We start from the raw sequence: 56,713 nt of genomic DNA on the forward strand, positions 1-56,713 counted from the left end.
ACAATCTGGCGATTATTGTTAAAAGTCTGGGGCGAGCCGTCTACTTTGAAATAGCGAATATTTGAACCGGGGTCGGGACTGGTAACCAGTTCGTCATAGTCCAGCCCGGTCAGATCCTGCTCGGGCCAGGTCGATAGGATTATGTGTGCTCCGGGAAGGTGCCGGCGCACTGACTGCAAACACTTTTTTGTGATGCCCTCTTCCTGTTCTCGATCCCGAAAAGTCTGTACAGGCCCCTGAACAACGACCGTTATGTCCGTGTTACTGACCACTAGAATACTCCGTTCTGTTGTGCGCACAGTCGGCATATTTGCCAGCTATAGTTCGATAATCAAGGAAGGCTACATCTTTTTCGCTGACTTCAGGCGGGTCTGAAAGTATATCGTCCATGGCCTTTGCCAGAGCTGCAACATCGCCGCGAGGAACAATCCACTTTGCCAGCCGGCCTGCAAGAAGCTCGTTGCTTCCTCCTGCGTCTGTAGCAACAACAGGTGTTCCGGATACCAGGCTCTCGATAATCACGGTGGGTAGGCCTTCGACATCGGAGCTGGAAACATAAAGTGCAGCGTTTCGATATGCTCCAAGCAAATCACTGCAGAATCCCGGGAAGATCACCTTGTCCGAAATCCCCAGGTTGACAGCTTGTTCTTTAAGAGCGCCGAGTCGTTTGCCATCTCCAAAAATCACCAATGGATAGGTTTTGCGGGTTTTTGCGTAGGCCTCAAGCAGGAGGTCAAAGCGTTTTGTTCGATCTGGTCTGCCCGCAGACATGATGTAGGCATCTGGAAGTTTCAGGGAGCAGGGGCGTTGCATTGCTTCTTTGAGACGATCAAAGTTGAAGCCGTTGTATATCTCTCCAATGGTCTGCGGTGATGCTCCAATCCCGTTTAACATATCTGATGTTACGTCTTTCGACACTGAAAGCAGGTTTTTTTTGCTGTATATACGTTGATACATTCTGCGGTAAATCTTTCGTTGGAGGCCGGACAACCTGCCGAGAAAGTTTTCGGACTTGCAGCTATGCACAATGATGAAATTATTGCCTATTCCCGAGTGCATTGGGATACAGGCCTGGCCGTGAAAAAAAAAGGCATCGTAACGACTGGCAGACATACCGTTGTATAGCTGTGCCACGAACAAACGACTGAACAAAAAGTAGTAAAAATGTTTGCCAAGGAATGAAGAAAAAAACTTTGCGAACCATTTACTGGCTGGTGTTTCCTTGGACAAACCGAAGATTGGGACATACTGGTCATTTCCAGATAGAGTGCCGGGATCTTCCCAGAAAATGAAATCGACTTCTATACCCCGATCGCGTAACGCCGTAGCAGCATCGATCGTCACCCGGTAGAGCGATTGGCTGTAGTTTGAGCCACCCAGAATAAAGGCAAGTTTCATCTGTTAATCTCTTTGATCCTGTTCAAGAAACTCGGTGTATTCTTCTGGTGTCCCGCAGAAGATCACGTCACCTCGTTCTATCAGGTGGTAGTGTATGGCGTGCCCATGTTCTATAAGCTGGTTATAGAGTGGTGCTATGTAAAGCTCTCCCTTTGGCCATTCAGACTTGGGTATTCGGCAATAAGCTTCAAACGATTCTATGAAATGACTTGTTTTACTAAAATAATACAGGCCGGTGCTGCACAGGTCGGAAATACGGATTTTCTCAGTTGTTCTTTTCACCAGTGATGAATCTGGGTAAGCGGGTTCTGCGAACGACCAGTGCTCGCCTGGCCCCTGGAAAACCTCCAGGTAGCCTGCGCCTTTTCGGCTTTCGTCGGGGAAAGTGAAACCCGGTCGGAAAGTATCAATGTTGAAAATTGTCAGCGGCTCTTCATCTACCTTGACCTGTTTCAGTGCCAAATAAACAGTTTCCGCCTGTCCCTGTGTTTCCTGATCGAGAACAATAACTTCATAGCTCTTGATGCCGAGTGCTTCTGCCCCTTTGGCTACAAAACGAGGGGTGTCGAATACGTTTCGCACAACAAAGACGAAATGCTCGTTGCTGAAGTATTTTGCGAAACTCAAAACTGAGTGCGCAAAAAGCGTTTTGCCATGGGCCTCTAGCATATACTTCGGTTTGTCGTACCCGGCTTTGAAAAAGCGTGAGCTCAGGCCGGCCATGGGGATAACAATCATTGCTGATGTCGCTCCATTATGTCATACAGGCGAAATGCATTTGCCAAGAGGGCTTCTTGCCGATATTGATCATCGCTGTGTAGTGGCAGCATGGATAAGAATAACTGAACTTGCATTGCATATAGCTCGGTAGGGGTGACCGAGAATTGTGACTCCACCATCTCCATGAATAACTGCTGAATATCGTGGTGTTTCGGTGTTTCCGGCAATGTTATAGATATTTCCTGATCATTGAGGTGAGCTTTGTGGTAGCCAGCAATGATCCAATCGTACATTCCCAGCACTGAATGACTGAGTTTGGCGAGGTCGTATCGAATATCTCCGTAGATGCTCTGTTCTCCGTTGGGGGTCAGGCCTCGCGGATCGATCACCTTGATTCTATTGGTCCGGAACTCGTAGAGCACGTTGCTGAAACAGAAATCTCCGTGGATCAGTGAGTTTGTCGCTTTGCGGCGCGGAAGCCGGGCATGGCTTCCATGGACCAGATCCTCAATGGAGAGTTCGAGAACCCTCTTGTCCCGCCCTTTTGACTGATATCTATACACAGTCTTGAGGTCTATACCGCGTTGTATAGTGAAGTCCTGGAGTCGGGCAGTTGTTTTTCCAGTAAACAGCGCGGTCAGGTCAGCGGTGGATTGTTTGCTGTCTACCGGTGTGTGTGTTGTACATGCGTTCAGGAAGGATAGGCACTCCTTCAGGATTTTCTTCCACAGTAAGGGGGGAATATCTGCAAATACATACAACTCATTTAATGGAGTGTGGTGTAAGTATTCCAGCCTGTAGGCGCTGTCAGATAGCCCCTCGGGGCGACCCAGGTACTGCGGAGTGAAGCGCCGTAGCATGGGAGGTAAATTTTCGAACCAGTTTGCCTCGGCTGCGATTTTGGCGTTATGTGTGCCGGACTTTTCGATCCAATCTGGTGTTATCTTCAGTTCATTGAATACACGCTGGGTTGTGTACGCAGACTTGGATCTGAAATAGGTATTGGCGTGGCCAAAGTCCATCCAGTTGGAAACCTTGACCGTACTGAGACCCACACTTTTTCGGTACTGCCCAAGACCTTCAAGAAATTGCCAGCTGGATTTGGTAATGCAGCGTATCAGTTGTCTTGGGTTACTGAATTTGAAATAGCCGGTTACTACTGAGTGTTCGCTTCCAGAGAGGGTGTCCTGGCTGCTTACCAGCCACTGCTCATCATTCCCAGTGACGATTGCCCAGTCGTAGTTGTCCTCTACATGCGCAACGGCAATCAGATCGTCGCCGTGAGGCAGCGGATCAATCAACGTATCTCCGAAGAGAACATGCAGCGGTGTCTCGAGACCTTGCTCGACTAGATTTAGGGCCGTAACTAATGAGGCTCCCAGGCTGAGGCCATCGGGTAGCTTGATGATGTTAACGTTGTTCTCTGCAAGCCATTCCTGATCAAAATCCGAGAGTTCAAAGGATTCAGGTAACGTCAGAAAAATTTCGGAATTTTCCGGTGCGAGGCGCGCCTGGTATTGAAAAAGCCGGCGATTACCCAGTGGCAGAAAGCTGGGGGGGAGTGCGCCAAACTCGGAGCGTAATTCCTGAGTGATGTAGGCTGCAGACATAATCAGGAACATGATCAATGCTCTCCAGCTATCAGCTCTTCAATTTCTTCTGGGCTCATTCGGGTGAACTCGGAAGGGCGAATAGCTCGGTCGTCGATATAGAACCCCTCGAAACCGCACCACGGTTTGCCCACATGTATCTCATCGTAGGGTACCCTGTGCCTATCTAGCCACTCGGTGATAATTGGCAGGGTATGTATATTGATCTTTCCGACGTTTCCCTCATATGTCCGCATATTACGGGCAGTCTGGATAATAATCTCGTAACCCAGCTCTTTATAAAAACGTAATCTGTCGATGACCTCCTGGTTAGGAGAGACGTTTCGATAATCCGAGGTGTCGCCTTTTGTAATGGTTCCATCCAGATCAACAATCAGCTTCTTCATAATTACAGCTCTGTCAGAGATTTGATGTATGAAAGATCCATACCTCTCACTGAATGCCCGGGCTCTCCTCCGAACAGGATTCCATTTGAAAGGTTAGCTGAGGCTGCAGCCTCTATATCACTCCACTTATCCCCAATCATAATGCACTCCGCCGGGGCCAGCTTAAACTCCTCTATCCCCCTCAAAATCATCCCCGGCTTCGGCTTCCTGCAATTACAATCCCGCTCATTTTCCGGCCCAAAGTCTGGATGGTGCGGACAATGATAAACCTTGGAGATAGTCACGCCCTGTTCCTTGAAGCGTTCAACCATCCAGTCTGTCAGCTCCTGAAACTGTGCTTCGGTGTACATGCCCCGGGCGATGCCGGACTGGTTGGTGACCACAATCAACAGGTAGCCTTGCTCCTGAAAATGCCGACAGGCCTCGAAGATACCGCCGACAAACTCGAAATCTTCTTTGCGATAAACATAGCCGTGATCCACGTTGATTACGCCATCCCGGTCCAGAAATACGGCTTTGTTGGTCATAGGTTCTGTTCCTGAATACAGCGGTCCAACATGTCGATAACCTGTTCTGTCGTGATGTTTTCCATCAACTCTGCGCCCTTGAGTCTCTGGCCCCAGCGGCTCTGCTCTGGGGTCTCGCCTCGCGTCTGCTTCAGTGCGGGGGTATAGGCGTCTACCACGTAGTTTTGCCAAAGGTAGGGGCCGGTACGTTTCGGGTTGCTGTGAGCGTAGAGGCCAATAACGGGTGTGCCGGCAGCAACGGCCATGTGGGCCGGGCCGGTGTCTGGTGCGAGCACGAGGCTGGCCTCACCAATCAGGGCGAACAATTGCTTCAGGCTCGACTGGCCAACCAGATTGTGCAGGGAATGTTTGGCATGGGCCTGAATGTTGGCAGCCAATTGCTTTTCATAATCGGCCGGCCCGCCACACAGATACACGGAAAAACCCTGACTGGCGGCGTAGTCGGCTACCGCGGCGTATCGGTCTGGCAGCCAGTTCCGCTCGGTGTTGGAGGCGGCGGCGGTGATGATCAGGTGTTTGCTGGTGTTCGGGTCGAGCTGGGCTTTGGCCCAGCCCCTGTCTTCCGCATTAACCGGAATGTTCCAGTCGGGCTCTTCGAGTGGGATGCCCAGCGATTTCTGGAACTGTCGGAAATTGTCCAGCACATGGACCTTGTCCGTTGGCTCGATCCGCTCGTTGATAAACAGGCTGTGCAGCTCTTTGCTTTTGGCTTTGTCGTAGCCAATTCGCCGCTTGGCGGAAATACACAAGCTGGCGAGATTCGCTCTCAGGGCGACTTGCATCAGTAGCAGGGCGTCAAATCGTTTGCCCTGGAGTTGGCGCCGAAGGTTGCGGTACGCGGCCATGCCCCGCTTCTTGTCAAACACGACAAAGTTGACGCCGTCCATGCCTGCCATCAGCGCGGCTTCGGCCTTGCCTATCACCCAAGTGATCTCAGCTTCCGGGTAATGTTGCCGGATGGCATTCACTACGGCAGCGGCGTTGCAGGTGTCGCCGATGGCCGACAGGCGCAGCAGGCAGATGGAGCGTGGCGCAGACAAGTCAGCCTCGAACTTTCTTGATCAGCCCGGTGGTGGAACGGCCTTCAACCGTGGGCAGGATGGCAACCTCACCGCCGTTTTCCTGAACAAAGTCCGCGCCGACGATGGTGTCGATGGAGTAGTCGCCGCCTTTGGCGAGCACCTGCGGATTCACCCGTTTGATGAGTTGCTCGGGGGTGTCGTTCTCCACAGTGTTGTCACCGAAGGGGATGACCCAGTCCACGCAAGCCAGGGCGGATAGCACTTCCATCCGGTCTTCCAGCGAGTTTACCGGGCGTTCTTCGCCTTTAAGGCGACGCACGGAAGCATCGGAGTTTAACCCCACGACCAGCCGGTCACCGAGAGCCCTAGCCTGCGCCAGGTAACGCACATGGCCGGCGTGCAGGATATCGAAGCAGCCGTTGGTAAAGACAATCCGCTCGCCCTGTTGGCGGGCGTAGTCAATGTGCAGCAGGCTCTGCTCGACGCTGGGGTGGTAGCCGCTGGTCTTGGCCGACCACTGATGGCTGGCGCGGGCCGCCAGTTCCTCCGGGGAAACGGTTGCGGCGCCTAGTTTGGCCACCACGATGCCGGCCGCAAGGTTGGACAGCCAGGCCGCGTCTTTCAGATCAAACCCGGCACTCAGCAGGGTGCCCAGGGTGGCGATCACGGTGTCACCGGCACCGGTGACGTCACTCACTTCCAGGACTTCCGCCGGGAAATGGTGGTGCTCCGTCGGGGTGATCAGGCTCATGCCTTGCTCGCTGCGGGTCAGCAGCATGGTATCGATGCCCGCGTCGGTCAGCATGGCGCGGGCCGAGCTCAGCATGGCGTCATCTGAGGAGGCATCTCCGCCGGCGGCCTTGAACTCACTCAGATTCGGGGTAATGACAGTTGCGCCACGATACAGGGAGAAGTCTTTGCTTTTCGGGTCCACCAGCACTTGCTTGCCGGCCTTTCGCGCAGCCTGGATCAAGTCGCCAACACAGGCGAGGGTGCCTTTGGCGTAGTCGCTGATGATGACCGTGTTGTATTGCTCGATCAGTTCGGCATAGCGTTGCTTGACACTCTCGGCCTGTGCGACGGGGAAGGTGTCTTCCATGTCCAGCCGAACCATCTGTTGATGGCGGGAAATGATTCGCGTCTTGGAGATGGTGCGGGCGTCGTCCAGCTCCAGCAGTTCGGAGTGGACTTTCTCCTTGATAAGGAGGTCTTTCAGCAAACGACCGTCTGTGTCGTTGCCGATGATGCCAAGAATGGCAGCTTGGCCGTCGAGGTGGGCAATGTTCCTGGCAACGTTGGCGGCACCACCGGCACGGTCTTCGGTGTGGGCAACGCGCACCACCGGCACCGGCGCCTCTGGTGATATGCGGTTGGTGTCGCCAATGAAGTAGCGGTCAAGCATCACATCGCCGATCACCAGAACAGAAGCATTCTGAAGCTGGTCCAGCCGGGCCAGGTCAAGCATCAGTCAAGGCCTCCGGACAGCACCACCTCATCCATCGCTTCACACAGCCAGTGGCCGATGAACATATGGGCCTCTTGGATACGGGCGGTTTCGTCGCTACGAATAATAATAGATAGCTTCGCGATGTCTCTGACTTTGCCTCCGTCCCGGCCGGTAAGGGCAACGGTTGCTGCGCCCAGGTCGTTTGCGGCTTTCAGGGCACGGTTGATGTTCTCGCTCTGGCCGGAGGTGGTCAGGCCGATCACCAGGTCTTCCGGCTTGCCCAGCCCCAGAACTTGCCGCTCGAATACGGTCTCGAATTCGTAGTCGTTCGGGTGTGCCGTCAGAATGGAGGTGTCTGTGGTCAGGGCGATGGATGCCAGGGGGCCGCGCTCTTTTTTATAGCGGACCATAAACTCGGCTGCCAAATGCTGCGAATCTGCGGCACTGCCACCGTTGCCCAGAAAGATGATCTTGCCGCCCCGTTTCAGGCTTTGGCGCGTCAGCTCCAACAGTTGCTCGACGGCTTCCTGGTGTTCTTCCATCACGGCAAAAGTTTTGCGGTGCCGTTCCAGGGTGGCGAGGTAACTGCTTTGCTGGGACATGTGAGCCTCCGGTATGATCAATCCCAAAGTCGACCCGGTGCGGCAGCACCAGTTCCAAACGCGAAGTGTACCATGGCCGCAACAGGCGTCCCATATGCTTTTTCACAGACTAACCGCCCGTTAATCCAGTGTTCATCATGGTTCTGGCCGATGGAGACTCGGGCTCTGGTTGTTTTAGGCGTCTACAAAAGAGGTTAGTATTACGGCTGAACACAGTGGCCATCTTCTGGCCTGTCCGCACAGAAATTTCAGGAGCCTTACCATGATTGTCGTCACTGGCGGTGCCGGTTTCATTGGAGCCAACATTATTCACGCCCTTAACCTGCGTGGCGAAACCGATATTCTGGTGGTGGACGATCTGACCGACGGTACCCGTTTCCGGAATCTGGCGGAGCTAGATGTCACGGACTACATGGACAAAGGTGAGTTTCTGGAACGGGTGAAAGCCAACGATTTGCCCATGGGTATCCGTGCCGTGTTCCATGAAGGTGCCTGCTCAGACACCACCGAGTGGGACGGCAAGTTCATGATGGAGAACAACTACACCTACTCCAAGGTGTTGTTGCACTGGTGCCTTGATCGCAAGGTGCCGTTCCTCTACGCGTCCAGCGCGGCGGTCTACGGTGCCAGTGACGAATTCCGTGAAGAGCGGGAGTGCGAGCGGCCGCTGAACGTTTACGGTTATTCCAAGTGGCAGTTTGACCAGTATGTGCGCAAGATTCTGCCCTCCGCCCGCAGCCAGATTGTTGGTTTCCGCTACTTCAACGTGTACGGCCCCAGGGAGCAGCACAAGGGCAAGATGGCTTCGGTTGCCTATCACCTGCACGAGCAGATCAAGGCCGGCCAGAACCCCAAGCTGTTCGAGGGGTGGGATGGTTACTCTGATGGTGGTCAGCAGCGGGATTTCGTTTACGTGGATGATGTCTGCAAGGTTAACCTCTGGTTCTACGACAACCCCGAACAGTCCGGCATTTTCAACCTGGGTACAGGGCGCGCCCAGTCGTTTCTGGATGTGGCTCAGGCTGTTATCCGCTACCACGGCAAGGGCAGTGTTGAGTTCATTCCCTTCCCGGATGAGCTGAAAGGGCGCTATCAGAGCTTTACCCAGGCCGATATTACCGCTTTGCGTGATGTTGGCTACACCGCTGAGTTTGCTGATGTGGCCAGTGGTGTTGAGAGCTATCTGGCCTGGCTGGACCGATGAAATACCTGGTGGTAGGGCCGTCCTGGGTGGGTGACATGGTCATGGCCCAGGCGCTGTTCATGTCCCTCAAACAACAGGACCCGCAAGCAGAAATCGACGTGCTGGCTCCCGGGTGGTCGCTCCCGATCATCGCGCGTATGCCTGAGGTCAACACAGGCATCGCGGCACCCTGGAAAAGTGGTCAGCTGGCCCTGAAGGCTCAGTGGCGACTGGCCAGAATGCTAAAAGGGTATGATAAAGCCATTGTCCTGCCGCGTTCGTTCAAGTCCTCTTTGATCCCTTTCTTTGCAGGCATTCCCGAGAGGGTTGGTTTCAGTGGGGAAGGACGCTCGATTCTGCTGACCGATGCCCGGCGCAGACACCCGACTCGAGACGGCTCTACCATCACTGACAAAACCGTGTGGCGTTACATGGGGCTTGGGGCCAGCAAGGCGGATTACGAAACCTATCAGTTTGATGTGCCACAACCGTCACTGACGATTAACAAGACAAACCTGAACGACGTGATGGGCAAGCTGGGCCTGGACCCGGAACGCCCCGCCATTGCCATCTGCCCTGGTGCGGAGTTCGGCCCAGCAAAGCAGTGGCCTCTTGAAAGCCACCGGGCGCTCGCCGAAAAACTGGTACAGCAGGGTTTTCAAGTATGGGTTATGGGCGGTCCGAAAGATGTGGAGCCGGGTGACCAGATTGCCAATGGTCAGGAAGGCGTGTTCAATCTTTGTGGCAAAACCCGCCTGGAAGATACCGTGGACCTGTTCAGTCATTGCCGCAAAGTGGTCAGTCACGATTCCGGCTTGATGCACGTGGCCGCCGCTTCTGGTGCTGATGTGGTTGCCATCTACGGTTCCACCAGCCCGGATTTCACGCCTCCGCTGACGGATAAGGCGACGATTGTCCGGCATCCGGTGGAGTGTAGTCCCTGCTTTGAGCGGACCTGCCGTTTTGGTCATTACAATTGCTTGACCGGTATTTCCGTGCAGCGGGTTCTGGAGGCTTGCCAGTGAAACTCAGCGCGGTACTGATCACTAAGAACGCAGGGCCTGAGTTTGCCAAATGCCTGGAGAGTCTGGCTTTTGCCGATGAGATTGTAGTGCTGGACTCTGGTTCGACGGACGATACGCTGGCCGTCGCCGAGCGATTCAGGGCGCGCATTTTCAAATCGGACGACTGGCCAGGCTTTGGTCCGCAGCGTCAGAGGGCCCAAAGCCACGCACAGGGCGAGTGGTTGTTCTGGATCGATACCGACGAAGTGGTCACCCCTGAGCTGGCCTCCTCCATTCAGCACGCCATCGAGCAGGCAAGGGCGAAGCAGGTGTTTCAGGTAAAGCGGTTGTCGTGGTTTTTTGGCCGCTTTATCCGGCACTCCGGCTGGTATCCCGATAAAGTGGTTCGGTTATACCGCCGCGAAGAATACCGGTATGACGATGCGTTGGTGCACGAAAAGGTGCACTGTCCGGATGCCAGCGTGGAAACGCTTGAAGGGGATCTTCTGCACTATACTGCCACTAATTTCCCGGAGTATATGGCGAAATCTGTTCGCTATGCTGAGGATTGGGCCGAAGGGCGGGCCCGCCGCGGCAAGACAGCATCCCTGCTCTCTGCATGCATCCACGGCGTTGGCGCCTTTGTCCGAAAGTATCTGCTTCAAAGAGGGTTTCTGGACGGCCGGCATGGGTTTTTGTTGGCCGTCACCACCGCCATTTATGCCTTTAACAAATACGCAGCGCTCTGGATTAAAACTCGCCGTTGACGGTTTCGTTCAGCACCTTCAAAAGGGCTTCAGACGACTGCTGTACATGAAAGTGCGAGGCGATTCTTTTTTGGGCGCTTTGACCCATATTGGTGCATAGCTCTGGGGATTCATGCAGCCGCTGAATGCCTGCAGCAATTTCTTCAGCGCTACCGGGCGTTACGCGTATGCCGGATACACCATCTTCAATGAGCTCTGCACTCCCTCCGGTATCGCTGACGATCGGTGCAACGCCATAGGCCATAGCTTCAATCACCGTTTTTGGAAGCCCCTCCCGTTTGGTTGAAGCCAGCACGGATACCTGGCAGGACGCAATGATGGCCGGCGCGTCTTTTCTAAATCCAGTCAGGTGAATTCTGTCGGCCATCGGGCTGGCCTGGATTAGAGTCTGAACCTCTGGATTGTCCATTCCTCGGCCCACGAGCAATAGGTGGATGTTGCTGTCCACGGGTAAAAGGTTTGTGGCTTTCAGCAGAATTGGCAGTCCTTTTCTGGGGCGGATATTTGCCACCGACCCAACCACAAAGGCGCCATCCGGTACGCCGAATTGTTTGAGGTCTACCGGAGTATCCTGGTACCAGTCGAGATCGTGGCCTTTATAGACCGTACAAACTTTGTTTTTGTTGCCCCAGACGTGCTTTTTTAGATCATCGCGGGTTGCTTTGGAAACACAGATAATTCGATCCACCCGTGGGCTTAGGTGGGTCAGGTAGCCACTTGGGTCCCAGCGGCTGATATTGCCGGTTTGGCCTCGATAGGTCATAACTTTGACTGGCAGGCCGATTGCCGCAAGGTTGGTGTTAGCGATGGCCTTGTTGTTAAAGCAGTACACTGCGTCAAACTTGCCCTCGATCAGCAGGTGACGAATGCGACGAATGGCGTCTGGCTCTATTTTCTTGCGGGGATGGAAGCCGTGCACCTTGATGCCGTTTTCTTCAAAACGAGAGCGGTACTCCGCATCCGTTTGTGTCATCAGCTCAACTTCGACACCCAACTTTGCCAGTCCGATCAGCATTTCGGCTTCAGGCCGAACAGAATTCCAAGTATCTACATAGGAGCTGATTACAAGTAGCTTCACAGTGTTATGTCCTTTTCATGGTCGATCTCTTACACTGCCGCCATTAAAACATCGACGGGGCCGAGTTGGTATGCACATTTGCCACGTAAATCTGGCCGGAGGTTTTTCCGGTGGTGAGCGCCAGACCGTAAACCTGATTCGGGAGCTGGCGAAGCGCGGTATTCAGCAAACGCTGGTGGCCAGACCGGGGAGTCGTCTATGGGCAGAGCTGGAAAGCATCCAATCGCTCGGTAGGCGAGAGACTGCACATTTTCTGCTGGGCCACGGCAAGGGGGATTGGGACCTCGTTCATTGCCACGACGGTAAATCAGTCTACTGGGCCTGGATCGAGTCCCGCCTGCGTAAAACGCCTTACGTCGTCACACGGCGAGTCGATAATCCCATCGGAACCGGGCGGCTGACGTCTGCGGCTTATGGCGGAGCCTCGACCGTCGCCTGCCTGAGTTCCGCCATTGAATCTGTTGTTCAACAGCGACTGGGCTGTGTGGACACTGTCATCATTCCGTCGAGTTTCTCAGGCTTTCCCACCGCAGCAAACGCCGTCGAAGCTATCCGGCAGCAGTATCCCGCCAAACGCCTGGTTGGCCAAGTGGGGCGCCTCCTGAAGCACAAGGGTTATCACATCACGATTGAGGCAGCGCGTTTGCTGGGCAACCTCAGGCCAGACGTGCAGTTCATTTTCCTGGGAGAAGGGCCAGATGAACAGTGGCTCAAGTCCCAGGCACAGGGTTTGCCCAACGTCAGTTTTCTGGGGCATAAAGATAATGTCGGGGATTGGCTGGCATCCTTGGATGTCTTTGTGTTCCCTTCACTCTCAGAGGGGCTTGGCTCAACGATTCTTGAGGCCATGCAACATCATGTGCCGGTGGTTGGGGCCAAAGCCGGAGGCATTCCTGACCTGATCTCAGATAAAACGAATGGTCTTCTGGTATCCCCGGGTGACCCGGAGGCTTTGGCTTCAGCGATTCAGTTTATCCTCGATAACCCGGAGCAGGCCGCCGCTCTCACAGACGCTGCCCAGGCAGGATTAACTGCGTTCAGCCCTGCATCGGTGGCGGAGCGTTACCTAGACCTCTACTCCGCAACCCTGCAATCCCAAGGGGGTTCCTGACAGCTGGGCGTTTAGTCGCAAATCTGCCCGGGCTTATAAGGATTCGGGTTCCCCGGCGGCCGGTGCCGCATGCGTTTGTACTCCCACTGGTACTGCTCAGGGGCCATCCGCACCACCTTTTCCACGGACTGATTAAGGGCAGTGGCCCCGGCGACTGTGTCGTCGGCGCCAATGCCGGGTTCTGCCCGGGTGACCAGGATCTTGAAGCCTTCACCGTTGGGCAGGCGCTCGGCGTAGGTCACCAGCACGTTGGCCCCGGTTTTCTGAACCAATTTTCCCACCAGTGTCATTGTCATCACATCCATGCCAAAGAACGGGGCGTAGGCGTTGGTTTTGCCGCGTGGGGACTGATCCGGAAGGATGCCGGCCACACCTCCTTCCTTCAAAATGCCCATCAGGCGCATCAGGCCTTTACGGTCGCCGCGAACCAGTTCGGAGCCAAGGCGGCCGCGAACGCGGATCATGTAGTCTTCAAATTCCTTGATGTGAGGGGGGCTGTAGAGCGCTGCCATTTTATAGCGGGAAGAAAAATACAGCCCGGCCAGCTCCCAGTTACCCAGATGGGGGGCTAGCAGTATCAAGCCCCTGCCGGTCGACAGAGCTTCTTCGACCAGCTCCAGTCCTTCAGTCTGCTTGATCAGTCCCAGACATTTATCCACTGGCCATTCCCACATCAGGGGGATTTCCAGAGCTGTCATTCCGGTGTGGGCCAGAGAATTTCTGGACAGCTCCCGGCGTTCCTCTTTCGTGAGTTCGGGCAGGCAGATATCGAGGTTGGTATCCGTTATCTTTCTTGGCTTGCCTCCAAGTTTCCAGGCAAGCAATCCTGACCATTTACCAATGAATTGAGCAGCACCTAATGGTAACAGGCTGACAATCCGCAACAGACCCGCGATCAGGTAATACTTGAACTTACTCATGCTCTGCCGTACCGGTCCTCAAATCGCACTATGTCGTCTTCGCCCAGGTAGGATCCGGACTGCACCTCAATCAGCTCCAGGTCGATCACGCCGGGATTTTCAAGGCAATGGACCTGGCCGACTGGGATATACGTGGACTGGTTTTCCGTAACAAGATAGGAATCGTCACCATTGGTGACCTTGGCTGTCCCGCTGACCACAATCCAGTGCTCTGCCCTGTGGTGATGCATCTGCACAGAAAGCTTGGCGCCAGGCTTCACGGTAATGCGTTTTACTTGGTAGCGCTTGCCGTTATCTATAGAGTCGTAAACCCCCCAGGGCCGGTAGACTTCCCGGTGATTCATATGCTCGTGACGGCCGTCGGACTTGAGTCGCTCCACCACGGTTTTGACGTCCTGAACGCTGTCTTTGTGGGCAACCAGCAGGGCATCCTTGGTTTCGATAACCACCAGGTTGTCCACACCAACCGTTGCTACCAGCCGGCTATCGGCACGGACCAGGGTGTTGGCGGTGTTGTGGGTAATCACGTCGCCGGTCAGGCTGTTGCCGTCCGCGTCCTTGTCGCTGACTTCCCAGAGCGCGGACCAGGAGCCGATATCGCTCCAGCCGGCATCCAGGGAAACCACGGCGGCCTTGTCGGTCTTCTCCATGACGGCGTAGTCCACCGAGTCTGAGGGGCATTCTGCGAATCGTTCGGCGTTGATCCGGGTGAAGTGCAGGTCATCGGCAGTATCTGCGATGGCAGCACGGCACGCGGCCAGGATATCGGGGCGATGGGCTTCCAGCTCCTCGAGGTATTGACGGGCACCAAACAGGAACATCCCGCTATTCCAGAGGTACTCGCCGGAATCCAGGTAGCCATTGGCGGTCGCCTGGTCCGGCTTTTCGACGAACTTGTCCACCAGGTAGCTGTCAGGGCCCAGTTCCGTGCCACGATGAATATAGCCGTAGCCGGTTTCCGGATGGTTCGGGACAATGCCGAAGGTGACCAGCTTTCCTTCCCGCGCCAGCGGAATAGCCTTCTTCACCCCTTCCTGAAAGGCGGTCACGTCCTTGATCAGGTGGTCGGCTGCCAGGACCAGCATGAGTGGATCTTCGGCGTTGTTCTCCGCGGCCTCGGTCAGCTGCAGTGCTGCCAATGCAATGGCCGGCGCCGTGTTTCGGCCACAGGGCTCCAGAATGATCCGCGTCTCTTCGTGGCCGGATTGCCGCATTTGTTCAGCAGCCAGGAACCGGTGTTCCTCGTTGCAAATCAGAAGAGGGTTTGCTGCATCCAAGCCCTCAAGCCGCGCAACGGTGGCCTGCAGCATCGACAGGGGGCCGTTGGTCAGTTTCAGGAACTGTTTCGGATTCAGCTGGCGCGACATTGGCCAAAGGCGCGAGCCGGTACCGCCAGCCATAATGACGGGGTGAATCATCTGCACACTCCGGGCTTGAGTTAAAGAATGCCAAGAAAAACATCAAAATCAGGCGCGTCATCTTATCATAAGGCAACCATGATATTGTTTTGACCAGTCCGTAAACTGATTGCCCAGATACCAGGAATTTTGATGAAGCTGCCGTTGTCCGTTTATTACATCACCCAGAATGAAGAACTGCGATTGCCTGAATCCCTGGCGAAGGTTTCCGGCTGGGTTGATGAGATTATCGTAGTCGATTCCGGGAGTACTGACCGAACGCGCGAAATTGCAGAAGCGGCGGGCGCCCGGTTTGTCCATAACGACTGGCAGGGGTTTGCCTGCCAGAAAGCTTTTGCCGCAAGTCTGTGTCGCAATGACTGGGTTCTGGATCTGGATGCGGATGAAGTGTTGTCGGACGAGCTTGTGGCCAATATCAAGGCCCTGTTTTCAAGGCCGGTTGACTCGGATATTGCGGGGTTTAGGATGCGCTGGGTGCTGTCCCAGCCGGACCCCCGTCATCCGTTCCGACACGATAAATCGAAAAAAATTCTGAGACTCTATAATCGGAACAAGGCGGTGATTGAGGCCGAAAAAGACAGTAACAATGACCGACCCCAGGTGAAATCAGGCCGGGTCGTGGACCTCAAGGGCGACGTGTTGCATCGAACGCTGATTTCCCTGGAGCAGATGGAGCGCAAGTACTGCCAGTTGTCTACGGAGCAGGCCCGCTTTATCGCCGCAAAGGGGCGCCGAATTTCCAGCCCCCGCCTGTTTGCCGAGTTTCCCCTGAAGTTCCTGAAATATTACCTGCTGCACCGCCAGATTCTGAACGGCTGGTTTGGCCTTAGCGTTGCGATTATTGCTGCTAACCGGAACTTTATGCGCTTGGCAAAGGCTCGGGAGATTCAGATGTTGTCTGAGTGTGAGGAGGAACGTGCCCGGAAGTAGTCCGTGCGTCCAAATCACTTCTAGGTGGCCCTGCGCTCAGAGAGGGCTTTCCGATAAAGGGCTTCTGTTTGTTCCGCCATGGCTGTGATCGTCATAGTTTCACGTGCGAATGCCATAGCGGACTGCTGGCTCTGTTTCAGTTTTTCCAGGTTGGCGAACGCCTGGGTCATCAAGCGGGCAAGGTCTCTGTCCTGGTGTCCCTTGCTGAGAGAGGAAGGCGGCAGAAGATCACGAGGCCCCGATACCGGAGTGGAGACAACCGGGCAACCATAGATGAGCGACTCGGCCAGCACATAGGGAAATCCTTCCCGCTCGGAGCTGATCACTGTCATGTCGGCTTTGCCGTAGACAGGCGCCAGGTTCTGGCTAAAACCTGCCAGGGTGATCGAATGATCCAGTTCTGACTTGCGGATTAGCTGTTCCAGTTGTGGGCGCTGGCTTCCTTCGCCGAATATGGTCAGGTGACATGTGTCCCTGGCTGGGCCAAGCAGGGCCCAGGCCCTGATCAGCGCATCAAAACCTTTTACGGGTTCCAGGCGCCCCACGGCGATCACATTGGTGACACCTGCCGGAAGGTTGGGGCCATCGTCCGAGTTATTTTTTTTGCGTTCTGAGTCGACACCATTGTAGATCAGGTGTTTATGGGGGTGTCGCAGAGATCCCAGGATCCTCGGGCTTACTGCAACGATCTCGTCGAGGCGATCAAATGCCTTGTGGCTGGATTTGGTGCCGTGCACCGTACCGACTCGCACACGGGCAAGTTTTCCTGTTTTGCCGGCCAGTTGCGCTGCCTTATTGCCCTGGGCGTGCAGGATATCGGGTGATAATTCGCGAAGTCGCCGGCGGAGAGCCAATTGCAGCCAGAGGTTCCGTCGCCCGAGTTGAACCGGCAATGGATGAAACTGGACGTCGGCAGGGAATTTGTCCCGGTAGGCTTTATGGCCCAGCACATGGACTCTATGCCCGCGTACCGCGAGCGCACCCGCCAGATCCGCGGTGTGCTGTTCCATGCCGCCCCAGGTGGTTCCGGGTGTGGCGACAAGAAGGGCAATGGTTAATTGGTTGCAAGACGTCATGATCGGCCGGTTGCGTTATTCAGCACGTTCTCATAAACCCGCAAGGTTGCTTCGGTTTGTGCTTCCAACCTGAACCGATAGGGGATCTCGATGGCCGGCGGTTTGGCATCCAGCAGCCGGGAAACCGCTTGGGCAAATTCCTCCACGTTGTCCGGTGTCACCAGCCCATGCCTGAAGCAGGCCTGGAGTGTTTCCGCCGCTCCTCCCCGATTATAGGCTACAACCGGTGTTCCCGAGGCCAGAGCCTCGGTCACTGTTCGGCCAAAAGGTTCCGGTTTGGTGCTCATATGGCAGACCACCTCGGCGAGCAGGTACAAGTTGGTCATGTCATTGCGCTGGCCAAGAAAGCTGACCTTGTCGGTCAGATCCAGGCGTGCCCTTTCCTTTTCCAGTTCATCCAGGAAATGCTCTTTGCCCGGTTCTGCACCTCCCACAATAATGCCATGGCAATCGGGCCGGTCCTGCACCAGTTTCGACATCATGGCCAGGAAATCCAGTTGGCCTTTCCAGCGGGAAATCCGCCCGGGCATCATAATGATTTTCTTGCCGACAAGCTGTGGGTACTGACGGAACCAGCGGTCCAGCCATTGCTGTGTAAGCTCCCGTTGATGAAAGGCATCCACATCGACCCCCCGCTGGATGACCGTCAGCTTCTCCTCGGGAACCGGGTAATTGTTCATCACGTAATCCCGCACGCACTGGGACACGGCAATGATGTGATCGGCCCGGGTCATGATGGCGCTGTAGGGTGTTACCGAATACATGCCATGGAAGGTGGATACAACAGCGGGGCGCTGCTGCTTCGGAATGCTTTTCAGGGCCAGGAAAATTATCCAGGCGGGCATGCGCGAGCGGACATGAACGATGTCCGGCTTCAGTTCAAGAAGCAGCTTTCGCATCGGCAGGATTTGCCCGAAGGATGCTGGACTCTTCCGGTGAATTGGCATGAAGATATGCGTTGAACCCTGTCCTCGTAATTGCTCCGCCATGGGGCCGCCCTTGGAGACGACAAAGGACTCGTGGCCGCGTTTGACGAGGTCGGCTGCGAACTCGACGGTGCCTCTTTCAACGCCGCCGCTGTACAGCGCCGGAAGTGCCTGGAGAATTCTCAAGGTTGGGCCCCCTTCTGCAGGCGTGGATTGGTTCTGTGGGCCTTTGGCAGTAACCCGCTCTCAAGTACCCACCGGGCTGCACGGTTGGCTTCCCAGAGAGATCGGTCATGATCGGCCCGGCCTGCCATTACGCTGGCGTGGTCCGTCCACTGGGCAACATACCCGCCTTGTATCAATCGCTCCACACCTTCCACAACCCGGCTGCCGGATCTGGCCGGTAGCTCGAAAAGTCCTGTTGGCACGCCGGAGGTTGCCGCTTCACAGACCATGGACATGCTGTCCGGGGTCACCCAGACCGCCCGTGAGGCAGAAAGTTGGTGGCTCAGCCAGTCCTCATGGGTCTGCTCAGGGTGAACAACGGTAATCCGCAGTTCGGCCATTTCGTTAAGGCGTTCCTGCATGGGCTCTGGTGTTCTTCGGGAGGTGCTGATGGTCCAGCGCCAGTCGGGGTACTGACCAATCAGGTGGGATATCTGGCCGAGGACAACATCGTCGTCCCAGTCGAAATGCGGAGATGGCCCGCCAATGAGTAGCAGCGCTTCCCGTTTCTCGGTGATTCTGGCCAGGGGTGTGATGGTATTCAGAACGCCCTCGGTTAACAGAATCCGCGGACCTGACTGCACGCGATCATGGGCCGGAATCAGGGCGCCGCTGACCAGAGATAGTGGGAACGCTGGCTTCATAACGACCAGTGTTCGTGTTCCACGAAGTTTTCGCAGTGAAAGCAGCAGGCGATGCGTGCCAGACCCCGCCGCGATGACAAGATCGGGGCGAGGCAGTGACGCATCCATTTGGGGCGGAGAAGCCAGCAATGCCCGCCACAGCGGTACCTTTATACGTGAGGCCTCAACCCAGTACGTGCTGGCTCCCGCCAGGACACGAAGCCGATTGCCAAGCCCCTTCAGCTGATTCCGGTGGCCCGGCTTGTTGTCGGTGAGAAGCCACACCACGGGTGTGGATGCATCCTGCGTTCTGGGGTCGGGTTTGGCCATGGTGTTCCGGCATGCACTGCCGGCCTCCGCGTTGCCTGAATTCTTCGTTACCGGCGTTTGTAGAATCCCGGGTCGTTCTGATCCGGGCGGGTCTTGAAGCGCCGATGCATCCAGAGATACTGGTCGGGTGCCTTGCGGATTTCCTGCTCGATAATGGCGTTGATTCTGGTGGCATCCTCGAGATCATCCCCGCTTGGAAAGTTCTCCAGGGCAGGGTGGAAATAGATATCGTAGCCCGGGCCATCTTCCCGGCGGAAATGACTGAAGGGGACGACGTTGCACTTACTGCGTTCAGCTATGCGGGAGGTGGCAGTAATAGTGCCGGTTGGAATCCCGAAGAAGGGCGCGAAAACGATGTCTTTTCGGCCGTAATCCTGATCTGTGGCGTACCAGACCGCCCGGTTTTTCTTCAGGCTGCGAAACAGGCCCCGCAGGTCTCTGGCGCCCAGCACGGTGCCATAGCGACGTTCACGTGCTCTCGTCATGACCGCGTTCATCAACGGGTTGTTATGATCCCGCTGCATGACATCTGCTTCGATGAACTGTGTGACCAGGCTGCCACCCAGGTCCAGCGTGCTGTAGTGGCCTCCCAGTAACAATACGCCATGTCCATCTTCAAGCGCCTTCTCGAAATGCTCCAGGCCGTGAACCTTGGTTATCTTTTTGAGTTTTGACGGATCGCGGAACCAGGCCACACAAAGTTCCAGCAAGCCAATCCCATTGGCAATAAACGCATTACGAACCAGCGCGGCCTGTTGCTGCTGGTTCAGCTCCGGAAAACACAGGCGAATGTTCACTTCGGTAATATGACGCCGGCTTTTCGCCAGCCGCCAGGCCAGCAGGCCAGTAATCTTGCCCAGCCACCATTGCAGGCGCAGGGGCAGCTGGGCCACCAGCCACATCGCCGCTATGCCAAGCCAGGTTGGCCACCACCGAGGATGGCGGTAGGCTGAATAGTCTGTGTTTCGCGGTAGTTTGCGGTACTTCTTCTTCAAAATCGTGAATCCTGCATCGACAAACGGTTTTCCGGGGGGCAAGATGCCCGTCCAAATAAAAATTGGCCCTATGATAACGCACTGTTTTGCCGGGAGTCCTGCGTGTTCCAGTTTATCTATTCCCAGCTGATTCGCCTTGCGCTGCCGTTCATACTCATCCGGCTGTGGTGGCAAGGGCGAAAAGCGCCGGCGCTGCGGCGGGACTGGCAGCATCGCCTGGGTTGGGTGCCCGAAATCTCTGGCCCGGTTATCTGGGTGCACGCGGTATCGGTCGGTGAAACCATTGCCGCTGGGCCCCTGGTTCGGCGCCTGCTTGCCAGAAATCTGGGCGCCACCATCCTGATGACGGCCATGACCGATACCGGGTTGGCCCAGGCCCGCAAGATGTTCGGTGACAGGGTAACCTATGCGTATGCCCCATACGATACACCTGGCGCCATCCGTCGTTTTCTGGATCGCATCAATCCCAGGATTCTCGTTATTCTCGAAACAGAAATCTGGCCCAATATGATCCGCCAGTGCCGTCGACGGAGGGTTCCGGTATTCCTGATAAACGCGCGATTATCCGAGCGTTCCGCCCGGGGTTACGAGCGGGTTAAAGGGCTGGCTGCGCCCATCATGAAAAGTATTTCCTGGGTTGCTGCGCAGGCCGACCGGGATGCCGACCGGTTTCGGCGCATTGGTGTTGCCGCCTCCCACGTTGAAGTCACGGGCAGTGTTAAGTTTGATGTCGACATACCTGATGAGGTGCGTGCGTCGTCTCGCGCTCTGCGTGTGGAACTGGGGGTTCGCCCGGTCTGGATTGCCGGCAGCACGCATTCCGGAGAAGACCAGCAGTTGCTCGATGCTCATCGGGGAATACTTCAGCATCATCCTGATGCGCTGCTGATCATTGTGCCAAGGCATCCGGATCGCTTTGACTCCGTTGCTGAGCTGGCGGAGAGGGAGGGATTCTCGGTTGCCCGACGCTCCCGCAGTGATGACCCTGCCCGGGCCCAGGTTTACCTGGGTGACACCATGGGCGAGCTGATGATGCTCTACGGTGCCAGCGATATCGCCTTTGTCGGAGGTTCATTGATTGAACGGGGGGGGCATAATCCGCTGGAGCCGGCAGCCTGGGGTATACCGGTTTTTTCAGGTCCTTATGTGTTCAACTTTGAAACCATATATGAGCACTTGCTGGGGGACAGCGGTGTTCAGGTGGTAGACGGGGCAGAAGCCCTGGCCAGGGCGATCAGCAAGCTGATGGCTGACAGAGAAGAATGCCGGGCATACGGAGAGCGCGCCTTGAGCGTCGTTCAGAAAAACCGCGGTGCCCTTGATAAGGTAGTCGAAGGGATTATTGAGCGTCTTTAGCCCCGGGCATCTCAGGTGAGCTCCCCGGGGCCAGCCTTTGCAAGGATTACTGGGTGGGATCGTCCAGTGTCCGGTCTTCTTCTGCCATGGCTTCTATGCCGCGGGCACCTTCACTCAGCCAGTTGTTCAGATCCACCAGATCCTGGGGGCTCAGGGTGCCAGCGGCCTGTTTCAGTTGCAGGGTGTTGATCACGTAGTCATACCGCGAATTGGCGTAATCCCTCAGGGCAACGTAGTAAGCCCGCTCCGCATCCAGCACTTCCACGATGTTGCGGGTGCCAACGTCATAACCGGCCCGGGTGGCATCCAGGGCGCTTCGGCGTGAGATGATGGTCTGCTCCAGTGCCGATGCCGTTTCCACGTTGTTGTTCACCGTGAGGAACAGGCTGCGGGTGTTTACCTGTACATCACGCCGGACGGTGTTCAGGTCCTGCTCTGCGGCGGTGACCAGAGAGCGTTGCTGGCGCACGCCGGCTTGGGTGCCGCCACCCATGTACAAGGGCACATTCAGCTCAAGACCAATAACGCCTTGGGTGCCTTCCTGCTGCGTGTTTTGGGCACCGTTCAGCTCGGACTCGCCGTAGGAGGCCACCAGATCCAGGGTTGGCAAATGGCCGGATTTGGCCACCTTCAGATTGGCTTCGCTGGCATTTAATTGCGATAGAGCGGCCTGGATAGACCAGTTCTGGTTCAGGGCGGTCGTTTCCCAGGCATTCGGATTCATGGGCTCCGGGCGACCGAGCGGGAAATTCTCGCGCAGGTTTTCCAGATCTTCTGCATATTCGCCGGTCAGTCGCGCCAGCTGCTCGCGGGCGACATTCAGCTGGTTTTCTGCGGCGATGCGCTGGCTCTTGCTGTCGTCATAGCTGGCGCGGGCCTCGTACACTTCGGTGATCGCGATCAGGCCGACATCGAAACGTTCCTGAGCCTGTTCGTACTGGCGCTGGATGGCCGCTTCAGTCGCGCGGGCTGTTGCAACGGTATCCTGAGCGCGCAGGACATTAAAATAGGCGGTTGCAACATCCAGAATCAGTTGTTGCTGGGCCAGGTTGTACTGGGCTTGGGCTGCTTCGGTCTGGAACTGGCTGGCATCGTAACGGAACCAGTTGTCGGCGCGGAAAACCGGTTGCGACAGTTGAACTCCGTAGTTGAATGACTTGTAGCTGTCTCCCGGGCCGTTCTCAGCGTCGAAATCTGTGTGGTTGGCCTCGGCAAACGCACCAACCTGTGGTAACAGGGTGCTCTTGCTCACATCGCTGGCCGCTTGCTGGGCCTGAAACTGTGCCAGCGCAGAGGCGATGCCGGAGTCGTATGACAGTGCCTGCTCATAAGCCTCCACAAGATCCAGAGAGAAAGCGGGCTGGGCGGCCAGCAGGGTGATCAAACCTGGAAGTAAACGTTTCTTCATTATTGCTCCTGAAAACTATCTCCGGGCATCCGTGATCTGGACACAGGTATCGGCAGGTCAACGTACAGAGCGCGGGTTTACCCCGACTGTGACCCAAAGGTATTGGTGGCCCATTATGGACAATAATCGTTCCCGTCTCTACACTTGAAAAGCTCACTCATTTTGTGAGCAAAACAGATTATTTATCGCGTCTTGACGGGGTGCTGAATCGCCTTAAACCGGTGATCGGCTGAGATTGCAACGCAGAACCCGCGACCTGATCCGGATAATACCGGCGTAGGGATTAAGACCGCACGAATCATGCCAGAAGTAGGTTTCGGAATATCTTCGGCATACTCCGTCATACGCGACCCGACCACCTGAGCAAAACGGGAGCAGACGATGACGGACATCCCATCCTACCTGAGCGATTCCGCACAAGTAGACTCCGCAGCAATCAAACCATTACCAAGCTCACGAAAAATATACGTGCAGGGTAGCCGAGCCGATCTGCGCGTGCCTATGCGGGAAATTACTGTGGGTGACACCCCCACCGAAATGGGCGGGGAAAAGAATCCGCCAGTGGTGGTGTACGACACCTCCGGGCCCTATTCAGACCCGGAAGCCAGCATCGATCTGCGCAAGGGGCTGCCGCCGGTGCGCGCTGCATGGATTGCCGAACGCGGCGATGTCGAACAACTGGAAGGGTATACCTCTGAGTTTACCCGCCGGCGTATGAAAGATCCGACTCTGGATCCGCTCCGGTTTATGGATGAGCGCAAACCCCTGCGAGCCAAACCCGGTAACAATGTGTCCCAGATGCATTACGCCCGGCAGGGCATTGTCACGCCGGAAATGGAATACATTGCCATCCGGGAGAACATGAAGCTGGAGGAAGCCCGAGAAAATGGATTGCTGGCCGAGCAGCACCCCGGCCAGTCATTCGGCGCCAACCTGCCGAAAGAAATTACCCCGGAGTTCGTCCGCGACGAAGTGGCCCGTGGCCGCGCCATCATTCCAGCCAATATCAACCACCCGGAAATCGAACCGATGATCATCGGCCGCAACTTCCTGGTGAAGATCAACGGCAACATCGGCAACTCGGCAGTGACCTCCTCCATTGAAGAGGAAGTGGAAAAGCTTACCTGGGGCATTCGCTGGGGAGCGGATACCATCATGGATCTGTCCACCGGCAAGAACATTCACGAAACCCGGGAATGGATCATTCGCAACTCCCCGGTTCCCATCGGCACCGTGCCCATCTACCAGGCCCTGGAAAAAGTCGGCGGCGTGGCCGAAGACCTGACCTGGGAAATCTTCCGCGACACCTTGATTGAACAGGCGGAGCAGGGCGTGGATTACTTCACCATCCATGCCGGCGTACGCCTGCACCACGTACCACTGACCGCCAAACGCACCACCGGCATCGTGTCCCGAGGTGGCTCCATCATGGCCAAGTGGTGCCTGGCTCACCACAAGGAAAGCTTCCTGTACGAGCACTTTGAAGACATCTGCGAAATCATGAAGGCCTATGATGTCTCCTTCAGTCTTGGTGATGGCTTGCGCCCGGGCTCTATTGCCGATGCCAATGATGCTGCCCAGTTTGGTGAACTGGAAACCCTCGGAGAACTCACCAAAATTGCCTGGAAGCACGACGTCCAGTGCATGATCGAAGGCCCCGGCCATGTGCCGATGCAGTTGATCAAGGAGAACATGGACAAACAGCTGGAATGCTGTGACGAAGCGCCGTTCTATACGCTCGGGCCTCTGATCACCGATATTGCCCCGGGCTATGATCACATCACCTCTGGCATTGGGGCCGCCATGATCGGTTGGTACGGTTGTGCCATGCTTTGCTATGTCACGCCCAAGGAACACCTTGGACTGCCCAACAAGGACGACGTGAAAACCGGCATCATCACCTACAAGATTGCCGCCCATGCTGCAGATCTCGCAAAGGGGCACCCGGGTGCCCAGATTCGTGATAATGCGCTTTCCAAAGCACGATTCGAGTTCCGCTGGGAAGACCAGTTCAACCTGGGGCTGGATCCGGATACGGCCCGCGCCTACCACGACGAAACCCTGCCCAAGGAATCGGCCAAAGTGGCGCATTTCTGCTCCATGTGCGGCCCCAAGTTCTGTTCCATGAAAATCTCCCAGGAGGTCCGGGATTACGCGGCAGAGCAAGGTATCGACGAAGTATCGGCGATTGATGCCGGTATGCAGGCGAAATCGCGGGAGTTCGTGGAATCAGGCAGCAAGATCTACGACAAGGTCTGACCCGCCGCTACATGCTTCCATCATAGCGTGAATCCGAGCCTGGCGGGGTGTTAACTTGCACCCCGCCGTGGCTCCGGCTATCGTTCAAGGCCGAATGCGCAACCGGAAGCAGTAATGCCAAAACCATTCCAGTTCAACGCCAGCGACGTCAAAGTCGAAAAACGCGAAACCGTGTTCCAGGGTTTCTTCCGCATGGACAAACTCTGGCTGACGCATCCGCGCTTCGATGGCCGCGACATGCCCGTATTTACCCGGGAACTGTTCATCCGCGGTGATGCCACCTGCGTGCTGCCATATGATCCGGGGCGCGACGAGGTTGTGCTTCTGGAGCAGTTTCGTTTGGGGGCGCTCGGCCGTAATCAGTCTCCCTGGCTGTTGGAGCTTGTTGCGGGCATGAATGAGGATGGCGAGAGCCCGGAAGAGGTGGCCCAGCGAGAAGGTCAGGAAGAGGCGGGGCTCAGTTTCAGTCGCCTGGATAAGATCTGCGATTACCTGGTGTCCCCAGGCGGTACCACGGAAATGATTCACCTGTATTGCGGTCAGATCAGCACCGTCGGGGCCGGGGGTGTTTTCGGTATGGAGCATGAGCACGAGGACATTCTCAGCCACGTGGTTTCGGCTGATGAGTGTTTTGCCATGATTGCCGATGGCCGCATCAATAACGCCGCCGCGATTATTGCCATCCAGTGGCTGCAACTGAACAGGGAGCGATTGCGGCGGGAGTGGCAAGCATGACGGAGTGGGTAAAACGGCCCAAGCAGTATGTGCCGGATCTGCGCCAGTTGGGAGCGCTGTGCGACGGCAATTATCAGCGCCTGCACAAGCTGCGCCAGCTTGAGGCTGACGGCAAGCCCGTATGCGAGTTCGAACTGCACCGGGAGAATCAGTACCTGGGCCGAGTACGGATTGAAGTGCTGCAGACGGCCAGATTCACCGAAACCCTGTTGCTGGAACAAGTTCACAATAGTGGTCGGTGGCTGAATAACCCCCGTATGACCGTTCGCGTATACCACGACGCCCTGATGGCCGAAGTGATCAGCTGCTACCGGCAGCGACAGATTGCGCCAGTGAATGACTATCCGAACCGGTTTATGCACCACCCGGACGAAAAGGTTCAGGTGAATGGTTTCCTGGCCGACTGGCTGGACTACTGCCTGCGCTTCGGGCACCTGCCGATGGAACACGCAGCCTGGTCGGCGGGCGAAGGCATCGATTGAAAGTCATCTCTGAACGGTTTCTCAGTTCGTCGAAAGTCTATAAAGCCGGTTGTCGGACCTGTGGCAGGGTTGTCAAAAACTGCAAAATTTAGGGTGTCGCTGGTCAGAATGTGATCCATCTTCCATTCGCGAGCAATCAATCTGAACTCAGCCATCGTACACTTGTCTGTATAATCAACTGCTTGCAGAAAAAAGAACAGGCCTGGCATGAGCAAACCCACAACGGCGCGCCCACTCAACGTGTTGCAGCTTACCGATCCGCACCTGATGGCGTCTGCGGGCGGCGCTTTGCTGGGGGTCAACACCCGTGACAGCCTGGCGGCGGTGATTGACGAAGTGCTTCGCAATCATGGCCAGCCCGACCTGATTCTCGCCACCGGAGATCTCACCCAGGATGCATCGCCGGAGGCGTACCGGTATTTCGGTGAACAACTGCAGGCCTTTGATTGCCCCTCGCTCTGGATTGCCGGTAATCACGACGATTCCGCGCTGCTGTCTTCGATTGCGGCGGAGTCCGGCTCTGATCAGAAACAATGGATCCAGGGCGGCTGGCAGTTTGTCATGCTCGATTCCTCGGTACACGGCAAAGTGTTTGGTGAGCTCTCGGCCGATGAATTGAGTTTTCTTGACAGGGCTTTGTCCGAAAGGCCAGAGCTGCCTGCTATGGTCTGCCTGCATCATCACCCGGTTGATATCGGCTCTGACTGGATGGAAAAGATCGGCCTGAAAAACCGGGATGCCTTCTGGCAGGTGATTGACCGGCATCCGCAGGTTCGTGTGGTGCTATGGGGTCATATCCATCAAGAGCTTGAACAGCAGCGCAACGGTGCTTGCCTGCTGGCTACACCCTCCACTTGCATCCAGTTTGCCACAGGATCCAGCGACTTTGCCGTGGAGCCTTTGGCCCCCGGCTATCGCTGGCTGGAACTTGACCCCTCGGGATGCTTCAAGACGGAAGTCCGCCGAGCGGACAGTTTCGAGTTTGACCTGGATGAGAAGAGTACCGGGTACTGATTCGGGCCTGGCTGAAGGCAGTTCACGGTTTGCGTTGACGACTTTGATATTATGACAATCCTGTGAAGGGGATTTCGCAGGGATGATCAGCACCCGTCAACGGATGACACACAATGAAAATCATACAACCTCAGGATCTGCAGGCTGCAGATCTGCCAGGGCTGGAATCGCCCTTCTTTGCCTTGGAAAAAGCCCGCAGTTTTATTCAGAACGACCCTAACCTGAACCTTGAACGCCTGCTTGGACGGCCGGTAACTTACGGTCTGGGAGCGCGGGCGTTCAAGGAACAGCGCAATACCCATATTGAAAATGTCCTTCGAGAAATACGGGATGGGCGACTTTTTCTGGTTTTTGAAAGTATTGATGGCGAACCATCCTCACCCGTCGTGCGTTGGCGTGAGGGTGAGAGCGGCGAGAGCCTTTGGCAAGTGACAGAGGCCGGAGTCGATCCCGAAATCATCGCCGGAGTAAAAGCTCTGAATCAGCACGGTATTACCCCGGGAGATTTGCGAGTTCAGGGCAGTATGGGCGTGGGAAGCCTGCCTTCAGGCTATTTCGCGATGGAGTATCGCCTTAAACAGCGCGAACAGGCTTCGCGGCAAGACGTTCAATCCGGCGGCTCACCCAGCTCATTCTCGAATAACGTTTTGCCTGTCTCTGTACTGACCAAGACGACCGAATCTTCCTCCACCGAAGCACCTCCGGAAATCCATCTCGAAATCGGCATCTTCACTGATGGCACCCTCAACAATGCTGAAAACTCCAGGGAACTGGAGGAGCGCGCGGCAACCGAGTGCGTTGAGGCCTTTGAGCGCGGCGATATGTCCCTGGAGGAGTGCGAGTATCGATTGTCTCTGGCAATGGGTGGGAGTTATGGCAATGCGCCGAGTAATGTGGCGAAACTACGAGATTTATACGGAACTTCCGTGAAAGCTCGCCACAACGGAAGTCATCACAGGTTTTGGGTCTACACGCCAGGGATAGGGACCAAAACGGGGCAGGCTGATTCATTGGTGGGATCCGTCTCGGGTATGGGCGAGACGGGAATCGTTAGTCAGACTGAGCGGGCATGCAAAGAAATCGCGTTGCAGATCGGATCAAGAGAACTGGGCAGCACTATCACATCAGTCACTTTTGATTTGTTTGGATTTAGTCGTGGTGCTGCCGCCGCGCGGCATATGGCGTATGAGATAACTCGTGGAGCTGGAGGTGCGCTCGGCCGAGCGTTTATAAAAGAGCGCCTAGCTTGGCCAGAAAGTATTTCTATACGCTTTGTTGGTTTGTTCGATACTGTCGCAGCAGTTATTAATCCTGCGGCATTGGATTTTCGGCCTGATAACGAACGAAATGCTCCAGTGAATGTTTACCTGGACCCATCGCATGTTCAACAAGCGGTGCATCTGGTGGCTGCAGATGAATACCGAGAAAACTTTGCTTTAAATAGTCTGAGAGATAAAGACGGAGCCTTGCCTGCAAACTTCAGGGAAATCAGTTTGCCTGGCGCGCACTCGGACATCGGTGGTGGATATCCAGATAGTCAGCGTGAAGATGTGCTAATCAGTCCCTTCCACTTGATTCCATCTGAGCGGAACCGATGGCCGGAACAAACTATGGAGTGGGACAGCCTTGAGGCATTGATGGCGAATAAACGGTCTGAAGGATGGGTGGGGCGTTACAGTCTGCCCGTGTCAAAATCGGACGAGCATGCTCCTTCACCTCGAAGTCTGAAAGACGATGGCCCGGCAGAAATCAGCGTCTATAAGGAAATATCTTCTCATCCAGCGCCTGACGGTCGAGTTGAGCTTGCCCTGCGGATGGTTCGACAGATACTTGGAGGGTACTCCAGAGTTCCCTTGCAAATAATGCATGGGCTCGCGTTGAAGGCTGGGGCGCCATTTCTCGATCTCGATAGCAGCGAAGAAACACGAGTGCCAAGGGAGCTGCTGCCTATTGCGGAAGATATGTTAGAGCAAATTGCTGCCGGTGCTGAGAAGGTCTCCCTAGCACCTGATCAACGGGATTTGATCCGGCAACGGTATACTCACTATTCTGCCCACTATAACCCGCTCAAAACCGGACTGTTTGGGGCGACAGCAACATTGCGCTTCGGACGAAATTTTAGTCCCAATGCTCCAGAGGCATCTGGCCAACGCACAATCTATCCGAATCGTCGAGAGGTTTAAATCATGGAACCATGGATGAGAATAATCGCCATTGTATTCAGTCTCGCGCTCGCCGGGTGTGCCTCTTCCATAGAGGAAAATCAGCAGTGGAGTATCCGTGGTGCAGCACCAGACCGTTATGATATGTGGTTGATAAATGCACATCTTGAGAAGCCGGGCGTACGGAGTTGGCGAGCACCCCTCGGTGGGCAGATAGGTTGTTGTTGGAGTGGTGCTGGCGGCCCAGTGGGCTCAGGTGGGGAGATGAATCCCTTCCCCAGTCTGATCGCCCTTCATTGGTTTTCATTTGCAGAGCAAAAATTCTATTTCTCGTTGATTCGTGTCCCGGAAGGCCTGCAGGACAGGATGCGTAAGCCAGCCGCACACTCATATCCGGACGGAACAACCGGCATGAGGCCTCGGAGCTCGCTGGTATTGGGCCTGGCCCCCGGCGGCCAGGTCGTAATGTGGATGATGAGCCAGCGAAGTAACGCGGTGGAGGTGATGCGTGTATCTGCTACTGAGGTTGAGGGTGACCCCGACGATTTTGCCAGTGCCACAGCCTCTTATCTGGAAGAGCATGGCGATTACCTGGAAGAACATGGCCTGCAGCTCGATAAGTGGTAGATTCGGTGTGCCGCTTCCATAGACTGGTCTAATGTCTGGCTGAATCTCTAACTTGTCAGTGCATAAGTGGAACATGCCCCATCGGGCTGCGAGTACGGGTGAAGAAACAATCCTTGATCAGGTTATCGCCGGTTCCGACAGCCCTTCGTTGAGCGACGATCAGCAAGCCCATATTCGTGATCGGTTTATTCACTACTCGGCGAACTATGATGCCCTTTGAACAATGATGAACGGCCTTGTAGCGACTTTTCGTCTCGGGCGACACTTTAGCCCAAATGCGTCGGCAGAGTCTGGAAAGCGAACCATTCATCCCAACAATTGAGGAATTCAGTGATGTGCAGATTGCTAGGGGCTGCACTAATTCTCGCTCTCGGCTTTGCTATTGCTGGCTGCTCCACATGGATGAAAGATGAGCCCCCTCTATACGTTGGTGTCTCAGCACCTGAGGAATATGAGATGTGGGTGGTGCATCTGCAATTGGAAAAACCTGGTGCAAGGAGCTGGTGGTTCCCTGTTGGTTCAGTTTCTTGTTGCTGGATTGGGGAATTCGGTCCCCGCCGAGTTGGCGGTGGCGAAATGTCTCCCTTCCCCAGTCTGATCGCCCTTCATTGGTTTTCATTTGCAGAGCAAAAATTCTATTTCTCGTTGATTCGTGTCCCGGAAAGCCTGCAGGACAGGATGCGTAAGCCAGCCGAACACTCATATCCGGACGGAACAACCGGCATGAGGCCTCGGAGCTCGCTGGTATTGGGTCTGGCCCCTGGCGGCCAGGTCGTAATGTGGATGATGAGCCAGCGAAGTAATGCGGTGGAGGCGATGCGTGTATCAGCCACTGAGGTTGATGGCGACCCCAACGACTTTGCCAGTGCCACAGCATCTTATCTGGAGGAGCATGGCAGCTACCTAAAATAGCATGGCCTGCAGCTCGATAAGTGGTAGCCGCACTGCTAAATCCGCGGGTGCGTTTTCTTGGGCGTACCCACAGATTGCGGCTTGTAAAACCTAGTTCCTCAGTTCCCGTGCTGCCGCCACCATGGTTTCCAGTGCCGGCGTCACTTCTTCCCACTTCCGGGTTTTCAGGCCGCAGTCCGGGTTAATCCACAGCCGTTCTGCGGGGATACGTTCAGCCGCCAGAGTCATCAGGTTGATGATGTGCTCCTTGTCCGGAATGTTGGGCGAATGAATGTCGTATACGCCCGGACCAATGTCGTTGGGGTATTCAAAGCTCCGGAAAGCATCCAGCAGTTCCATGTCTGACCGCGACGTCTCGATGGTGATGACATCGGCATCCATCCGCGCAATGGCTTCGATGATGTCGTTGAACTCCGAGTAGCACATATGGGTATGGATCTGGGTGCTGTCATCCACTCCGTTGGCGGCGATGCGGAAGCTGTTAATTGCCCACTCCAGATATGTTGCCCAGTCGGACTGTCTCAGTGGCAGGCCTTCGCGCAGAGCGGCTTCGTCGATCTGGATGATGTTCACGCCGGCTTTTTCCAGATCCTGAACCTCCTCGCGAATCGCCAGGGCCAGTTGCAGGCAGGAATCCTTGCGAGGCTGATCATCCCGTACGAAAGACCAGTTCAGAATCGTCACCGGGCCGGTCAGCATCCCTTTCACCGGTTTGTCGGTCAGCGACTGGGCATAACGGATCCATTCCACGGTCATGGCCTGGGGGCGGCGGATATCGCCAAACAGAATTGGCGGTTTCACGCAGCGCGAGCCGTAAGACTGAACCCAGCCGAAGCGCGTGAAGGCATAGCCGTCCAGTTGCTCGCCAAAGTATTCCACCATGTCGTTACGTTCCGGTTCGCCGTGTACCAGAACATCCAGTCCGAGCTTTTCCTGCGCTTCCACGCAGCGAACAATTTCTGCTCGCATTTGTTCGATGTAAGCCTGTTCGCTCAGCTCGCCCTTACGGAATTGCAGTCGGGCCTGTCGAATCTCGCGGGTTTGTGGGAAAGATCCGATGGTCGTGGTCGGGAAGGCGGGCAGATTTAGTCTCTCCCGCTGGCGGGCGATTCGCTGAGGGTAGGGGCTCTGGCGATTGCCAAGCTCAGGTGTAACCGAAGCAACGGCCTTTCGAACCTCCGGATTGGTCACGCGATGGGAGTTTCGGCGGCTATCGATGGCCAATTGGTTGTCTGCCAGCTCGGCGCGCACACTGCTGCGGCCCTCGTTCAGTGCTCTGGCGAGAATCTGCAGTTCGTCGAGTTTCTGTACAGCAAATGCCAGCCAGTTGCGGATGTCGCTATCAAGCTCCTGTTCCCGGGAGAGGTCGACAGGGACATGCAGAAGCGAACAGGACGGTGCCAGCCACAGACGTTGGCCCAGTTTTTCGTTCAGGGGCTCCAACCAGCCCAGGGTGCTGTTCAGATCCGATTTCCAGATGTTGCGACCGTTGACCACACCGAGAGAAAGCACCTTGTGACTCGGCAGCCAGTCTGCCACGCGACTGACTTCGGCCGGCGCGCTGATGGCATCGATGTGCAGGCCTGCAACGGGCAATTCGCACGCCAGTTGAAGATTGTCCCGAAGCTCGCCGAAATAGGTGGCCAATAGCAGTTTGGGGCGGTTCGCTTTGAGCTGGTGGTAAGCCAGATTGAAGGCATAACGCCAGTTGGCATCAAGATCTGTGACCAGGGCCGGTTCGTCAAGCTGAACCCATTCCGCACCGGCATCCGCCAGAGCTTCCAGGAGTTGCGAATACACCGGCAGCAGGCGCTCCAGCAAATCCAGTCGATTACTAGCATCCGAGGTTTTGCCCAGCCAGAGATAGGTCACCGGGCCAATAATCACGGGTTTGGCGTTGAGTCCCTGTTTCCGGGCTTCGGACAGTTGGGTTAACAGTCGTTCCGGATTGAGTTCAAAGTGAGTGTCAGTCGTCAGCTCTGGCACGATGTAGTGATAGTTGGTGTCAAACCACTTGGTCATCTCGCCAGCGGCGGTGTCGCAGCAGGGGCTATCATTGGCACCCCGGCCACGTGCGGCACGGAAGTAAGCGTCCAGCTCCGAGCCTTCTTTGCCGGCGGCCCGGATCGGGAGGTTTCCCAGAGTGACGGACATATCCAGCACCTGGTCGTAAAGGGAAAAATCTCCCACCGGCACGTAATCGAGCCCGGCCTGTTGCTGCCAGTGGCGCCGGCGCAGATCGGCCGCCGTAATGGCCAGTTCCTGTTCGGTTTGCCGGCCGCCCCAATAGTCTTCCAGCGCGAATTTCAGTTCGCGCTGGCCACCGATACGGGGAAAGCCAAGGTTATGTGTGGTTGCCATGATCGAGTCCTTGAATCTTGTGCGTTGAATGAGGTCTCAAGGTTAAGCGGGCTTTTACATGAATAAAAATGGTATTATTTCACCAAATCATGAGAAAAATTCACGGAGAGGCCATGGTCGAGCGGCACCATCTGGAGATTATGCGAGCCGTGGAGCGCCAGGGTTCACTGACGGCGGCGGCGGAACAGCTACACCTCACTCAGTCGGCGCTGTCCCATGCTATTCGCAAGCTGGAGCAGCAACTGGGCACGCCGGTCTGGCTCCGCGAGGGGCGCCAGTTGCGTTTTACCCAAGCTGGCGTTCAGTTGCTGGCATTGGCCAACCGGTTGCTGCCGCAGTTTGAACACGCTGAGATGCAGATTCACCAGATTGCCCAAGGTCAGCGCGGCAGCTTGCGAGTTGGCATGGAGTGTCACCCCTGCTATCAATGGCTTCTGAAAGTAGTAGGCCCTTACTTGCAGCAGTGGCCGGATGTCGATGTGGATGTGAAACAGGAGTTCCAGTTCGGCGGCATGGGCGCGTTGTTTGGTCATGACATCGACTTGCTGGTTACCCCGGACCCGTTGCACAAACCAGGCGTACGTTTTGAGCCCGTGTTTGATTATGAACAGGTGTTGGTGGTGTCGGAGGATCATTCGCTTGCCGATGAAAAATGGGTAGAGCCGCATCAACTCGAAAAAGAAACTCTGATTACTTATCCGGTGGCAGTAGAGCGTCTGGACATCTTCACACGGTTTTTCCTGCCGGCTCATACCGCACCGGCGCGCCACAAGACCATTGAAACCACCGATATCATGTTGCAGATGGTTGCTGCAGGGCGGGGCGTGAGTGCGCTACCACGCTGGCTAGTGGATGACTATGCCCGGAATATGCCCATCAGAGCCCTGAAACTCGGACAACAAGGTATGCCCAAACAGATTTTTCTGGGTTTCCGGGAGCGCGATGAGGCGGTGGATTATCTGAACGCGTTCGTGAAGCTGGCCCGCAGCATTCGCTGGAACTAATCTCTTCGGTTAAACTGCGCGGAAAATTATTACAGGACACACAAATCATGAGCGAAATCCCTTCTGATCTGAAGTACATCGAAACTCACCAGTGGGTGCGCGTGGATGCCGACGGCACCGCCACCGTGGGCATCACTGATTTTGCCCAGGAGCAGCTGGGCGACGTGGTCTACATCGGTGTGCCGGAAATGGGCGCAACCGTAAACGGCGGCGAAGAAGCCGGAGTGGCAGAATCCGTGAAATCCGCCTCAGACGTATTCAGTCCGGTAACCGGCGAGGTCATCGAGATCAATGAAAAGCTCGAAGACGAGCCGGAAATCGTGAATGAAGACCCCTACGGCGATGGCTGGATGTTCAAGGTGAAGCTGGCCGACGAAGGCGAGCTGGAAGGCCTCATGGATGCGGCTGCCTACGCTGAACACGTGGCTGCTGAGGAATAGTTGTTGATGGAATTCCCCGTTCTCTATCTGCGCAAAGGCGCAGAGCGTCGTCTCCGGGCCGGCCACTTGTGGGTGTACAGCAACGAGGTAGACACCCGCCGCAGCCCGCTGACGGAGTTTCAGCCCGGCGCACAGGTGCAGGTTCGGGCCTCGAACGACAAACCGATGGGGGTAGCGTTTGTGAACCCCCATGCCCTGATCTGCGGCCGACTGATCAGCCGTGATGCTGAGCACGGCATGACTCCAAAGCGGCTGACCGATCGAATGGAGGCGGCGCTGAGTCTGCGGGAACGATTGTTCGATAAACCCTTCTATCGTTGGGTATTTGGCGACAGCGATGGCCTGTCTGGCCTGGTGGTGGACCGGTTTGATGATGTGGTAGTGGTACAGATCTCCACTGCCGGCATGGAACAGATGAAAGACGCCATCGTACGTGCCGTCCAGCGCCTGGCTCATGCCCGCATCATCGTGCTGAAGAACGATGGCAAAATGCGCAAGGTAGAAGGGCTGGATACTTACGTGGAATTTGCCCACGGTCCGGAAGCCGACACCGTGCTGGTAGAAGAAAACGGCGCCCGCTTTGAAGCACCCCTGGCGGGCGGCCAGAAAACCGGCTGGTTCTACGACCACCGCATGAATCGACAGCGCTTGCAGGCCTACGCGCCCGGCAAAAAGGTTCTGGATGTGTTCAGTTACGTGGGCGGTTGGGGCATTCAGGCCGCTTGTGCCGGTGCATCCCGGGTGACCTGCGTGGATGCATCCTCAGCCGCTGTTGACGCGGTACACCACAACGCCAAACTGAATGGGCTAGAAAACGTGGATACCATTGAAGGCGATGCCTTTGATGCCCTGAAAGCCCTGGCGGACGAAAAGGAAAAATTCGACATCGTGGTGCTCGACCCGCCCGCACTGATTCCCCGCCGCCGGGACCAGAAAGCCGGTGAGCAGGCCTATGCCCGGTTGAATCAGTTGGGACTCAGGCTGCTGGAGCGCGACGGATTGCTGGTGTCGGCCTCCTGTTCCATGCACCTTTCCCAGGAAAAGTTGATCGATATTATTCGTAGCAGCGGCCGCAAGATCGACCGGTTTGTGCAGTTGCTGGAACAGGGTCACCAGGCGCCGGATCATCCGATCGTACCGGGGATTCCGGAGACCGACTACATCAAGTCCTGCTTTGTGCGGTCATTGACCGGATTTCTGTGATCGGCGAATTCGCCAAAAACAGGCCGTGGGCCGGGTGAGCCTTTCCGGGATTGTCAAAATCATGGATGATTTTGTCGAGCGTACATGGGTGAATCAGCGCGCTTATGAAGCGAAGCTTCATGCGAAAGATGAACGACAGCAATCTGTGATTGCTGGCCGGACCCCGCAGGGGGATTTACAGCGTATCCCGGAAGAACCCACCCTGCCCAAGGCCGGTCCGGTAGTGCCAGCCCAGATCAATCCCGCAAAGACATCACCGCCCAGCCATTCTCAATTGCCGTTTTCTCCAGGGTAGGGTCCGGATCCACCGCCACCGGATTCTCAACCTTCCGCAACAGCGGCAAATCATTGTGGGAGTCGCTGTAGAACCAGGCACCTTCGAGGCTCTCACCGTGGGCAGTCAGCCAATCATTCAGCCGCTCCACCTTGCCTTCCTGAAAACTCGGTGTGCCCGCCACTTCGCCGGTAAACTTCCCGTTCACCAGCTCTGGCTCAGTAGCAATCAGATGATCCACGCCCAGCAATTCCGCGATGGGCTCCGTAATAAAACGGTTGGTCGCGGTAATAATCATCAGCGTGTGACCCTGCTCACGATGCTCTGCAAGTAACTTCACTGCCTTGTCCTGCATCATCGGCTGCACCTTCTTGGCCATGAAAGCTGCACGCCAGTCCTCAAGCTCATCCATGTTGTGGCGGGTGAGCGGCGCCAGCACAAAGCGCTGGTAATGGAAAACGTCCAGCTCTCCATTCAGGTATTCCTGATAGAAGCGGTCGTTGGCCCGCTTGTACTCCTCGGCGTCCACCATGCCCTCTTCCACCAGAAATTCGCCCCAGGCGTGGTCGCTGTCCCCGGCCAGCAAAGTGTTATCCAGATCAAAAATCGCGAGCGTCAAGCCTTCCCCTCCCATCAGTACAGGCCCCATGGCAAAGGCCACAGTCTATCACGGCACGCCAGCAACGTGCCGCCAACAGCTCCGTTTGCCGAAGTCTTGGGTTTCTGTAAGAATGAGAGCAACTTGGACAATTTTCGCCGGTTAAAAAATAACCGGCTGCCGACTACTACGAGGACTGTGCCGTGATCGACTCAGACGGTTTCAGACCCAACGTCGGAATCATTCTGGCCAACCACAGGGGAGAAGTTCTCTGGGCAAGGCGAATAGGGCAGGACTCCTGGCAGTTTCCTCAGGGTGGAATCAAGCACAACGAAACCCCTGAGGATGCACTCTATCGGGAGCTTGGAGAGGAAATCGGCCTGTGTGCCAGCGATGTGGAAATCATCAGCTGCACCCGGGGCTGGCTGCGTTACCGGCTTCCGAGGAGGATGGTACGCCATAACTCGCACCCCGTATGCGTGGGGCAAAAACAGAAATGGTTCCTGCTGAGGATGTTATCGCCAGACGCGCACGTACGCGTGGATGGCACGGATTCACCGGAATTCGACGGCTGGCAGTGGGTGAGCTACTGGTATCCGTTGGGGCAGGTGGTTTCATTCAAAAGAGAAGTATACAGACGCGCGTTGAGGGAGCTGGCTCCAAGACTGTTTCATAACATGGAACAGTGGCACAGGGCAGAGAACCCACGGCGTATGAAGGAACATCAGAAATGACGGACTGACTCCATGCTGAGCATCCTGCGAAGTCTAGTACAAGAGGTAAACAGCGCCCGCGATCTCCAGGAGGCGTTGGAAATCATTGTATCGCGGGTGCAAAAGGCCATGGGCACAGAAGTCTGCTCGGTTTATCTGCTGGATCCTGCCTCCAATCGCTATATCCTGATGGCCACCGAAGGCCTTTACAAAGACTCCGTGGGCCAGGTTAGCCTGGCCTACTCCGAGGGTCTGGTGGGGCTTGTCGGTTCCCGTGAAGAACCCATCAATCTTGAGGATGCGCCATCCCATCCGCGCTACCGTTACTTCCCGGAAACCGGTGAGGAGCGCTTTCGCTCGTTTCTGGGGGTGCCGATCATTCACCATCGCCGGGTACTGGGCGTGCTGGTGGTTCAGCAGCGGGAAAGCTCCCGTTGCTTCGATGAAGGTGAAGAAGCTTTTCTGGTCACCGTTTCAGCTCAATTGGCAGGTGTGATTGCCCACAGCGAGGCGACAGGGGCCATCAGTGGTCTTTCGCTGACGGGTGAGGAAGCGCGGGATGTGAGTTTTAGTGGTGTTCCCGGCGCGCCGGGTGTCGCCATTGGAACGGGTGTGGTGGTTTATCCTGCTGCCGATCTGGACGTGGTTCCGGAAAAGCCGACCGAAGACATTGACCAGGAGCTGGAGCTCTTTCGTTCAGCTGTTTCGGCGGTGCGGGAAGATATCGAACGCGTTGCCAACCGCCTTGCGTCCCAGCTCCGGCCGGAAGAGCAGGCGTTGTTCGATGTTTACCTGCGGATACTGGGAGATGAGGCGCTTCCGGGTGAGGTGGCGAATCGAATCCGGGAAGGCGTTTGGGCTCAGGGCGCCTTGAAACAGGTGGTTCAGCAGTATGTTCGTCATTTCGAGATGATGGATGACCTGTACCTGCAAGAGCGCGCGGTCGACATCCGTGATCTGGGCCGCCGGCTGCTCTCGCACCTTCAGGAAGGTGAACAGAAACATCTGGAATATCCCGAACGCACCGTACTGGTCAGTGAAGAGCTGACACCGGCCATGCTCGGTGAAGTGCCCAAAGGGCAGCTGGTCGGTCTGGTTTCCGTTAAGGGGTCCAGCAATTCCCATGTGGCCATCCTGGCCAGGGCCATGGGGGTTCCCACCGTCATGGGGCTGGTGGATATCCCGGTTAACCAGCTCGACGGCCGGGAGCTGGTTGTTGACGGTTTCGAGGGGCAGATTTTCGCGTCTCCCTCGGCCGATCTCCGGACCTTTTTTCAGGCTATCTGCGACGAAGAAGACGAGCTGGTTCGGGGCCTTGAAGCGCTGCGTGACAAGCCCTGCGAGACCACAGATGGTCACCGGGTCTCCCTGCTGGTAAACACCGGTTTGATGACCGACGTTGTGCGCTCTCTTTCCCATGGTGCCGAGGGTATCGGCCTGTACCGCACCGAAGTGCCATTCATGATCAAGGACCGGTTCCCGTCCGAGCAGGAGCAGAGGGAATACTACCGGGAACAGCTGGAGGCCTTTGCCCCCAATCCGGTCACCATGCGAACCCTCGATATTGGCGGTGACAAGGCGCTGACCTATTTCCCTATTCAGGAAGAAAACCCGTTCCTGGGCTGGCGCGGTATCCGGGTAACGCTGGACCACCCCGAGATCTTCCTGGTTCAGGTGCGGGCCATGCTCAAGGCCAGTGAGGGTCTGAACAACCTGCAGATCATGTTGCCGATGATCAGCAATATTTCTGAGGTGGAGGAGTCCCTGCACCTGATCTATCGGGTCTATCACGAAGTTCGTGAAGAAGGGTACGACATCCATATGCCCAAGGTGGGTGTGATGGTGGAAATCCCGGCCGCGGTTTACCAGATTCGTGAGCTGGCGGAGCGGGTGGATTTCCTGTCAGTGGGCTCCAACGATCTGACTCAATACCTGTTGGCGGTAGATCGCAATAACCCGAGGGTGGCGCAGCTGTATCACTCCTATCATCCGGCGGTGCTGCAGGCGCTGGTGCGGGTGGCTCAGGATGCCCATTCGGTGGGCAAGCCAGTGGGTATCTGTGGCGAACTGGCGGGTGATCCGGGCGGCGCGCTGTTACTGATGGCCATGGGCTATGATTCCCTGTCGATGAACGCAGCGAGTCTGCCGAAAGTGAAATCCGTGATCCGCAGCGTGGGGCGGGAATGGGCCATTCAACTGTTGGAAGATGTGCTGCTGCTGGATTCGCCCCATGTCATCAAGAGCTGTGTTGATCTGGCGTTACGCAATGCCGGTTTTGGTCGCTACTTGCGTCCAGCCCGTACCTCGTCGGCAGCACTGGCTGAACAGGCCGTTTCCTGAGCGTTGTGAGGGTTATAGTGTGCGCACTCTAAATTCCCTTGTTAGGTTGTTGGATAACTGAAATCCTGCAGCAGTATCCGATAAGGACAGGCAATGAAGACAGCGACCGAGCTCAAGCCAGCACCGAGAATTGGCCTCGCCCTTGGCGGCGGCGGGCCTCTGGGTGGTATTTACGAGATCGGTGCCCTGCGGGCTCTGGACGAAGCCCTGGATGGTCTGGATTTCAATAATATCGATGTCTATGTCGGCGTAAATGCCGGCTCTTTTGTGGCTGCCAATCTGGCAAACCAGATGACCACAGCCCAGCTTTGCCGCATCTTCGTAAGGAACGAAGCTGAGGTTCACCCGTTTCACCCTGAGGTTTTCTATCGTCCGGCTTTGCGTGAGATCGGGCGCCGGTTGCTCGCTGTTCCGGGCTTGCTTTCAACGGCGGTCAGCCGGTTTGTGAACAACCCTTACGACCAGAGCCTGCTGGAAGCCATGACCATTCTGGCCCAGGCGGCACCGGCCGGCCTTTTCGATAACGAGGGGTTGCACGAGTACCTGAAGCGCGCCTTCACCATGCTTGGCCGCACGAATGATTTTCGTCAGCTCAAGCGCAGTCTGTATGTGGTTGCTGCAGACGTGGAGAGCACGGAGGCGGTCTGCTTTGGTGCGCCCGGGTACGATCACGTCCCCATATCCCGGGCGGTTCAAGCCAGTACTTCATCTCCGGGTCTGTACGTGCCGGTCGAGATTGATGGTCGTTTTTACGTGGACGGTACCCTGAGAAAGGGGTTGCATGCCTCGGTCGCTTTTGAAGATGGCGCGGATCTGGTGTTGGCGGTCAATCCCCAGGTGCCCATTGATGCCAGTGCTGCGGTGCGCGCAGGTACCATGAAGCCGGGAGAGCTTACCCGTTCCGGAATGCCGAATCTGTTGTCCCAGATGTTCCGGACCATGGTTTATTCCCGTATGCAGTCGGGTATTGCTCAATACACCCGTGATTATCCGGATAAGGACATATTGCTGTTTGAACCTACCCGGGATGATGCCAAGCTGTTTTTCTCAAATGTGTTCAGCTTCCAGAGTCGCCGTATGGTGTGTGAACACGCCTATCAGATGACCCGCCGAGATCTGCTCCGGCGGGCAGATGAACTGGAGCCCAAACTGCGCAAGTACGGCATTACGCTGCGCCGGGATCGTCTTGAAGATGAGCAGAGAACCATCAGTACCAGCCTGTATGGTGAAATGCTGCCCCTGTATGTGGCCAAAGGTCGCAAGAAGCAGGGCGAGAAGAACCGGATTGCGAGCGGCTTCAGTACCGTCACGCACCTGTTCTCAAAGGCAGAATAAGTACTGATGTTGCCGATACGGGCATGAAAAAGCCGGAGAGGTTATCCCCTCCGGCTTTTTTGTTGGCATTTCAGGAAACCGCGAATCAGAGAATGTAGCGGCTCAGGTCTTCGTCTTCAGATAGTTCGCCGAGCTTCTCGTCAACGTAGTCCGCAGTGACCTCAAAGGTCTCGGTGACCTGGTCGCCGGCGTCGTAGGACAGACTTTCCAGCAAGCGCTCAAGCACGGTATGCAGGCGGCGCGCACCGATATTCTCGGTGGTTTCGTTCACCTTGTAAGCCACTTCCGCAATGCGGGCGATGGCATCGTCGGCGAAGGTCAGTTTCACACCTTCGGTGCCCATCAGCGCTTCATACTGCTGTACCAGCGAGGCATCCGGTTCGGTCAGAATGCGCTTGAAGTCGTCCGGCGTCAGCGCCTGCAGCTCCACGCGAATCGGCAGGCGGCCCTGCAGTTCCGGAATCAGGTCAGAAGGCTTGGACAGGTGGAAGGCGCCAGAGGCAATAAACAGAATGTGGTCGGTCCGAATGGAACCGTATTTGGTGCTTACGGTGCTGCCTTCAATCAGAGGCAACAGGTCGCGCTGAACGCCTTCCCGGGACACATCCGAGGAGGTGTTTTCCGAGCGTTTGGCAACCTTGTCGATCTCATCGATAAAGACAATCCCGTTCTGCTCAACCGCCTGAATGGCCTTCTGCTTGATCTCTTCCTCATTCACCAGCTTGGCGGCTTCTTCGTCCTTCACCCGCTTCATGGCATCCGCCACTTTCATCTTGCGGGTTTTGCGCTTGTCCGAAGACAGGTTGGAGAACATGCTCTGCAGTTGAGAGGTCATCTCTTCCATGCCCGGAGGCGCCATGATCTCCACGCCGGCTCCACTGCTGCGCAAATCGATCTCGATTTCCTTGTCGTCCAGCTCGCCTTCTCTCAGTTTCTTGCGGAACAGCTGTCGGGTCGAGGAGTCCGCATTGGTGCGCTGGCTGTCTTCGTTAAAATCCCTGGGGGGCGGCAGCAGGGCATCCAGAATGCGGTCTTCGGCGGCATCCAGTGCACGGTGTTCATGCCGCTTCATTTCCTGTTCCCGCAGCATTTTCACCGCCATGTCGGCCAGGTCGCGGATGATGGACTCAACATCCCGGCCAACATAGCCCACTTCGGTGAATTTGGTGGCTTCCACTTTCAGGAAGGGGGCATCCGCCAGTTTGGCCAGCCGGCGGGCGATTTCCGTTTTGCCGACGCCGGTGGGGCCGATCATCAGGATGTTTTTCGGGGTAATTTCATCCCGCAGGCTGCTGTCCAGTTGCATGCGGCGCCAGCGGTTACGCAGGGCAATGGCGACGGCGCGTTTTGCTTCTTCCTGGCCCACGATGTGTTTGTTCAGTTCGTGGACAATCTCTCGGGGAGTCATTGCAGACATGGTCGCTCCGGTCGTCAGTCTTTAATGGGCAGCACTTCCAGAGTGCGGTTCTGATTGGTGTAAATGCAGATATCGCCGGCAATTTCGAGCGCCTTCTCGGCGATTTCGTGGGCGCTGAGCTCGGTATTTTCCAGTAGCGCCCGGGCGGCGGCCTGGGCAAACGGCCCGCCGGAACCGATGGCGATCAGCCCCTGCTCCGGTTCGATTACGTCGCCGTTGCCGGTAATGATCAGGGAAGCGGTTTTGTCCGCAACGGCCAGCAGGGCTTCCAGTTTGCGCAGGGCACGGTCCGTGCGCCAGTCTTTGGCCAGCTCTACAGCGGCACGGGTGAGATTGCCCTGGTGTTTTTCCAGCTGGGCCTCGAATCGCTCGAACAGGGTAAAGGCATCGGCGGTGCCACCGGCAAAGCCAGCGATTACCTGGCCGTTGTACAGGCGGCGTACCTTTCGGGCATTGCCTTTCATAACGGTGTTGCCAAGGGATACCTGGCCATCACCGCCCATGGCGACTTCATTCTCCCGGCGTACGGAAACTATGGTGGTCATTGGGGCTCCAATTGCCTGTTTGAATTTGTATTTTGGCTTTATGGAGGCGCGGGGCGGAATTTCAAGAGCAGGGGAGGTAGCTGAACATAGTTCAGCCTTCTTTCGGGATCTTGCGCACCAGAGGCTGGATATTGATAGTAACCAGCTTGTCGACCGCCGAGTTCATCTGGCTGCGGGAGTTGAATGGCCCCACATTTACGCGGTACCAAACACTTCCGTTGTCGAGATCAATACGCTGTACATGAGCCCTGAGTCCCTGGAAGGCGATCTGCGCGCGCTGTCGCTCGGCGTCTTCCTTACTCCTGAACGAGCCAGACTGTACGACATAATCGAACTCCTGCATGGCCGGGCCCGGGGTATATTCTTCCACTTTGGGCGGAACGACCTCGGATTCCGGCAGCATTTCATAGAACCGGAAGTTCTGCTCTTTCGGCCGGCCATCCTGTTTAGCCGTGGTGTTGGCGGGTTGCTTGGGCGCTACCGGGGTTTGCTCCTGAATCGGGGTTTGCCTGGCCGTTTCCGGCCCGCCGGGCAAGGTGTTCAGGTAGACGATAAAGCCGATGAAGCCACCCACGGCGGCCAGAGACAGGATGGTTTTCATAGACAAGGCGCCATGCTGTGAATGCGAGGGTGCACTCTTTTTGGGTTTGGACGGCTTGCGGGGCCTGGCCGCGGGCTTGCTGGCGGCGGCCCCTTTGCCCGCAGGGCGATCTTTCCTGGCGTAATCTCTGGCCATGGCCTGATTACATCTCCTCTGGTGCGCTTACGCCGAGCAGGTCCAGGCCGTTGGCAATGACCTGGCGCACAGCCAGATACAGGCTGACTCTTGCGTCCCGCAGGGCGGTATCTTCAATCAGCACCTTGTGGGCGTTGTAGTAAGTATGGAACTGGCCCGCCAGCTCACGCAGGTAATGGGTGAGGTGATGCGGCTCGCGCTGGGCGGCAGAGTTGGCAATCAGTTCCGGATACTTCGCCAACTGATTGGCCAGCTCTTTTTCTTCATCTAGAGTCAGCAGGCTCAGGTCGCCGACACATTCGTTCATGCCACGCTGCACGCCCTCGGCGGCCAGCTTGCGCAGCACGCTGCAAATCCGGGCATGGGCATACTGGATGTAATACACCGGGTTTTCATTGGTCTGGGAGCGGGCCAGGTCGATATCGAAGGTCAATTGGGAATCCACACGCCGTGCCGCCAGAAAGAAGCGGGTGGCATCGCGGCCGACTTCGTCGATCAGGTCCCGAAGGGTGACGTAGCTGCCGGCCCGCTTGGAGATTTTCACTTCCTGGCCGGAGCGGGTCACCATCACCATCTGGTGCAGAACGTAGTCCGGCCAGCCTTGGGGGATGCCGGCTTTCAGTGCCTGAAGGCCGGCGCGTACACGGGTTACCGTGGAGTGGTGGTCGGCACCCTGCTCGTTGATCACGGTGGTAAAGCCACGCTGCCACTTGTCCAGGTGGTAGGCCACGTCCGGCAGGAAGTAGGTGTAGCCGCCGTCCTTTTTGCGCATAACCCGGTCTTTGTCGTCGCCGAACTCGGTGGTTTTCAGCCACATGGCGCCGTCCTGTTCGTAGGTGTAGCCGTTGGCTTTCAGGCGCTCAACAGTGGCTTCTACCTTGCCGTCTTCGTACAGGGACGATTCCAGGAAATACACATCGAACTGAACGCCAAAGGCTTTCAGGTCCAGGTCCTGTTCCCGGCGCAGGTAAGCCACAGCGAATTCGCGGATGGCGTCCCGGTCGTCCGGGTCGGCCTTGGCGGTCACTTCGCGGTCGTCGGCAATCACGGTTTCGCCGGCCATATAGGCGTTAGCCACGTCAACAATGTAGTCGCCACGGTAGCCATCTTCCGGCCAGCTTTCGTCTTCTGGCGTCAGGCCCTTAACGCGGGACTGAACTGATAGGGCCAGGTTGTTGATCTGGGCGCCGGCGTCGTTGTAGTAGAACTCCCGGGTAACATCGTAACCGTTGGCTTCCAGCAGGCGGCACAGGCAGTCGCCAATGGCGGCACCGCGGCCGTGACCCACGTGCAGCGGGCCGGTGGGGTTGGCAGACACAAACTCCACCTGAACCTTCTCGCCCTTGCCGGTGTTGTTGCGGCCGAACTGCTCCGCTTCGTCCAGAATGCTGTTCACAATGCCGAAGGCGCTGGCGGTGCTCATGAAAAAATTGATAAACCCCGGCCCGGCAATCTCCACTTTCTCCACGGCAGAACTCTCTGGCAATGCCGCCACCAGGGCTTCGGCCAGCTTGCGAGGTGGGCAGCCGGCGGCTTTGGAGGCCACCAGGGCAATATTGCAGGCATAGTCCCCGTGGGACTTGTCTTTGGTGTTGCCCACCTGAGGAGTGAAGCTCTGGTCTGCCGGCAGTGTGCCGTCAGATTGCAGGGTCGCCAGTGCAGACTGGAGAAGCTCGGATACGGTCTCTTTCATGCTGTCGAATGACTCGGTTTGCAGAAGAATGGGTGTCAGGGCAGGGCGCCCGTTGAAAATAGAAGGGGCGTATTATCGCGGAAAGTTGGTGTGTAAGCAAAAAGCCCGGCGCTGGGGCCGGGCTTACTTGGGATCTAAAGCGTTTTTGGGGGGGCGTTACAGACTAATTAAGTCCTCGGACACCGTTTCACCCGGTGTTGTGACAGTTGCTGTCAGGCGTGCTGGAACACCGCTGTCACTTCGTTGTGCGAAAACGCAAGCGGTGAACTGAGTTTCGTCTGCCGGGAGTGCGCTGCCCCGAACCGTTTTCGTTGACTCCGATGACAGAATTTCTCCGTCGGTGATGGTAAATGCAATTTCGGTCCCTGCAGGAGGATGAATCCGGCCACCTGAGCGCTCTAATACAGACACCGATGCACAGTATTCATCAGGCCTTGGCCCTGCTGAAAGTGTAATTAATGGATCCCTGGAGCTCGAAACAAATAGCTCTCCTGTCTCGGAGATAGTACCTACGCCGCCCGCGCTGAGCTCGCCTATCGTTGTCGCTGTAATTTGTGGCTTAGTTTGCCACGGATCCTGGCTTCTCCAAACGACAGTGCAGGTTCCTTCTTCAGTTAATTGGCATTCAGGTGTTATTGAGCCGCCTGTAGTCGTGAAGTTTACAGTAGTGTTGCCTCGGACATTCTGGCCATTTTTGTCTGTGGCAAAGACGCTGAAGTCTACGGTAATGCCTGCGGTAAACTGCGCATCCGGAATAAAGTTGCTGGCGGCAAGAGTTAGGCCCGTCTCAATCGGTATGGTTGAGTTTATCGCGATTGGTGGTGACTGGGTTTCACTCAAGCTACCATCTGAGGCTTCGATTCCCGCAATAACTCGAACGACGGTGGAGTCCGAGCCGGCAATTACCAATGTTGAAACCTCGCCGTTGTTGTCAGATGTTGCTTCAGTCGGGTCGATGCTTACGGGAATGCTTGGTGCGGCTGTGTCGCCAGTTATTCGAAAGCTCACTGTGACATTTGGCACCGGGTCGCCGGCCTGATCAACTACTTGGAAGCTGACCTCTGATTCGGAAGGCCTGGAAAGAGAGCCTGAGCCTGCAGGGGCGATTGATGTGAATTCCGGTTCGTTTGATAGAATTCGGTCTGCTTCAGCGCCATCAATGTTCAGCACGATACTGGCTGTAGCCTGGGTTCCGTTAATAAAGGCTGTCACCGTATCGGTCGGAGTGCATCCGCTTGCAGTGTACGTCGTTTCTGCAACGCCCGAACCCGTAACAATGGGAGTGCTAATAGTTGCCGTACCATTGGTCAGGCAACCTGATCGGAAGCTTATTTCTAAATCGCGATCATCTATTAGGCTGTTACCATTGCCTGCGTCAACCGCAGAGACGGTAAGAGAGGTAGTTCCTCTTGGCGGCAGGTTCGTTATCTCGGACTCTATTTGTCCTTCAATGAACGATGAGCCTTCGCCAGAACCCAGGACAATAACTTCTTCCTGCCCGCCATCGTTGGTTCCGCTTCCGCCTGTCGAATCTCCGCCACCTCCGGAGCCGTTTCCGGACACAAGCGGCGTTGAACTATCATCTCCGCCACAGGCCGCCAAAAAAACAGCCAGCGACAACGCCGACGCACGCGCAAGGAATTTCCCTGACATTTTATATCTCCAGTTTTCGTTTACAGCAAAAGCCTTTTCGCTGCGCATTCCCTGCACGAGAACCGCAACCTCAGGTTTCTTTCTAGGTTTGTTGGTTATATGGCTGAAAATCATAGCACAGTCAATTCAAACGAAATGCTTACGAATGGGGAATTCTGAAAAAGATTGTAACGAATTGCATGGTGGGCGCTGTGTCACATTTTGGAGTATAGGGTATTACCCGGTCTCCTGAGGATCCACATCCACAATCCATTTAGTGCTTGCCGGCAGCTTGCTCTGATCCAGGTGCTGACAAAGGTGACTAAGCAAGTGGTTGAGTCGGCGCCGGCTATCGCTGACCAGTATCAGTTGCGCCCGGTGCCGGTCGGCTTTACGTGCAATTACCGCCGGTAGCGGCCCCCAAGTTTCTATGCCGCTCACTGCCGTCATGGGTTTAATGGTGTCCAGCAGTTGCAGGCTTGCCTGCATGGTGTCGGCTTCCGCGCGGAGTATGGCCATGGCGCGGAATGGTGGCAGGGCGCCGGTTTGGCGTTCAGTCAGAAGTTGGTCTGCCAGAGCGGCATAATTACCCTGGCAGAGCGATTTCAGCAGCGGGTGGTCGCTGTGGCAGGTCTGGATAAGCACTTTGCCGGGTTTTTCGCCCCGGCCAGCGCGGCCGCTCACTTGCAAAAGTGTCTGCACCATCTGTTCCGGCGCCCGAAAATCGACACTGAACAGGCCACCATCGGCGTTGACGACGGCAACCAGGGTCACGTTGGGAAAGTCATGGCCCTTGGCGAGCATCTGGGTGCCCACCAGTATGCAGGGCGCACCGCTGTTAACCTGAGCCAGTATATTCTGGATACTCCCTTTGCGCTGGGTGCTGTCCCTGTCTACCCGTACAATGGGGGTGTCCGGAAACTGTTCGGCCAGGGTTTCTTCGGTGCGCTCTGTGCCCTGGCCTACGGGTTTGAAATTTTCACTCCGGCATTTGGGGCAGCTGTGGCTTGCGGCCATCTGGAAGTCGCAGTGATGGCAACGCATGGCTCTGTCCCGGCGATGGTATGTCAGTCGGGTATCGCAGCGCGGGCATTCCTCCATGTGGCCACAATCGAAGCACATCATGATGGGGGCGAATCCCCGCCGGTTCACAAATACCAGTGCCTGCTCACCTCGTGCCAGTGTTTCCTTTATAGCGTTCAGGGTGGGGCGCGAGAGGCCGGCTTCCAGAGGGCGGCTGCGGATGTCGAGCAGCTCCACTTCCGGAGGTGAGGCATTGCCAGCCCGTTGTTCCAGGCGGATAAGGTGGTATTTGCCTTGCCTGGCGTTGTGCCAGGATTCCAGCGAAGGCGTTGCTGAGCCCAGGATGACGGGGCATTGATTCAGGTGAGCCCGATAGACGGCAACGTCCCGCCCCGAGTAGCGAAACCCTTCGCCCTGCTTGTAGGAGTTGTCATGTTCTTCGTCCACAACAATGGCGCGAAGGTTCGTGAACGGCAGCAAGACGGCGGAGCGGGTGCCGATCAGAATAACCGGTTCCCCATGTCGGATTCTCAGCCAGGTAGCCAGGCGTTCGCTGTCGTTCAGGGCCGAGTGCCAGGCCACAATCCGGTTGCCGAAGTAACGCCGGAAGCGCTCGAGGGTCTGGGGCGTGAGGTTGATTTCGGGAACCAGTACCAGAGCCTGTTGGTCGTCCCGCAGTTTTTGTGTCAGGTAATGAAGATAGAGCTCGGTCTTGCCGCTCCCGGTGATGCCATAAAGAAGTGTGGCACTGAAGCGATCTGTAACCTGTGGTAATTCTTTGGCCGCTGCCAGTTGCGCGGGTGAGAGTCTGGGGCCGTCTACTGTGGCGATGCTTTCGCTGGAAGTCGGATGCTGTGGATCGCTCAGTTCGATAAGGCCTTTATCGTGAAGGCTTTTGATCTGAGGGCGGTTGAAGCCGGCTTTAACCAGTTCGCCGGTCGATATGCCGGGGGCGCGCTGGATGGCTTCCAGCAAGGCTTTCTGTCGATGGGCGTTGGCCGGCAGTGGGGCGATGTTTTGGGTGCCTTGCCAGTGTTCATCCTGTTTCTGCTGTGACGGCCGGCCTCGGCGTAATGCGGGAGGCAGAGCGGTGAACAGGCACTCACCCAAGGGGTGCTGATAGTAGTCGCTCGCCCAGCTAAGGAGTTGGAAGGTGGCTGTGGGTAAGGCAAGCCACGGCTCCAGCACTTCCAGGATCGGCTTGAGGGTAATGCCGTCTGGTGGTGTCACGCCGGTTTCCACCACAAGGCCGGTCAGGGTTTGCCTGCCAAAGGGTACTTTCACGCGTTGCCCGGGTGAGACTGTCATGGTCTCCGGGATTCGGTAATCAAAGAGTCGCCGGAGCGGGCGATTCAGGGCGATGCGAGCGGTTGAGGGCCGTGTCACGGTAACTGCGTATCCTGAAAGCGGGCAAAAGTAGGCTGGTTGCATGGTATCCGGACTGTTCCGGATGGCCAAGATACTTGCCTGTGGTCGGGTTTGTCAGTAAGATTCGCGGTCTGTTTCTGGCCGGGCTTGATTGTGCACGGTCTTTTCAATTGATTCAAACATGCGGTGCCTGGCACCTGGGCAGCCAAAATGCCCCGTGATCAGGTAGCGGCATGACCTAACGAGGTTCGCCATGAAAGAAGGTATTCACCCGAAGTACGAAGACATCACCGCTACCTGTTCCTGCGGTAATGTGATCAAAACCCGTTCCACCATCGGTCACGATCTGCAGCTGGACGTATGCTCCCAGTGCCACCCGTTCTACACCGGCAAGCAGAAGGTTATGGACACCGGTGGTCGTATCGATCGCTTCCAGAAGCGTTTCGGCAGCCGTATCGGTGGCAAGAAAGACTGATCCGCGCCGGGATGTTGAAAAAGCGCCTTTGGGCGCTTTTTTTGTGCGCCAATGAAAAATAAAGTTTGCTATATACGCAAAATGCACTATTGACTGTTCATAAAATATTCGATTTCGGCTTGTCGTTTTGGGTCGGGCGCGCCATAATGGCGCGCTCCGTTGGGCGAGCTCCAGCGGGATTTACCTTTAAACGTGACAAACGGAACAGTGGCAATGTCTCAAGATCTGAAAGAAGCAGCCCTTGAATATCACGCCAAACCGCGGCCGGGTAAGCTGAGTGTTGAAATCACGAAGCCGACCCAGACTTCCCGCGACCTCTCCCTGGCGTACAGCCCCGGGGTTGCCGAACCGGTCCGCGAGATCGCGAAGGACCCCGAGAACGCTTACAAATACACAGCCAAGGGTAACCTGGTTGCCGTGATTTCTGACGGTACCGCTATCCTGGGTCTGGGTAATCTCGGCCCTCTGGCGAGCAAGCCGGTTATGGAAGGCAAGGGCGTACTGTTCAAGCGCTTTGCCGGAATTGACGTCTTCGACATCGAGGTTAATTCCGAAAGCCCGCAAGCGTTTATTGAAACTGTTGAGCGCATCGCCGATACCTTCGGTGGTATCAACCTCGAGGACATCAAAGCACCGGAGTGCTTCGAGATTGAGCGTGCGCTGATTGAAAAGTGTAACGTGCCCATCTTTCACGATGACCAGCACGGTACCGCTATTGTAACTGCGGCCGGCATGATCAATGCTCTTGAGCTGCAGGGCAAGAAAATTGAAGAGGCAAAGGTGGTATGTCTGGGCGCCGGTGCGGCCGCCATTGCCTGCATGAAGTTGCTGATCAGCTGCGGTATGCGCTCTGAGAACATCTTCATGCTCGACCGTAAGGGTGTGATCCACTCTGGTCGTGATGATCTGAACCAGTACAAGGCGATGTTCGCCAACGATACCGACAGGCGTACTCTGGACGACGCCATCGACGGTGCCGACGTGTTCCTGGGTCTGTCTGGCCCGGACCTTCTGTCTGCCGAGCAATTGGCGAAAATGGCACCGAACCCGGTGGTGTTTGCCTGTTCCAATCCGGATCCGGAAATCAGCCCGGAAGTGGCCCTGGCTACCCGTGATGATCTGATCATGGCGACAGGTCGCTCTGACTATCCGAACCAGGTGAACAACGTGCTTGGCTTCCCGTTCATTTTCCGTGGTGCACTGGATGTACGTGCAACCGCTATCAACGAGGAAATGAAGGTTGCCGCGGTTAACGCAATCCGTGAACTGGCCAAAGAGCCGGTGCCGCAGGAAATCTGTGAAGCCTACGGTGTTGATTCGTTCGAATTCGGTAAGGAATACATCATTCCAAAGCCGATGGATGTTCGTCTGCTGGAAGTGGTGCCGGCCGCCGTGGCCCGTGCTGCGGTAGATTCCGGTGTTGCGCGCAATCCGTACCCTGCGCATTACCCGCTGAAGTCTATGGACGACATCATCTGATCGGGATGTAGTCTGGCTTCAAAAAAAAACCGGCGGAGATCCCGCCGGTTTTTTTGTGCGTCCTGCTTGGGGTGGTGCTGCGACAGATCAGAAGATCTGCCGTGACAGGTCGTCCCCGTTACCGTTGTCGCCGTTCCCTCCGATACTCTCCGCTGGCAGAGGCGAGGGTGCGTCTTCTTCCTTGAATATTTCGAACACGGCTTCTTCGCCGGGCCGGGCTCTTTCTCCGGTTTCCGGGTTGATCCGGATATTCACGATGCCATTGGGCCTGGGCATGGTGGCTGCTGGCTGGTCTGCCAGTGCTACTTTCATATAGTCGACCCATATCGGCAGTGCGGTACTGGCGCCATACTCGCCGCGACCCAGGGGCGAGGGTTGGTCAAATCCGACCCAGACGGTAGTTGCGATATCGTGGTTGAAGCCCGCGAACCAGGTGTCTTTCTGCTCGTTGGTGGTGCCCGTCTTGCCGGCAATGTCGCTGCGATTCAGGGCCAGGGCGCGACGTCCCGTTCCCCGGCGAACCACGTCCTGCATCATGGAGTGCATGATGTAGATTGATCGTTCGTCGGCCAGGCGTTGCATGATCCGTGGTTCGTTGGCGTTTTCCTCGGCTTCTGAGGCGGGTAATGCCATTCCCTCAATCTCGGGCGGTTGCTCCGGATTTTCCTGTTGGGTATCGACTGTCGGTGCGGATGAAGCTTCGCAATCCTCATCGCACAATAGGGTGTCCGGGGCTTCATAGACCACGGTGCCGTCCCATTCCTCGATTCGCTCAATCAGGTAAGGCTGTACGTCGTAACCGCCATTGGCTATCACCGCAAAGCCTCTTGCCAGCTCCATGGGTGTCAGCAGACCGCTGCCCAGAGAGAGTGAGAGGTTAGAGGGCATATTTTCAGTCGGGAGTTTGAGTTGCTCCAGATAGCTGAGGGTGGTGTTTATGCCAAGGTCTCTCAGCAGGCGGATGGAAACCAGGTTACGGGATCGGTAAAGGCCTTCACGCAATGTGGTTGGTCCGTAGAACTGGCCTGATGAGTTCTGTGGTCGCCATGCGGTTTCAAGTTCGGAGTCTTCGAATACAATCGGGGCGTCGTTGTAGATGGTCGCCGGTGTTCGACCGTTTTCCAGAGCGGAAAGGTACAGGAATGGCTTGAACGTTGAGCCTGGTTGGCGGCTGGCCTGGGTGGCGCGATTGTACTTGCTCTGGTTAAAGCTGTAGCCTCCCGCCAAAGCTTCAATGGCGCCGGTTTTGGCCTCGAGAGAGATAAGTGCGCCCTCGATTCTGGGTGCCTGCGCCAGGGAAACCTGCAGTTCGGTGACAGCCTGCGTGGATGCGTTCTCGCTGCCAGGTTCTGCCTCAGAGTCTTTAATCTGTGGCAGTTGGTCAACTTTTACATAGATGACGTCTCCGGGGCTGACCACCTCGGAAGGATTCTGTGGTTCGGGCCCGGTAATGCTCTCGGTGCGGAATCGGCGTGCCCAGGTCATGGTGTCAAATGGCATAACGCCCGGGCCCAGGCGCCGTGCGTGCACTCTCACTTCATCTTTTTCGTCATCTATGGATGTCACAACGGCTGGTACCAGTGCTTCAACTCGCGGGTAGTTCTGCATCTGGTTTGAGAGTTCGGCCGGTGTCAGCCCTTCAATATCAAACTGTCCGATGGGGCCCCGGAATCCGTGCCGGCGGTCATAGGCTTCGAGGCCTGCTCTCAATGCCTCGGTGGCAGTTTGTTGCTTGGTGCTGTCGACCGTCAGGGTCACGCTGTAACCGTCGGTGTAGGCATTCTCCCCGTAGCGGCGAACCATTTCTGCCCGGGCCATTTCGGCCACGTAGTCGGCGTCCACTTCGGCATCCCGGGTGTTATAGCTGGCGGTCAGGGGTGCTTTGGTGGCCAGAGACCAGGCGTCTTCGGTGATGTAGCCAAGGTCTTTCATTCTGCCGAGTATCCAGTTGCGGCGAATCAGGGCTCGCTCGGGATTTGCCAGGGGGTTGTAGGCAGAGGGCGCTTTGGGGAGGCCGGCCAACATTGCCATCTGGGCCAGTGACAGTTCTGTCACCGGTTTGTCGTAGTAAACCTGGGCGGCAGCGGCGATTCCATAGGCCCGGTTGCCGAGGTAGATCTTGTTCAGATAGAGCTCAAGAATCCTGTTTTTATCCAGTTCACGTTCAATCTGAAGAGCCAGCAGTATCTCGTTGAACTTTCGGATGAAGGTTCGGTCGCGTGACAAAAAGTAATTTTTTGCAACCTGCATGGTGATGGTGCTGCCGCCAGACTGGATTTCTCCGGTGGTGATCAGTTCCACTGCAGCCCGCGTCAGGCCTTTAATGTCGACTCCGAAATGCTCGTAAAAACGCGCGTCTTCCGCCGCCAGGAAGGCTTGTAACTGAATTGTAGGGATCTGTTCTATTGTGATCGGTGCCCTTCTCTTTTCACCGAATTCTGCTATTAATCTGTTGTCTTTGCTATACACCCGTAAAGGCGTCTGCAGCCGGACATCCAGCAATTGCTCGACCGGTGGCAGATTGGGCCGAAGATAAAGATACAGGCTTGAGGAAATAATAATGGCGACACTCAGGCCGGTAAGAAAGAACCAGGCAAAAACGCGAGATGTACGCAACAAATGAGACATTTTTTTCTGACAACTGTTGGATATAGGTCTATTATTTGAGAAATTGCTTTAGGAAGGTTCGGTCGCCTCGCCGTCTGCAATGTCTCCCGAAATTCGAGAGATTGCATTGTAGACGGAATAAATAAGAAATTCTCTTACATAAAAAACACATAGAACGCCTCTGAAATGATCGCCTTAACAGGGAGTGGTTCAGGGGTTCCAACGCCGGGTGCATTTAACCAGGTATAGGGTGAGCGCGTGTTCGGATTACCAGGAAAAAAATCCAGTGCCGTCCTTGGAGTGGATATAAGCTCCAGTTCGGTCAAGCTGCTAGAGCTGTCAAAACATGGCGATCGATACAAGGTCGAGAGCTATGCGGTAGAGCCGTTGCCGGCCAATGCAGTTGTTGAAAAAAACATCACAGACGTTGAAGCGGTTGGGGAAGTGCTCAAGCGTGTCGCGTCCAAATCACGTACCAGTGTGAAACAGGTAGCCGTTGCTGTTTCCGGCTCGGCGGTGATCACCAAGGTTATCCAGATGGATGGTGGTCTCAACGAGTTTGAGATGGAAGACCAGATTGCGCTGGAAGCCGATCAGTACATTCCTTACCCCCTCGATGAAGTGGCGATCGATTTCGAAGTCCAGGGTCCGTCCGAATCCAACCCGGATCAGGTGGATGTACTGCTGGCGGCCTGCCGTAAGGAAAACGTCGATATCCGAGAAGATGCCCTGGAAATTGCAGGACTGACAACCAAGATAGTCGATGTGGAAGCCTACGCCCTGGAGCGAGCCTACAGCCTTATTGAGCCTCAGCTTGACTCCCAGGGAGAAGAGTTGGTGGTTGCCATCGTTGATATCGGTGCAACCATGACAACCCTGAGTGTGCTGGCAGAGGGTAAGACGGTCTATACCCGCGAGCAGATCTTTGGCGGAAAACAGCTGACTGAAGAAATTCAGCGTCGTTACGGGTTGTCGCTCGAAGAAGCTGGTCTGGCCAAGAAGCAGGGTGGTTTGCCAGACGACTACAACGAGGAAGTCCTGACCCCGTTCCGGGAAGCGGTTGTTCAGCAAGTGGCGCGGGCGCTGCAGTTTTTCTTCGGCGCGAGTCAGTACAACGCGGTGGATTACGTGGTGCTTGCCGGAGGAACAGCGTCGATTCAGGGGCTCACGGAAATGGTGGAAGAGAAAACTGGAACGCCAACCCTGGTGGCCAATCCGTTTGCCAATATGGCGGTGGGCTCCCGGGTTAACGCCTCTGCGCTAAGCAATGATGCCCCCTCGTTGATGATTGCCTGCGGTCTGGCAATGAGGAGTTTCGACTGATGGCAAAGATTAACCTCAGACCCTGGCGGGAAGAGCTTCGCGCCGAGAAGCAGAAACAGTTTGTTGTGATGATACTGGGCGCCGTGATTATCGCGGGTGGCCTGGCTTTCCTCTGGAAGTCGGATATGGACAGCCGGATTGCCTATCAGCAATCCCGTAATGCCTATATTGAGACTGCAACCAAAGAGCTGGACAAGCAGATCAAGGAGATTGAAAACCTCAAGCGTCAGCGCGATGAATTGCTGGCACGCATGCAGGTGATTCAGGATCTTCAGGGTAAGCGGCCGGTGATTGTGCGGGTGTTCGATGAATTGGTGAGGACTCTCCCGGATGGGCTTTACTACACCGATCTCAAGAAAGCCGGTGAGCGACTCGATATCGTGGGTATGGCCGAGTCAAACAGCCGAATTTCGAACCTGATGCGTCAGTTCGAGGATTCTGAATGGTTTGCTAATCCCAATCTGACCAATGTGGCTGCAGCAGACAGCGCCCGGTCCGGATACAGCCAGTTCAATCTCTCCGTCCGGCAACGGACGCCTGAGCCCGAAGGGGAGGATAACTGATGAGCCTCGCGGACTCTCTGAAAAGTCTTAATGAATTCGATATCAATGATCTGGATATCAACAATGCCGGCATCTGGCCGGCTCCGGTCAAGGCCATTGTGGTGCTAATTGTCTTCGGCCTGATACTGGGTGGCGGTTACTGGTTCTTTGTCAAAGATCAGTATGCTCAGCTCGATCAGGTGGAACGAAAAGAGCAGGAGCTCAAGCAGCGCTACGAGCAGAAGGCCTATCAGGTGGCGAACCTGGATGTGTTCAAGGCCCAGATGGAAGAAATGGAAGAAACCTTTGGAGCCCTGGTGCGTCAGTTGCCCAGTGAAACCGAGGTGCCCGG

50 protein-coding genes and 1 riboswitch (2 of these 51 running past the window's edge) are annotated in these 56,713 nt (G+C 56.1%); of the genes, 24 read left to right on the top strand and 26 right to left on the bottom strand.

Annotation, left to right across the window (positions count from 1 at the left end; all coding sequences use genetic code 11):
* The 9 genes in view from Q674_RS21375 to Q674_RS21415 are tightly spaced (at most 3 nt apart) and all read right to left on the bottom strand, a layout consistent with a single transcriptional unit that may run on beyond the window.
* A protein-coding gene (locus Q674_RS21375; RefSeq protein ID WP_023007600.1) for a WavE lipopolysaccharide synthesis family protein crosses the window boundary here: on the bottom strand, positions 1-272 show its start. 751 nt of this gene lie to the left of the window's left edge; only the first 272 of its 1,023 coding nucleotides appear in the window; it begins with the start codon at positions 270-272; its stop codon lies beyond the left edge, outside the window.
* Positions 262-1,398: a glycosyltransferase gene (locus tag Q674_RS21380; protein ID WP_023007601.1), complete on the bottom strand. Its 1,137-nt coding sequence runs from the start codon at positions 1,396-1,398 to the stop codon at positions 262-264. The genes Q674_RS21375 and Q674_RS21380 overlap by 11 nt, the downstream gene beginning before the upstream one ends.
* Positions 1,399-1,401: 3 nt before the next feature.
* Positions 1,402-2,136, bottom strand: a complete 735-nt coding sequence (locus Q674_RS21385; RefSeq protein ID WP_023007602.1) for a glycosyltransferase family 2 protein — start codon at positions 2,134-2,136, stop codon at positions 1,402-1,404.
* Positions 2,133-3,740, bottom strand: a complete 1,608-nt coding sequence (locus Q674_RS21390; RefSeq protein WP_023007603.1) for a phosphotransferase — start codon at positions 3,738-3,740, stop codon at positions 2,133-2,135. The genes Q674_RS21385 and Q674_RS21390 overlap by 4 nt, the downstream gene beginning before the upstream one ends.
* A 2-nt stretch (positions 3,741-3,742) precedes the next feature.
* Positions 3,743-4,114, bottom strand: coding sequence for an HAD hydrolase family protein (locus tag Q674_RS21395; protein ID WP_023007604.1), 372 nt, complete (start codon positions 4,112-4,114; stop codon positions 3,743-3,745).
* 2 nt (positions 4,115-4,116) lie between these two features.
* A complete protein-coding gene (gene gmhB, locus Q674_RS21400; protein WP_023007605.1) occupies positions 4,117-4,641 on the bottom strand; it encodes a D-glycero-beta-D-manno-heptose 1,7-bisphosphate 7-phosphatase in 525 nt (174 codons plus the stop codon).
* Positions 4,638-5,681 carry a glycosyltransferase family 9 protein gene (locus Q674_RS21405; RefSeq protein ID WP_011784304.1) on the bottom strand — a complete coding sequence of 348 codons (1,044 nt, stop codon included), beginning with the start codon at positions 5,679-5,681 and terminating at the stop codon, positions 4,638-4,640. The genes gmhB and Q674_RS21405 overlap by 4 nt, the downstream gene beginning before the upstream one ends.
* 1 nt (position 5,682) lies before the next feature.
* Entirely contained in the window at positions 5,683-7,131 is a 1,449-nt protein-coding gene (hldE, locus tag Q674_RS21410) for a bifunctional D-glycero-beta-D-manno-heptose-7-phosphate kinase/D-glycero-beta-D-manno-heptose 1-phosphate adenylyltransferase HldE (RefSeq protein WP_396627806.1), read from the bottom strand.
* Positions 7,128-7,712: an SIS domain-containing protein gene (locus Q674_RS21415; RefSeq protein ID WP_011784306.1), complete on the bottom strand. Its 585-nt coding sequence runs from the start codon at positions 7,710-7,712 to the stop codon at positions 7,128-7,130. Before Q674_RS21415 ends, hldE begins: the two co-directional genes overlap by 4 nt.
* A gap of 262 nt (positions 7,713-7,974) precedes the next feature.
* On the opposite strand from Q674_RS21415, the gene rfaD reads away from it, so the two are divergent.
* Genes rfaD through Q674_RS21430 form a run of 3 tightly spaced genes read left to right on the top strand, consistent with a single transcriptional unit; the run spans position 7,975 to position 10,666 of the window.
* Positions 7,975-8,916 carry an ADP-glyceromanno-heptose 6-epimerase gene (gene rfaD, locus Q674_RS21420; RefSeq protein ID WP_011784307.1) on the top strand — a complete coding sequence of 314 codons (942 nt, stop codon included), beginning with the start codon at positions 7,975-7,977 and terminating at the stop codon, positions 8,914-8,916.
* Positions 8,913-9,920: a lipopolysaccharide heptosyltransferase II gene (gene waaF / locus Q674_RS21425; protein WP_023007606.1), complete on the top strand. Its 1,008-nt coding sequence runs from the start codon at positions 8,913-8,915 to the stop codon at positions 9,918-9,920. Before rfaD ends, waaF begins: the two co-directional genes overlap by 4 nt.
* Positions 9,917-10,666, top strand: a complete 750-nt coding sequence (locus tag Q674_RS21430) for a glycosyltransferase family 2 protein (protein ID WP_011784309.1) — start codon at positions 9,917-9,919, stop codon at positions 10,664-10,666. The genes waaF and Q674_RS21430 overlap by 4 nt, the downstream gene beginning before the upstream one ends.
* Here Q674_RS21430 and Q674_RS21435 read toward each other — a convergent pair.
* Positions 10,650-11,744 carry a glycosyltransferase family 4 protein gene (locus Q674_RS21435; protein ID WP_031209490.1) on the bottom strand — a complete coding sequence of 365 codons (1,095 nt, stop codon included), beginning with the start codon at positions 11,742-11,744 and terminating at the stop codon, positions 10,650-10,652. The two genes, Q674_RS21430 and Q674_RS21435, sit on opposite strands and share 17 nt — an antisense overlap.
* Positions 11,745-11,814: 70 nt before the next feature.
* Here Q674_RS21435 and Q674_RS21440 point away from each other — a divergent pair, with 70 nt between their 5' ends.
* Positions 11,815-12,855 carry a glycosyltransferase family 4 protein gene (locus Q674_RS21440; protein WP_023007608.1) on the top strand — a complete coding sequence of 347 codons (1,041 nt, stop codon included), beginning with the start codon at positions 11,815-11,817 and terminating at the stop codon, positions 12,853-12,855.
* Positions 12,856-12,866: 11 nt separating this feature from the next.
* Here the strand turns inward: Q674_RS21440 and Q674_RS21445 are convergent, their stop codons facing one another.
* Positions 12,867-13,775: a lysophospholipid acyltransferase family protein gene (locus Q674_RS21445; RefSeq protein ID WP_023007609.1), complete on the bottom strand. Its 909-nt coding sequence runs from the start codon at positions 13,773-13,775 to the stop codon at positions 12,867-12,869.
* A complete protein-coding gene (locus Q674_RS21450) occupies positions 13,772-15,193 on the bottom strand; it encodes a mannose-1-phosphate guanylyltransferase/mannose-6-phosphate isomerase (protein WP_023007610.1) in 1,422 nt (473 codons plus the stop codon). Before Q674_RS21450 ends, Q674_RS21445 begins: the two co-directional genes overlap by 4 nt.
* A gap of 132 nt (positions 15,194-15,325) precedes the next feature.
* Between Q674_RS21450 and Q674_RS21455 the strand changes: the two genes are divergently transcribed.
* Positions 15,326-16,123: a glycosyltransferase family 2 protein gene (locus Q674_RS21455; protein ID WP_023007611.1), complete on the top strand. Its 798-nt coding sequence runs from the start codon at positions 15,326-15,328 to the stop codon at positions 16,121-16,123.
* Positions 16,124-16,143: 20 nt separating this feature from the next.
* On the opposite strand, the gene Q674_RS21460 is transcribed toward Q674_RS21455, so the two are convergent.
* Genes Q674_RS21460 through lpxL form a run of 4 tightly spaced genes read right to left on the bottom strand, consistent with a single transcriptional unit; the run spans position 16,144 to position 20,298 of the window.
* On the bottom strand, positions 16,144-17,199 hold the full coding sequence (locus Q674_RS21460) for a glycosyltransferase (protein ID WP_031209492.1): 1,056 nt from the start codon (positions 17,197-17,199) through the stop codon (positions 16,144-16,146).
* Complete coding sequence (locus tag Q674_RS21465; protein WP_023007613.1) at positions 17,196-18,311, bottom strand: glycosyltransferase family 4 protein; 1,116 nt, start codon at positions 18,309-18,311, stop codon at positions 17,196-17,198. Before Q674_RS21465 ends, Q674_RS21460 begins: the two co-directional genes overlap by 4 nt.
* Entirely contained in the window at positions 18,308-19,303 is a 996-nt protein-coding gene (locus Q674_RS21470) for a mitochondrial fission ELM1 family protein (RefSeq protein ID WP_023007614.1), read from the bottom strand. Before Q674_RS21470 ends, Q674_RS21465 begins: the two co-directional genes overlap by 4 nt.
* A 47-nt stretch (positions 19,304-19,350) precedes the next feature.
* Positions 19,351-20,298: an LpxL/LpxP family Kdo(2)-lipid IV(A) lauroyl/palmitoleoyl acyltransferase gene (gene lpxL / locus Q674_RS21475; protein WP_081698896.1), complete on the bottom strand. Its 948-nt coding sequence runs from the start codon at positions 20,296-20,298 to the stop codon at positions 19,351-19,353.
* 102 nt (positions 20,299-20,400) lie between these two features.
* On the opposite strand from lpxL, the gene waaA reads away from it, so the two are divergent.
* Complete coding sequence (waaA, locus tag Q674_RS21480; RefSeq protein ID WP_023007616.1) at positions 20,401-21,654, top strand: lipid IV(A) 3-deoxy-D-manno-octulosonic acid transferase; 1,254 nt, start codon at positions 20,401-20,403, stop codon at positions 21,652-21,654.
* Positions 21,655-21,700: 46 nt separating this feature from the next.
* Here the strand turns inward: waaA and Q674_RS21485 are convergent, their stop codons facing one another.
* Positions 21,701-23,062 carry a TolC family outer membrane protein gene (locus Q674_RS21485; RefSeq protein WP_023007617.1) on the bottom strand — a complete coding sequence of 454 codons (1,362 nt, stop codon included), beginning with the start codon at positions 23,060-23,062 and terminating at the stop codon, positions 21,701-21,703.
* 186 nt (positions 23,063-23,248) lie between these two features.
* Positions 23,249-23,362, top strand: a riboswitch (TPP riboswitch).
* An 81-nt stretch (positions 23,363-23,443) separates the two neighbouring features.
* Here Q674_RS21485 and thiC point away from each other — a divergent pair.
* The 7 genes from thiC (at position 23,444) to Q674_RS21515 (ending at position 31,253) form a co-directional block, all read left to right on the top strand.
* Positions 23,444-25,321 (top strand): phosphomethylpyrimidine synthase ThiC, encoded by a 1,878-nt coding sequence (gene thiC / locus Q674_RS21490; protein ID WP_031209495.1) that lies wholly within the window; start codon positions 23,444-23,446, stop codon positions 25,319-25,321.
* A gap of 114 nt (positions 25,322-25,435) precedes the next feature.
* Positions 25,436-26,056, top strand: coding sequence for an NUDIX domain-containing protein (locus tag Q674_RS21495; RefSeq protein ID WP_023007619.1), 621 nt, complete (start codon positions 25,436-25,438; stop codon positions 26,054-26,056).
* Entirely contained in the window at positions 26,053-26,538 is a 486-nt protein-coding gene (locus Q674_RS21500; RefSeq protein WP_023007620.1) for a DUF1249 domain-containing protein, read from the top strand. The genes Q674_RS21495 and Q674_RS21500 overlap by 4 nt, the downstream gene beginning before the upstream one ends.
* 207 nt (positions 26,539-26,745) lie before the next feature.
* Positions 26,746-27,552, top strand: a complete 807-nt coding sequence (gene cpdA / locus Q674_RS21505) for a 3',5'-cyclic-AMP phosphodiesterase (protein ID WP_023007621.1) — start codon at positions 26,746-26,748, stop codon at positions 27,550-27,552.
* A 113-nt stretch (positions 27,553-27,665) separates the two neighbouring features.
* Positions 27,666-29,735 (top strand): T6SS phospholipase effector Tle1-like catalytic domain-containing protein, encoded by a 2,070-nt coding sequence (locus Q674_RS21510; RefSeq protein ID WP_023007622.1) that lies wholly within the window; start codon positions 27,666-27,668, stop codon positions 29,733-29,735.
* Positions 29,736-29,750: 15 nt separating this feature from the next.
* Positions 29,751-30,341, top strand: a complete 591-nt coding sequence (locus tag Q674_RS0120430; protein WP_227501156.1) for a DUF2931 family protein — start codon at positions 29,751-29,753, stop codon at positions 30,339-30,341.
* Positions 30,342-30,674: 333 nt separating this feature from the next.
* Positions 30,675-31,253 carry a DUF2931 family protein gene (locus Q674_RS21515; RefSeq protein ID WP_023007625.1) on the top strand — a complete coding sequence of 193 codons (579 nt, stop codon included), beginning with the start codon at positions 30,675-30,677 and terminating at the stop codon, positions 31,251-31,253.
* A gap of 90 nt (positions 31,254-31,343) precedes the next feature.
* On the opposite strand, the gene metE is transcribed toward Q674_RS21515, so the two are convergent.
* Positions 31,344-33,614 (bottom strand): 5-methyltetrahydropteroyltriglutamate--homocysteine S-methyltransferase, encoded by a 2,271-nt coding sequence (metE, locus tag Q674_RS21520; RefSeq protein WP_023007626.1) that lies wholly within the window; start codon positions 33,612-33,614, stop codon positions 31,344-31,346.
* A gap of 113 nt (positions 33,615-33,727) precedes the next feature.
* Here metE and Q674_RS21525 point away from each other — a divergent pair, with 113 nt between their 5' ends.
* The 3 genes from Q674_RS21525 to Q674_RS21535 are packed head-to-tail and all read left to right on the top strand — an operon-like array spanning position 33,728 to position 36,261.
* On the top strand, positions 33,728-34,618 hold the full coding sequence (locus Q674_RS21525; protein WP_023007627.1) for a LysR family transcriptional regulator: 891 nt from the start codon (positions 33,728-33,730) through the stop codon (positions 34,616-34,618).
* A gap of 47 nt (positions 34,619-34,665) precedes the next feature.
* Positions 34,666-35,058: a glycine cleavage system protein GcvH gene (gene gcvH / locus Q674_RS21530; protein ID WP_011784330.1), complete on the top strand. Its 393-nt coding sequence runs from the start codon at positions 34,666-34,668 to the stop codon at positions 35,056-35,058.
* 6 nt (positions 35,059-35,064) lie between these two features.
* On the top strand, positions 35,065-36,261 hold the full coding sequence (locus tag Q674_RS21535) for a class I SAM-dependent rRNA methyltransferase (protein WP_023007628.1): 1,197 nt from the start codon (positions 35,065-35,067) through the stop codon (positions 36,259-36,261).
* A 236-nt stretch (positions 36,262-36,497) separates the two neighbouring features.
* Here Q674_RS21535 and Q674_RS21540 read toward each other — a convergent pair whose 3' ends face one another.
* The gene (locus tag Q674_RS21540) at positions 36,498-37,154 is read right to left on the bottom strand and encodes an HAD family hydrolase (RefSeq protein WP_031209499.1); all 657 of its coding nucleotides are present in this window, start codon (positions 37,152-37,154) and stop codon (positions 36,498-36,500) included.
* Between the two features lie 182 nt (positions 37,155-37,336).
* On the opposite strand from Q674_RS21540, the gene Q674_RS21545 reads away from it, so the two are divergent.
* The 3 genes from Q674_RS21545 to Q674_RS21555 all read left to right on the top strand — a co-directional run bounded on the left by Q674_RS21545 (position 37,337) and on the right by Q674_RS21555 (position 41,521).
* Positions 37,337-37,867 (top strand): RNA pyrophosphohydrolase, encoded by a 531-nt coding sequence (locus Q674_RS21545; RefSeq protein WP_011784333.1) that lies wholly within the window; start codon positions 37,337-37,339, stop codon positions 37,865-37,867.
* Between the two features lie 12 nt (positions 37,868-37,879).
* The gene (ptsP, locus tag Q674_RS21550; RefSeq protein WP_023007630.1) at positions 37,880-40,186 is read left to right on the top strand and encodes a phosphoenolpyruvate--protein phosphotransferase; all 2,307 of its coding nucleotides are present in this window, start codon (positions 37,880-37,882) and stop codon (positions 40,184-40,186) included.
* Between the two features lie 93 nt (positions 40,187-40,279).
* Positions 40,280-41,521, top strand: coding sequence for a patatin family protein (locus Q674_RS21555; protein ID WP_022992070.1), 1,242 nt, complete (start codon positions 40,280-40,282; stop codon positions 41,519-41,521).
* 85 nt (positions 41,522-41,606) lie between these two features.
* Here Q674_RS21555 and hslU read toward each other — a convergent pair whose 3' ends face one another.
* The 6 genes from hslU to Q674_RS21580 form a co-directional block, all read right to left on the bottom strand.
* Positions 41,607-42,938 carry an HslU--HslV peptidase ATPase subunit gene (hslU, locus tag Q674_RS21560; RefSeq protein WP_023007631.1) on the bottom strand — a complete coding sequence of 444 codons (1,332 nt, stop codon included), beginning with the start codon at positions 42,936-42,938 and terminating at the stop codon, positions 41,607-41,609.
* Positions 42,939-42,952: 14 nt separating this feature from the next.
* On the bottom strand, positions 42,953-43,483 hold the full coding sequence (gene hslV / locus Q674_RS21565; RefSeq protein ID WP_011784337.1) for an ATP-dependent protease subunit HslV: 531 nt from the start codon (positions 43,481-43,483) through the stop codon (positions 42,953-42,955).
* A gap of 91 nt (positions 43,484-43,574) precedes the next feature.
* A complete protein-coding gene (locus tag Q674_RS21570) occupies positions 43,575-44,219 on the bottom strand; it encodes an SPOR domain-containing protein (RefSeq protein ID WP_023007632.1) in 645 nt (214 codons plus the stop codon).
* 7 nt (positions 44,220-44,226) lie between these two features.
* The gene (gene argS / locus Q674_RS21575; RefSeq protein WP_023007633.1) at positions 44,227-45,912 is read right to left on the bottom strand and encodes an arginine--tRNA ligase; all 1,686 of its coding nucleotides are present in this window, start codon (positions 45,910-45,912) and stop codon (positions 44,227-44,229) included.
* A 156-nt stretch (positions 45,913-46,068) separates the two neighbouring features.
* Positions 46,069-47,679: a hypothetical protein gene (locus tag Q674_RS41025; protein ID WP_023010973.1), complete on the bottom strand. Its 1,611-nt coding sequence runs from the start codon at positions 47,677-47,679 to the stop codon at positions 46,069-46,071.
* Positions 47,680-47,781: 102 nt separating this feature from the next.
* Positions 47,782-49,998, bottom strand: a complete 2,217-nt coding sequence (locus tag Q674_RS21580; RefSeq protein WP_051993019.1) for a primosomal protein N' — start codon at positions 49,996-49,998, stop codon at positions 47,782-47,784.
* A 190-nt stretch (positions 49,999-50,188) separates the two neighbouring features.
* Between Q674_RS21580 and rpmE the strand changes: the two genes are divergently transcribed.
* Together rpmE and Q674_RS21590 are read left to right on the top strand one after the other, a co-directional pair.
* Entirely contained in the window at positions 50,189-50,410 is a 222-nt protein-coding gene (rpmE, locus tag Q674_RS21585) for a 50S ribosomal protein L31 (RefSeq protein ID WP_014420566.1), read from the top strand.
* 213 nt (positions 50,411-50,623) lie between these two features.
* Positions 50,624-51,889: a malic enzyme-like NAD(P)-binding protein gene (locus tag Q674_RS21590; RefSeq protein ID WP_011784343.1), complete on the top strand. Its 1,266-nt coding sequence runs from the start codon at positions 50,624-50,626 to the stop codon at positions 51,887-51,889.
* 87 nt (positions 51,890-51,976) lie between these two features.
* Here the strand turns inward: Q674_RS21590 and Q674_RS21595 are convergent, their stop codons facing one another.
* On the bottom strand, positions 51,977-54,517 hold the full coding sequence (locus tag Q674_RS21595; protein WP_023007636.1) for a penicillin-binding protein 1A: 2,541 nt from the start codon (positions 54,515-54,517) through the stop codon (positions 51,977-51,979).
* 237 nt (positions 54,518-54,754) lie between these two features.
* Here Q674_RS21595 and Q674_RS21600 point away from each other — a divergent pair, with 237 nt between their 5' ends.
* The 3 genes in view from Q674_RS21600 to Q674_RS21610 are tightly spaced (each overlapping or abutting the next) and all read left to right on the top strand, a layout consistent with a single transcriptional unit that may run on beyond the window.
* The gene (locus Q674_RS21600; protein ID WP_031209505.1) at positions 54,755-55,819 is read left to right on the top strand and encodes a pilus assembly protein PilM; all 1,065 of its coding nucleotides are present in this window, start codon (positions 54,755-54,757) and stop codon (positions 55,817-55,819) included.
* Entirely contained in the window at positions 55,819-56,382 is a 564-nt protein-coding gene (locus Q674_RS21605; protein WP_023007638.1) for a PilN domain-containing protein, read from the top strand. Before Q674_RS21600 ends, Q674_RS21605 begins: the two co-directional genes overlap by 1 nt.
* On the top strand, positions 56,382-56,713 hold the 5' portion of the coding sequence (locus Q674_RS21610) for a type 4a pilus biogenesis protein PilO (RefSeq protein ID WP_014420570.1). The gene runs 280 nt beyond the window's last position; the window shows 332 of its 612 coding nt (coding positions 1-332); it begins with the start codon at positions 56,382-56,384; its stop codon lies beyond the right edge, outside the window. Before Q674_RS21605 ends, Q674_RS21610 begins: the two co-directional genes overlap by 1 nt.

Origin of the sequence: Marinobacter sp. EVN1, assembly GCF_000475375.1 — a bacterium.
In the GTDB taxonomy this organism is placed as follows: Bacteria; Pseudomonadota; Gammaproteobacteria; order Pseudomonadales; family Oleiphilaceae; genus Marinobacter; species Marinobacter nauticus.

What these genes read in the sequence shown, in the direction of transcription:
- Q674_RS21380 (WP_023007601.1), bottom strand. Translation starts at nt 1,398, where the DNA reads ATGAAACTTGCCTTTATTCTGGGTGGCTCAAACTACAGCCAATCGCTC.
- Q674_RS21385 (WP_023007602.1), bottom strand. Translation starts at nt 2,136, where the DNA reads ATGATTGTTATCCCCATGGCCGGCCTGAGCTCACGCTTTTTCAAAGCC.
- Q674_RS21390 (WP_023007603.1), bottom strand. Translation starts at nt 3,740, where the DNA reads ATGTTCCTGATTATGTCTGCAGCCTACATCACTCAGGAATTACGCTCC.
- Q674_RS21395 (WP_023007604.1), bottom strand. Translation starts at nt 4,114, where the DNA reads ATGAAGAAGCTGATTGTTGATCTGGATGGAACCATTACAAAAGGCGAC.
- gmhB (WP_023007605.1), bottom strand. Translation starts at nt 4,641, where the DNA reads ATGACCAACAAAGCCGTATTTCTGGACCGGGATGGCGTAATCAACGTG.
- Q674_RS21415 (WP_011784306.1), bottom strand. Translation starts at nt 7,712, where the DNA reads ATGTCCCAGCAAAGCAGTTACCTCGCCACCCTGGAACGGCACCGCAAA.
- rfaD (WP_011784307.1), top strand. Translation starts at nt 7,975, where the DNA reads ATGATTGTCGTCACTGGCGGTGCCGGTTTCATTGGAGCCAACATTATT.
- waaF (WP_023007606.1), top strand. Translation starts at nt 8,913, where the DNA reads ATGAAATACCTGGTGGTAGGGCCGTCCTGGGTGGGTGACATGGTCATG.
- Q674_RS21440 (WP_023007608.1), top strand. Translation starts at nt 11,815, where the DNA reads ATGCACATTTGCCACGTAAATCTGGCCGGAGGTTTTTCCGGTGGTGAG.
- Q674_RS21445 (WP_023007609.1), bottom strand. Translation starts at nt 13,775, where the DNA reads ATGAGTAAGTTCAAGTATTACCTGATCGCGGGTCTGTTGCGGATTGTC.
- Q674_RS21450 (WP_023007610.1), bottom strand. Translation starts at nt 15,193, where the DNA reads ATGATTCACCCCGTCATTATGGCTGGCGGTACCGGCTCGCGCCTTTGG.
- Q674_RS21455 (WP_023007611.1), top strand. Translation starts at nt 15,326, where the DNA reads ATGAAGCTGCCGTTGTCCGTTTATTACATCACCCAGAATGAAGAACTG.
- Q674_RS21460 (WP_031209492.1), bottom strand. Translation starts at nt 17,199, where the DNA reads ATGACGTCTTGCAACCAATTAACCATTGCCCTTCTTGTCGCCACACCC.
- Q674_RS21470 (WP_023007614.1), bottom strand. Translation starts at nt 19,303, where the DNA reads ATGGCCAAACCCGACCCCAGAACGCAGGATGCATCCACACCCGTGGTG.
- Q674_RS21485 (WP_023007617.1), bottom strand. Translation starts at nt 23,062, where the DNA reads ATGAAGAAACGTTTACTTCCAGGTTTGATCACCCTGCTGGCCGCCCAG.
- thiC (WP_031209495.1), top strand. Translation starts at nt 23,444, where the DNA reads ATGACGGACATCCCATCCTACCTGAGCGATTCCGCACAAGTAGACTCC.
- Q674_RS21495 (WP_023007619.1), top strand. Translation starts at nt 25,436, where the DNA reads ATGCCAAAACCATTCCAGTTCAACGCCAGCGACGTCAAAGTCGAAAAA.
- Q674_RS21500 (WP_023007620.1), top strand. Translation starts at nt 26,053, where the DNA reads ATGACGGAGTGGGTAAAACGGCCCAAGCAGTATGTGCCGGATCTGCGC.
- cpdA (WP_023007621.1), top strand. Translation starts at nt 26,746, where the DNA reads ATGAGCAAACCCACAACGGCGCGCCCACTCAACGTGTTGCAGCTTACC.
- Q674_RS21510 (WP_023007622.1), top strand. Translation starts at nt 27,666, where the DNA reads ATGAAAATCATACAACCTCAGGATCTGCAGGCTGCAGATCTGCCAGGG.
- Q674_RS0120430 (WP_227501156.1), top strand. Translation starts at nt 29,751, where the DNA reads ATGAGAATAATCGCCATTGTATTCAGTCTCGCGCTCGCCGGGTGTGCC.
- Q674_RS21515 (WP_023007625.1), top strand. Translation starts at nt 30,675, where the DNA reads ATGTGCAGATTGCTAGGGGCTGCACTAATTCTCGCTCTCGGCTTTGCT.
- metE (WP_023007626.1), bottom strand. Translation starts at nt 33,614, where the DNA reads ATGGCAACCACACATAACCTTGGCTTTCCCCGTATCGGTGGCCAGCGC.
- Q674_RS21525 (WP_023007627.1), top strand. Translation starts at nt 33,728, where the DNA reads ATGGTCGAGCGGCACCATCTGGAGATTATGCGAGCCGTGGAGCGCCAG.
- gcvH (WP_011784330.1), top strand. Translation starts at nt 34,666, where the DNA reads ATGAGCGAAATCCCTTCTGATCTGAAGTACATCGAAACTCACCAGTGG.
- Q674_RS21535 (WP_023007628.1), top strand. Translation starts at nt 35,065, where the DNA reads ATGGAATTCCCCGTTCTCTATCTGCGCAAAGGCGCAGAGCGTCGTCTC.
- ptsP (WP_023007630.1), top strand. Translation starts at nt 37,880, where the DNA reads ATGCTGAGCATCCTGCGAAGTCTAGTACAAGAGGTAAACAGCGCCCGC.
- Q674_RS21555 (WP_022992070.1), top strand. Translation starts at nt 40,280, where the DNA reads ATGAAGACAGCGACCGAGCTCAAGCCAGCACCGAGAATTGGCCTCGCC.
- hslU (WP_023007631.1), bottom strand. Translation starts at nt 42,938, where the DNA reads ATGTCTGCAATGACTCCCCGAGAGATTGTCCACGAACTGAACAAACAC.
- hslV (WP_011784337.1), bottom strand. Translation starts at nt 43,483, where the DNA reads ATGACCACCATAGTTTCCGTACGCCGGGAGAATGAAGTCGCCATGGGC.
- Q674_RS21570 (WP_023007632.1), bottom strand. Translation starts at nt 44,219, where the DNA reads ATGGCCAGAGATTACGCCAGGAAAGATCGCCCTGCGGGCAAAGGGGCC.
- argS (WP_023007633.1), bottom strand. Translation starts at nt 45,912, where the DNA reads ATGAAAGAGACCGTATCCGAGCTTCTCCAGTCTGCACTGGCGACCCTG.
- Q674_RS41025 (WP_023010973.1), bottom strand. Translation starts at nt 47,679, where the DNA reads ATGATTTTCAGCCATATAACCAACAAACCTAGAAAGAAACCTGAGGTT.
- Q674_RS21580 (WP_051993019.1), bottom strand. Translation starts at nt 49,998, where the DNA reads ATGCAACCAGCCTACTTTTGCCCGCTTTCAGGATACGCAGTTACCGTG.
- rpmE (WP_014420566.1), top strand. Translation starts at nt 50,189, where the DNA reads ATGAAAGAAGGTATTCACCCGAAGTACGAAGACATCACCGCTACCTGT.
- Q674_RS21590 (WP_011784343.1), top strand. Translation starts at nt 50,624, where the DNA reads ATGTCTCAAGATCTGAAAGAAGCAGCCCTTGAATATCACGCCAAACCG.
- Q674_RS21595 (WP_023007636.1), bottom strand. Translation starts at nt 54,517, where the DNA reads ATGTCTCATTTGTTGCGTACATCTCGCGTTTTTGCCTGGTTCTTTCTT.
- Q674_RS21605 (WP_023007638.1), top strand. Translation starts at nt 55,819, where the DNA reads ATGGCAAAGATTAACCTCAGACCCTGGCGGGAAGAGCTTCGCGCCGAG.